48 protein-coding genes (1 of these 48 only partly in view) are annotated in these 57,671 nt (G+C 42.8%); 36 read left to right on the top strand and 12 right to left on the bottom strand.

All coding sequences use genetic code 11. From position 1 onward, the window contains the following. Positions 1–207 precede the first annotated feature (207 nt). From AC1DXF_RS05000 to AC1DXF_RS04990, 3 genes are all read right to left on the bottom strand, one after another. A complete protein-coding gene (locus AC1DXF_RS05000; RefSeq protein WP_477446744.1) occupies positions 208–1,230 on the bottom strand; it encodes a SusE domain-containing protein in 1,023 nt (340 codons plus the stop codon). A gap of 77 nt (positions 1,231–1,307) precedes the next feature. Beyond that, complete coding sequence (locus AC1DXF_RS04995; RefSeq protein ID WP_477446742.1) at positions 1,308–2,903, bottom strand: RagB/SusD family nutrient uptake outer membrane protein; 1,596 nt, start codon at positions 2,901–2,903, stop codon at positions 1,308–1,310. A gap of 19 nt (positions 2,904–2,922) precedes the next feature. After that, the gene (locus AC1DXF_RS04990; RefSeq protein WP_477446740.1) at positions 2,923–5,811 is read right to left on the bottom strand and encodes a SusC/RagA family TonB-linked outer membrane protein; all 2,889 of its coding nucleotides are present in this window, start codon (positions 5,809–5,811) and stop codon (positions 2,923–2,925) included. Between the two features lie 406 nt (positions 5,812–6,217). Between AC1DXF_RS04990 and AC1DXF_RS04985 the strand changes: the two genes are divergently transcribed. The 6 genes from AC1DXF_RS04985 to AC1DXF_RS04960 all read left to right on the top strand — a co-directional run bounded on the left by AC1DXF_RS04985 (position 6,218) and on the right by AC1DXF_RS04960 (position 11,944). Continuing rightward, positions 6,218–7,354 carry an alpha/beta hydrolase gene (locus AC1DXF_RS04985; protein WP_477446738.1) on the top strand — a complete coding sequence of 379 codons (1,137 nt, stop codon included), beginning with the start codon at positions 6,218–6,220 and terminating at the stop codon, positions 7,352–7,354. 133 nt (positions 7,355–7,487) lie between these two features. Beyond that, positions 7,488–9,380: a RecQ family ATP-dependent DNA helicase gene (locus AC1DXF_RS04980; RefSeq protein WP_477446736.1), complete on the top strand. Its 1,893-nt coding sequence runs from the start codon at positions 7,488–7,490 to the stop codon at positions 9,378–9,380. A 345-nt stretch (positions 9,381–9,725) separates the two neighbouring features. Further along, on the top strand, positions 9,726–10,325 hold the full coding sequence (locus tag AC1DXF_RS04975; protein ID WP_477446734.1) for a GIN domain-containing protein: 600 nt from the start codon (positions 9,726–9,728) through the stop codon (positions 10,323–10,325). A gap of 485 nt (positions 10,326–10,810) precedes the next feature. After that, positions 10,811–10,999 (top strand): hypothetical protein, encoded by a 189-nt coding sequence (locus AC1DXF_RS04970; RefSeq protein ID WP_090652016.1) that lies wholly within the window; start codon positions 10,811–10,813, stop codon positions 10,997–10,999. 222 nt (positions 11,000–11,221) lie between these two features. After that, entirely contained in the window at positions 11,222–11,713 is a 492-nt protein-coding gene (locus AC1DXF_RS04965; protein WP_477446731.1) for a hypothetical protein, read from the top strand. A gap of 33 nt (positions 11,714–11,746) precedes the next feature. Beyond that, the gene (locus tag AC1DXF_RS04960; RefSeq protein WP_147052093.1) at positions 11,747–11,944 is read left to right on the top strand and encodes a hypothetical protein; all 198 of its coding nucleotides are present in this window, start codon (positions 11,747–11,749) and stop codon (positions 11,942–11,944) included. Between the two features lie 129 nt (positions 11,945–12,073). Here AC1DXF_RS04960 and AC1DXF_RS04955 read toward each other — a convergent pair whose 3' ends face one another. Then, on the bottom strand, positions 12,074–12,403 hold the full coding sequence (locus AC1DXF_RS04955) for a YbjQ family protein (RefSeq protein ID WP_477446729.1): 330 nt from the start codon (positions 12,401–12,403) through the stop codon (positions 12,074–12,076). A 102-nt stretch (positions 12,404–12,505) separates the two neighbouring features. Next, positions 12,506–12,787 (bottom strand): pyrimidine/purine nucleoside phosphorylase, encoded by a 282-nt coding sequence (ppnP, locus tag AC1DXF_RS04950; RefSeq protein WP_477446727.1) that lies wholly within the window; start codon positions 12,785–12,787, stop codon positions 12,506–12,508. Positions 12,788–12,979: 192 nt separating this feature from the next. Between ppnP and AC1DXF_RS04945 the strand changes: the two genes are divergently transcribed. Next, entirely contained in the window at positions 12,980–13,552 is a 573-nt protein-coding gene (locus tag AC1DXF_RS04945; RefSeq protein WP_477446725.1) for a hypothetical protein, read from the top strand. A gap of 129 nt (positions 13,553–13,681) precedes the next feature. On the opposite strand, the gene AC1DXF_RS04940 is transcribed toward AC1DXF_RS04945, so the two are convergent. Next, positions 13,682–14,053, bottom strand: coding sequence for a hypothetical protein (locus AC1DXF_RS04940; RefSeq protein WP_477446723.1), 372 nt, complete (start codon positions 14,051–14,053; stop codon positions 13,682–13,684). Between the two features lie 199 nt (positions 14,054–14,252). On the opposite strand from AC1DXF_RS04940, the gene AC1DXF_RS04935 reads away from it, so the two are divergent. The 3 genes from AC1DXF_RS04935 to AC1DXF_RS04925 all read left to right on the top strand — a co-directional run bounded on the left by AC1DXF_RS04935 (position 14,253) and on the right by AC1DXF_RS04925 (position 15,918). Then, a complete protein-coding gene (locus tag AC1DXF_RS04935; RefSeq protein WP_477446721.1) occupies positions 14,253–15,188 on the top strand; it encodes a cation diffusion facilitator family transporter in 936 nt (311 codons plus the stop codon). A gap of 69 nt (positions 15,189–15,257) precedes the next feature. Further along, positions 15,258–15,758, top strand: coding sequence for a hypothetical protein (locus AC1DXF_RS04930; RefSeq protein WP_477446719.1), 501 nt, complete (start codon positions 15,258–15,260; stop codon positions 15,756–15,758). Beyond that, on the top strand, positions 15,736–15,918 hold the full coding sequence (locus AC1DXF_RS04925; RefSeq protein WP_477446717.1) for a hypothetical protein: 183 nt from the start codon (positions 15,736–15,738) through the stop codon (positions 15,916–15,918). Before AC1DXF_RS04930 ends, AC1DXF_RS04925 begins: the two co-directional genes overlap by 23 nt. Before the next feature lie 467 nt (positions 15,919–16,385). Here AC1DXF_RS04925 and AC1DXF_RS04920 read toward each other — a convergent pair whose 3' ends face one another. Further along, positions 16,386–17,153 carry an oxygenase MpaB family protein gene (locus AC1DXF_RS04920; RefSeq protein ID WP_477446715.1) on the bottom strand — a complete coding sequence of 256 codons (768 nt, stop codon included), beginning with the start codon at positions 17,151–17,153 and terminating at the stop codon, positions 16,386–16,388. A 975-nt stretch (positions 17,154–18,128) separates the two neighbouring features. On the opposite strand from AC1DXF_RS04920, the gene AC1DXF_RS04915 reads away from it, so the two are divergent. Both AC1DXF_RS04915 and AC1DXF_RS04910 read left to right on the top strand, forming a co-directional pair. Further along, entirely contained in the window at positions 18,129–18,692 is a 564-nt protein-coding gene (locus tag AC1DXF_RS04915; RefSeq protein WP_477446713.1) for a sugar O-acetyltransferase, read from the top strand. Positions 18,693–19,414: 722 nt separating this feature from the next. Beyond that, positions 19,415–20,110, top strand: a complete 696-nt coding sequence (locus AC1DXF_RS04910) for a hypothetical protein (protein ID WP_477446711.1) — start codon at positions 19,415–19,417, stop codon at positions 20,108–20,110. Between the two features lie 125 nt (positions 20,111–20,235). Here AC1DXF_RS04910 and AC1DXF_RS04905 read toward each other — a convergent pair whose 3' ends face one another. After that, positions 20,236–20,943, bottom strand: a complete 708-nt coding sequence (locus AC1DXF_RS04905; protein WP_477446709.1) for a DNA alkylation repair protein — start codon at positions 20,941–20,943, stop codon at positions 20,236–20,238. A 390-nt stretch (positions 20,944–21,333) separates the two neighbouring features. On the opposite strand from AC1DXF_RS04905, the gene mutS reads away from it, so the two are divergent. From mutS to AC1DXF_RS04885, 4 genes are all read left to right on the top strand, one after another. Further along, entirely contained in the window at positions 21,334–23,943 is a 2,610-nt protein-coding gene (mutS, locus tag AC1DXF_RS04900) for a DNA mismatch repair protein MutS (RefSeq protein ID WP_477446707.1), read from the top strand. A gap of 228 nt (positions 23,944–24,171) precedes the next feature. Next, complete coding sequence (locus AC1DXF_RS04895; RefSeq protein ID WP_477446705.1) at positions 24,172–24,735, top strand: C40 family peptidase; 564 nt, start codon at positions 24,172–24,174, stop codon at positions 24,733–24,735. Between the two features lie 104 nt (positions 24,736–24,839). Then, the gene (locus tag AC1DXF_RS04890) at positions 24,840–25,451 is read left to right on the top strand and encodes a hypothetical protein (RefSeq protein WP_477446703.1); all 612 of its coding nucleotides are present in this window, start codon (positions 24,840–24,842) and stop codon (positions 25,449–25,451) included. 116 nt (positions 25,452–25,567) lie between these two features. Beyond that, positions 25,568–25,696, top strand: a complete 129-nt coding sequence (locus AC1DXF_RS04885) for a hypothetical protein (protein WP_477446701.1) — start codon at positions 25,568–25,570, stop codon at positions 25,694–25,696. On the opposite strand, the gene AC1DXF_RS04880 is transcribed toward AC1DXF_RS04885, so the two are convergent. Both AC1DXF_RS04880 and AC1DXF_RS04875 read right to left on the bottom strand, forming a co-directional pair. Further along, positions 25,683–27,596 carry a DUF3857 domain-containing protein gene (locus AC1DXF_RS04880; protein ID WP_477446699.1) on the bottom strand — a complete coding sequence of 638 codons (1,914 nt, stop codon included), beginning with the start codon at positions 27,594–27,596 and terminating at the stop codon, positions 25,683–25,685. The two genes, AC1DXF_RS04885 and AC1DXF_RS04880, sit on opposite strands and share 14 nt — an antisense overlap. Then, complete coding sequence (locus AC1DXF_RS04875) at positions 27,596–29,575, bottom strand: DUF3857 domain-containing protein (protein WP_477446697.1); 1,980 nt, start codon at positions 29,573–29,575, stop codon at positions 27,596–27,598. The genes AC1DXF_RS04880 and AC1DXF_RS04875 overlap by 1 nt, the downstream gene beginning before the upstream one ends. Positions 29,576–29,705: 130 nt before the next feature. On the opposite strand from AC1DXF_RS04875, the gene AC1DXF_RS04870 reads away from it, so the two are divergent. Continuing rightward, a complete protein-coding gene (locus AC1DXF_RS04870) occupies positions 29,706–30,743 on the top strand; it encodes an exonuclease domain-containing protein (protein ID WP_477446695.1) in 1,038 nt (345 codons plus the stop codon). 132 nt (positions 30,744–30,875) lie between these two features. Here AC1DXF_RS04870 and queG read toward each other — a convergent pair whose 3' ends face one another. Then, positions 30,876–31,805 (bottom strand): tRNA epoxyqueuosine(34) reductase QueG, encoded by a 930-nt coding sequence (queG, locus tag AC1DXF_RS04865; RefSeq protein ID WP_477446693.1) that lies wholly within the window; start codon positions 31,803–31,805, stop codon positions 30,876–30,878. A gap of 161 nt (positions 31,806–31,966) precedes the next feature. On the opposite strand from queG, the gene AC1DXF_RS04860 reads away from it, so the two are divergent. Beyond that, positions 31,967–32,332 (top strand): SpoIIAA family protein, encoded by a 366-nt coding sequence (locus AC1DXF_RS04860; RefSeq protein ID WP_477446691.1) that lies wholly within the window; start codon positions 31,967–31,969, stop codon positions 32,330–32,332. Positions 32,333–32,377: 45 nt separating this feature from the next. On the opposite strand, the gene AC1DXF_RS04855 is transcribed toward AC1DXF_RS04860, so the two are convergent. After that, the gene (locus AC1DXF_RS04855) at positions 32,378–33,061 is read right to left on the bottom strand and encodes a hypothetical protein (RefSeq protein WP_477446689.1); all 684 of its coding nucleotides are present in this window, start codon (positions 33,059–33,061) and stop codon (positions 32,378–32,380) included. Positions 33,062–33,246: 185 nt separating this feature from the next. On the opposite strand from AC1DXF_RS04855, the gene AC1DXF_RS04850 reads away from it, so the two are divergent. The 18 genes from AC1DXF_RS04850 to AC1DXF_RS04765 form a co-directional block, all read left to right on the top strand. After that, positions 33,247–33,813, top strand: a complete 567-nt coding sequence (locus AC1DXF_RS04850) for an acyl-CoA thioesterase (protein ID WP_477446687.1) — start codon at positions 33,247–33,249, stop codon at positions 33,811–33,813. Positions 33,814–33,885: 72 nt separating this feature from the next. After that, entirely contained in the window at positions 33,886–35,793 is a 1,908-nt protein-coding gene (locus AC1DXF_RS04845; RefSeq protein WP_477446685.1) for a tetratricopeptide repeat-containing sensor histidine kinase, read from the top strand. 244 nt (positions 35,794–36,037) lie between these two features. Further along, a complete protein-coding gene (locus AC1DXF_RS04840; RefSeq protein WP_477446683.1) occupies positions 36,038–37,120 on the top strand; it encodes a fatty acid desaturase in 1,083 nt (360 codons plus the stop codon). Positions 37,121–37,326: 206 nt separating this feature from the next. Further along, a complete protein-coding gene (locus AC1DXF_RS04835) occupies positions 37,327–38,856 on the top strand; it encodes a TolB family protein (protein ID WP_477446681.1) in 1,530 nt (509 codons plus the stop codon). Between the two features lie 154 nt (positions 38,857–39,010). Continuing rightward, positions 39,011–39,919 (top strand): sugar phosphate isomerase/epimerase family protein, encoded by a 909-nt coding sequence (locus tag AC1DXF_RS04830; protein ID WP_477446679.1) that lies wholly within the window; start codon positions 39,011–39,013, stop codon positions 39,917–39,919. 196 nt (positions 39,920–40,115) lie between these two features. After that, positions 40,116–40,643 carry a gluconate 2-dehydrogenase subunit 3 family protein gene (locus tag AC1DXF_RS04825; RefSeq protein WP_477446677.1) on the top strand — a complete coding sequence of 176 codons (528 nt, stop codon included), beginning with the start codon at positions 40,116–40,118 and terminating at the stop codon, positions 40,641–40,643. Positions 40,644–40,646: 3 nt separating this feature from the next. Next, the gene (locus AC1DXF_RS04820) at positions 40,647–42,362 is read left to right on the top strand and encodes a GMC oxidoreductase (RefSeq protein WP_477446675.1); all 1,716 of its coding nucleotides are present in this window, start codon (positions 40,647–40,649) and stop codon (positions 42,360–42,362) included. 295 nt (positions 42,363–42,657) lie between these two features. Beyond that, on the top strand, positions 42,658–44,337 hold the full coding sequence (locus AC1DXF_RS04815) for a GMC oxidoreductase (RefSeq protein WP_477446674.1): 1,680 nt from the start codon (positions 42,658–42,660) through the stop codon (positions 44,335–44,337). 24 nt (positions 44,338–44,361) lie between these two features. Further along, positions 44,362–45,792 (top strand): Gfo/Idh/MocA family protein, encoded by a 1,431-nt coding sequence (locus AC1DXF_RS04810; RefSeq protein ID WP_477446672.1) that lies wholly within the window; start codon positions 44,362–44,364, stop codon positions 45,790–45,792. Positions 45,793–45,967: 175 nt separating this feature from the next. Then, entirely contained in the window at positions 45,968–46,540 is a 573-nt protein-coding gene (locus AC1DXF_RS04805; RefSeq protein WP_477446670.1) for a gluconate 2-dehydrogenase subunit 3 family protein, read from the top strand. A gap of 418 nt (positions 46,541–46,958) precedes the next feature. Further along, positions 46,959–48,110 carry a Gfo/Idh/MocA family protein gene (locus AC1DXF_RS04800; RefSeq protein WP_477446668.1) on the top strand — a complete coding sequence of 384 codons (1,152 nt, stop codon included), beginning with the start codon at positions 46,959–46,961 and terminating at the stop codon, positions 48,108–48,110. A 9-nt stretch (positions 48,111–48,119) separates the two neighbouring features. Continuing rightward, the gene (locus tag AC1DXF_RS04795; protein WP_477446666.1) at positions 48,120–49,172 is read left to right on the top strand and encodes a sugar phosphate isomerase/epimerase family protein; all 1,053 of its coding nucleotides are present in this window, start codon (positions 48,120–48,122) and stop codon (positions 49,170–49,172) included. A gap of 57 nt (positions 49,173–49,229) precedes the next feature. Beyond that, positions 49,230–50,438, top strand: a complete 1,209-nt coding sequence (locus AC1DXF_RS04790) for an MFS transporter (protein WP_477446664.1) — start codon at positions 49,230–49,232, stop codon at positions 50,436–50,438. A 179-nt stretch (positions 50,439–50,617) separates the two neighbouring features. Then, positions 50,618–51,058 (top strand): c-type cytochrome, encoded by a 441-nt coding sequence (locus tag AC1DXF_RS04785; RefSeq protein ID WP_477446662.1) that lies wholly within the window; start codon positions 50,618–50,620, stop codon positions 51,056–51,058. 175 nt (positions 51,059–51,233) lie between these two features. Beyond that, the gene (locus AC1DXF_RS04780; protein ID WP_477446660.1) at positions 51,234–52,124 is read left to right on the top strand and encodes a hydroxypyruvate isomerase family protein; all 891 of its coding nucleotides are present in this window, start codon (positions 51,234–51,236) and stop codon (positions 52,122–52,124) included. Between the two features lie 49 nt (positions 52,125–52,173). Continuing rightward, positions 52,174–53,049 carry a sugar phosphate isomerase/epimerase family protein gene (locus AC1DXF_RS04775; protein ID WP_477446658.1) on the top strand — a complete coding sequence of 292 codons (876 nt, stop codon included), beginning with the start codon at positions 52,174–52,176 and terminating at the stop codon, positions 53,047–53,049. 14 nt (positions 53,050–53,063) lie between these two features. Further along, the gene (locus tag AC1DXF_RS04770) at positions 53,064–53,834 is read left to right on the top strand and encodes a 3-keto-disaccharide hydrolase (protein WP_477446656.1); all 771 of its coding nucleotides are present in this window, start codon (positions 53,064–53,066) and stop codon (positions 53,832–53,834) included. A 324-nt stretch (positions 53,835–54,158) separates the two neighbouring features. Next, positions 54,159–57,671, top strand: the 5' portion of a protein-coding gene (locus AC1DXF_RS04765; protein ID WP_477446654.1) for a hybrid sensor histidine kinase/response regulator. 642 nt of this gene lie beyond the right edge of the window; the window shows 3,513 of its 4,155 coding nt (coding positions 1–3,513); the start codon lies at positions 54,159–54,161; its stop codon lies off the right edge, out of view.

The raw sequence follows: 57,671 nt of genomic DNA, 5'->3' as shown, positions 1-57,671 counted from the left end.
GGTTCATTGGTCTGCTTTGTCAGGCCTGCGGCTCATGAAAAATCAATATAAAAAAAAGCGATTGGCAACCCCAATCGCTTTTTTTATGCAGTTAAAAACCCGCGTTTAAGACCAATGAACTAATGAACCAGTGAACCAATGAACGAAAAAGACCCGCTGGTTTTCACCGGGCGGGCCTATCAAATCAATCAACTGTGAATAAGTATCTTATAGTTTTGTAATGGTATAAGTATTGGCGTTGGCATCAAGTACTATTTTGTAGTTGCCGCTGGCCGCCACATCAATGTTTGGTCCGTTTTGGGTAAGGCCGGATGTTGGGCCGCCAAGGTTAAAGTCCCAGCCATGATTAAACCTGAATTTGAATTGTTTACCACCAACAAGGGCAACGGTAACGGCGTATGTTTTTGTCCCTGCATCATAGGTCATATCGGTATCATCGCTCCAGCCGCCTGGGGTAGCATCGCCGATAACAGCCCATATTTGTTTGGTAGCAGTAAACGTCATTTTATCTGCGTTTAAGTCAAGATGCAAAGCATATAAACCAGCCGACGGAACAGATAAGTTACCACCAGAGGTGCTTACCTTGCCGCTGCCTGCATCGCCATAGGCTACATCCCATGTTCTTTTAGGGGTGATTTTAAACTCAAGATTACCCGGGGTAAAAGCGACGAAACCATCGTAAATGTTATCGCTGTTTGGCGATTTTAAGCTATCGGCGGTTGCCGGGCTCCATCCCTGGTAAGCTCCTGGAACGTATACATAGCTGGCCAGTTTGTAAGGCTTCACTGTTAAAGTAAGTACGTTGGTATATGATATGGAGTTAGCTGCGACAGCCGATTTAACACGTACTTCCAGGTCGGTATTGTTGTCATATGACAGACCCATGGTAAGCAATATTGCATTTAAACTGCCAACGGTGTATGATTGGGTAGTTCCACTTAAAGCAACCTCGGTGAGTTTGGTCGATTTAAAGCTGCTGCCTTTTACATCCATTTGCAAGGTGTAGCTAACTTTTGCAGCATACCCGGTAACCGAAGTTGCAGGCCAGGTAAAAGTAACAGCAACATCAGTCGCATTATCTTTTGATAACACAGGTGCTGTAGATGTAGCCGCTAAGGTACCTGCCTTGCCAACGTTTGCAACAACCCTGGTTTCATCCTTTTTACAGGATGGCAGCAATAATAGCCCGAGGCTGCTTATCGCTAAAATTTTGGTTAAAAGTCTTTTCATTTCTCTCTTTTAATCTGTTTAATAAATGTTTTTATAAAGAGCCCAAAGCGCCGGGAGGCGCTTCAGGACTATTAATCTTATTTATATCCGTCGTTTTGTTTCAGGGTAGGGTTGTTGACGATATCAGCGGATGGAATTGGCATCAGGTTAAGATGGGCATCAACGCTTGTGCCGGCTTTAACGCCACCTTTCCAGGCCCAGATATAATCACCGCCGGTGAATTTGCCAAAACGGATAAGGTCTGTTCTCCTGTGCATTTCAAACAAAAACTCGCGGCCTCTTTCATCAAGTATGAATGGAAGTGTCAGTTGTAGCGCCGTGATATTACCGGTTACACTGCCACTATAAGCCCTAGTGCGGATCTGGTTTACGTATTGTAACGCTGTAACCAGGTTGCCACCTGTACCGCCGCGCAGAACAGCTTCGGCATAAATCAAATAAGCATCAGCTAAGCGGAACATTGGGAAATCGGTGTCAGGGAAGTTACCTGTTGCGTCAGAACCCGCAGCTCCTGTCGAAGTTACATTTCTGAATTTTTGGATAGCATAACCGTCAGTAAAGGTGTACTCGTCGTTTATTTCCAGATTTTGTCCATCTGTAAAGAAAAGAGCCCTTTTATCGGTATTTCCGCTTGCATCGCTAAATAAGCTTACATACTGCTTTGTCGTACGGAAACCAGACCAGCCTCCATTAATACCAAAGTTGGAAGGGGTCATTTTACCGCCAACCTGGGCATGTACAAGGTATGTAATACCTCCGTACCCGGTGGTATGAATACCGTCAAATGTAATAGGGAAAATTATCTCGTTTGACTTGTTGTTATCGGCAAGGAACAGGTTTTTAAAATTAGGTTCCAAAGTATAGCCTGCAGATATTACTTTGCTGGCGTAAGTTATCGCATCGGTGCTTCTGTCGGTACCGGTATAAACTTTGGCGTTAAGGTAAAGTTTGGCCAGCAACATCCAGTTGGCCGCCTTATCGGCGCGGCCATATTCAAAACGAGGCGCTCCCATGTCTGCCTCGCAAGCTTTCAACTCGGCTTCGACGTATGCGAAAATTTCGGCGCGTGATTTTTGTTTAGGGAAAAATACGCCCACTACATCATTCTCGGTAACAAAAGGAACAGAGCCGAAAAGATCAATAGCATGCCAGTACGCTAACGCTCTTAAAAAGCGTGCTTCTGCGCGGTATTGCTTTGCTTTGGCCAGGTTATCGCCGGTAATACCGTTGCTGGCTAATTTGGCATCGGTAGTTTGACGGATGAATTCATTGTTTAATGAAACCACATAAAATATACGGTTATACATGGCGGTAATAAATTCGTTTTGCGAATTCCATGTCATGTTGTGCAGGTTATGTATGGTACCATCGTTCCAAACAATAGCCGCCTCATCGGTGGTTAACTCCTGCATGTTATAATACTCGCGCAGGTAGTTGCCAAAGCCTTCGTCTATACCTGCAATATCCGGGTTACCTGCCGGGCCCTGCTGGCCGCTTAATGCAAATGATGAGTATAGTTTAGCCAGTATTTGTTTATAGTTAGCAAAGTCGGTATAAACCTTATCAGTGGTAACGGCGTTTTTGGGCGTAAGGTCTTTTTTACACGATGCTAAATTAACTGATGCGCCTATCATTGCGATGGCAACCAGTTTAATGAAATTTCTCTTTCTCATATCTTAATATTTTTACGAATTATAAACTCAGGTTTAAACCGAGTGTGTAAACTCTTGGACGTGGATAAAAGTTATTGTCAACTCCGCCATTAACCTCAGGATCAAGGCCTTTATATTTGGTTATTACAAACACGTTAGAAACGTTGAATGACGCTCTAAGGTTGTGCGAGCGGCCTATCCCAAAAGTATAGCCTAAGGTTGCATAATCCATACGCAGGAATGAAGCATTCTCTACATAATAATCCGAGTATAATTGGTATTGATTAAATTTAGTAGCCAATACGCTTGATGGCAGGTTGCCCAGGTAATTAGGGAATTTTACGCCTGCATAAGCGCCGTTTGCCGCCGATTGAGCATTGTATAAATAGTTACCCAGGTTGGCACGTGCGCTGAACCCTAAATTCCATTTTTTGTATGATGCGTTTGAGTTAAAGCCCATGAAAACCTTTGGATCTGATTGTTTGTACAAATATTTATCATCAAGGGTTGATCCGTTTTTATTTCGGTCGACATAAATACCCTCTAAAGGAAGGCCATTTTGATCGTAAACTTGTTGATAAACGTAAAATACGCCTGGGTTTTGGCCTGCCTTATACAAACCGATGGTATTACCCACGCCACCCGGAATACCTATGGCGGCAATTGTTTGGTTTGGATCGCCGGTTAAAGATATATTGGTGATTTTACGTTGGTTAAGTGATATGTTGTAACCCAACGTCCAGTTGATATCCTTTGAAGCGATAGCAATAACGTTAATATTGAAATCGATACCCTTTGTAGTAAGATTACCAATGTTAGCATTAATAAAGTTACTTAAGTTAGTACCCGCTGGTATTGGTGTGTAAATTAAAAGATCCTTGGTTTTTTTGTTGTATACATCAATAGTACCATTGATCCTGCCATTCAGAAATCCAAAGTCTAAACCTAAGTTGGTTGTAGCAGTAGATTCCCATTTAAGGTCGGCGTTGTAAGCATTTGAACGCAATGTGTTGACGAACGAGTTGCCAAATTGATATTGGGCAGCAGTATTGCTGGGTTCGTAAACTGCCAGGTAAGGAAAGTAAGAGCCAATATCCTGTTGCCCTGTTATACCATAGCTGGCTCTCAATTTAAGATCAGATATAAAGCTAACACTTTTTAAGAATGACTCTTCTTTGGCCCGCCATGCAAATGCTACGGAAGGGAAATAGCCATTTCTGTGCAGTTCAGAGAAACGTGATGAACGATCGTCCCTGATGCTGGCTGTTAATAAATATTTATCATTAAATGAATAATTTAAACGTGCAAAAGGCGACTCGATATAATATTGACCATAAGATGGAGCGGCTGGTGTGCCCACAGGAGTCTTTTTGTCGGCTTTATAACCTTGAAAGGTGTGATAGTAATTGTTGAAGTATTGGTATGAATAACCTCCCTGTAATTCAACATGGCTTTTGATTTCTTTAAAATCTTTAGTGTATTTTAAATAATAGTCGGTGTTATAAGTATACGTTTCGCTAAAGTAATTTTGGTAAGATCCGCCTTGTAAAAAGTTAGATGCTGCGGTGGCTGGTATAAAGGTATACCCATCACCGTCTGCAAGGTCGCCGCCAAAAGTAGCGTTAGCTTGTAATTCCTTCAAAAAAGGGAACGTATAATTTAGTGTTAAGGTACCAATACCTCTTTTAGCTTTACCGCGCGCATCCTGCTCGTTAATTAAGCCAACCGGGTTGCGTGGTGCAAGCGTATTGGGGTTGCCACTGTTATCCAGCCACTCAAAATAGCCTCCGTATTTAGTTTTATCATTTGAGTAAACCGGTTGGGTAGGGTCAAATGCGATTGCGCTGCCGATAGCGCCTGCTGCAAAATGGCTGTCAGAATAGCTGCCTTTTAGGCTCAGGTCAACTTTCAAGCTGCCTCGGAAAAAATCATGGTTAACGTTAAAAGTAGCTGTTGTTCTTTTAAGGTTATCTGTTTTAACAATACCATCCTGATCTAAGTAGCCGATAGATAAACGGTAGGGTAGGCCTTTAATGCCGCCTGATATACTCAGGTTATTATCATAAGTGTAAGCTTGTTGATAAATTTGTTTTTGCCAGTCAGTATTAGCAGTTCCTAATAAGTTAGCCTGGCCAGGGCTCTGGGCTTTAACTATAGTACGAAACTCATCGGCAGTTAAAACGCTTACTTCTTTAGTGATTTTCGAAAGGGCAGTTTTTGAATCGAAATTGATATGTACATCTTTATCGCCCTTACCTTTTTTGGTTGTAATAATAATTACGCCGTTTGATGCACGTGAACCATAAATGGCTGTTGCAGATGCATCTTTAAGGATATTGTATGATTCAATATCGTTAGGGTTAATCAAACTTAATGAATTTGATACGCCACTTATACCTGTGTTGCCCAACGGTATACCGTCAACCACAATAAGCGGATCATTTGATGCATTAAGTGATGCCCCACCACGAATACGGATTGTACTACCAGAACCTGGCGCGCCACTGTTTGAAGTGATCTGCACACCGGATACTTTACCCATTATCAGCTGCTCAGGTGTTGTTACAGGTCCCTGGTTAAAATCCTTGGCCGAAATGGACGTAACAGAGCCGGTTAGGTCTTTCTTCTTTTGGGTACCGTAACCTACCACAACCACTTCGTTAAGGTTTTGGTTGTCGGGTTTTAATGAAAAGTTAACCTCAACAGTAGAGCCGCCTACCGTTACAGCTTTCTTTAAAGCCACATAACCTAAAAATTTAGCGGTTACGGTAACGTTCCCGGTTTTAACGCCGGTTATAGTATAGTTACCGTTAGCATCGGCAGTTGCACCAATGGTTGTACCATCAATAGTAACGGCAGCGCCGGGCAGGGGCGCGTTGGTTTCGTCTAATACTTTCCCTTTAATGCTTCCTGTTTGGGCAAATGCCATTACTGACATCATTAGAAAGGCACAAAGAAGAACGTACTTTTTTGAGTAATTTTTTCTCATTTACTTTTTGGGTTTTTGTGAATTAAAAAGGCTTAATTAGCCGGTGTTAATTGGTCTGATAATTTTGCTGAAACAGCACGCGACTAATTTACATTTAGAAATAATAAAACCAAATTTTATGTAAAAGATAATTTTGACCGGATAAATTAAGATATAATTAACTTTAGCGAAACACATAATGAGGTGGTATTTTTAATACTTTTTGCCTTTTTTTGTGGGAAATTTGCAAACTGGCTAAGATTTGGACAAAACTAAGTGTCAAAATTACACAATAGGCAATTTTACTAATATGTAACGATTTTCCGGGAACGTTCCCGGAAAATAATTGTCAATAAAACATTTAATAATGATAAAAAAAATATTTTTCTGCGCGTTTTGGGTTTTTGCCCAAACTTTTTTGCTTTTCGGACAGGTAAAAATAACCTTCAAAACGGGCAAAATACCACCTCCAAAAGGCCCAGTCGAAAGCCTGTTTTTGGCAGGCAATTTTAACGGATGGAACCCGGCAGACAGCGCCTGGAAACTACTCCCGGACAGTAGCGGCGGTTACCGGCTTTTGAAGGAAATACCGAAAGGTATTTACAACTACAAAATAACCCGCGGCAGCTGGGATAAAGTGGAATGCACCGCAACCGGTAAGCAGGCCGACAATCGCAGCCTAATAATTACCGGCGATACCACTGTAGTTTTAGATGTTGCCGCCTGGCAGGATAATTTTGCAGCTGCCGAAAAAAAGCACACGGCTACCACGCAGGTGCATATCATCAGCGATAAATTTGCAATACCCCAGCTGGGCAGGGAGCGCCGTATATGGATTTACCTGCCCGCGAATTATGCTTCATCGAAAAAAAGGTACCCGGTTATTTATATGCACGACGGGCAAAATCTTTTTGACGATTACACCAGCGGCTACGGCGAGTGGGGGATTGACGAATTGCTGGATAAAGTATCACCACAAAAGCAGTGTATTATAGTGGGAATTGATCATGGCGGCGATTTCAGGATAACCGAGTATGATCCTTACGATTCAAAATATGGCAAAGGGCGCGGTGATGACTATGTAGAATTCCTGGCAAAAACACTAAAACCTTATATCGACACACATTATAAAACCTTAGCCGGTGCAAAACATACTACAATCGCAGGCAGTTCGATGGGGGGCCTTATATCAATGTACGCCACATTAAAATATCCGCACGTATTTGGCAATGCCGGCGTATTTTCGCCCGCTTTTTGGATAGCACCTCAAATATATGACCTGGCCAAACAAAAAACCATCAGCCATAAAACGCGTTTCTATTTTGTTTGTGGCAATGCCGAAAGTGAGGATATGGTTTTGGACATGCAAAAAATGGCATCGATAATAAAGAATAATGGTGCTAAGCCCGAAAACGCTCCCGTAACCATCATCAAAGGTGCCAGCCATAATGAAAAACAATGGCATGGCGACTGGTCGGGCTTTTATAATTGGCTTTTTAAATAGCCCTAAGTCTTGAGTCGAAAGTATTAAGTCAAAAAGTAAATTTATACTGTTTTTTGGTCAGTGATAAACGTAAATCTTTTGTATTTTACGACTTTTGACTCAGAACTCAATACTCAGAACTACCGACTTAGAAATGACCATAGAAGAAATATTAAAACAGTACTGGAACCATGATCATTTCAGGCCGATGCAGGCCGAGATCATCAAGTCTGTTTTATTAGGTCATGATACCCTGGCTTTGCTACCTACTGGAGGTGGCAAATCTGTTTGTTTCCAGGTGCCGGCGTTAGCTAAAGAGGGCATCTGCATCGTCATATCGCCGCTGATTGCCCTGATGAAAGACCAGGTGGAGAACTTAAAAGATAAAGGTATCAATGCCGTAGCCATCGTATCGGGAATGGGCCGGCGCGAGATTGATCTTGCCCTGGATAATTGCATTTACGGCCCGGTTAAATTTTTATACCTCTCGCCCGAGCGGCTGTTATCAGAACTGGTACAGGAGCGGATAAAATACATGAAGGTTAACCTGATAGCGGTTGACGAAGCGCACTGTATCTCGCAATGGGGCTATGATTTTCGCCCCCCGTACCTGCACATTGCCGATTTACGCCAATTGCACCCCGACGTACCTGTGCTTGCCCTTACCGCGACGGCCACGGCTGATGTTAAACAGGACATCCAGGATAAGCTGCAATTTAAAAATCCGGTTATTTATCAGCAGAGTTTTGAGCGCAGCAACATCAGCTACGTTGTTCAGGATGCCGAAAATAAATTCAGGCGGATGCTGGATATAGCCAAAGGGGTTAAGGGCAGCGGTATTGTATATGTGCGTAGCCGGAAAGATGCCGCCGAAATTGCCAAATATTATAACGAAAATGGCATTAAAGCCGATTTTTACCATGCCGGCCTGCCAATGGACGAACGGGCCGATCGCCAGGAAGACTGGAAAAATAACCGTACTCGGGTAATTGTAGCCACCAATGCTTTTGGAATGGGTATTGACAAGCCCGACGTTAGGTTTGTTATCCATAAGGATATGCCCGAAAGCCTGGAAGCCTATTACCAGGAAGCCGGCAGGGGAGGCCGCGACGGGCAAAAGGCTTATGGCGTGTTGTTGTATACCCATGCCGACAGGCTGCGGCAGGAGAAGTTGTTTGAACTCAATTTCCCTACAGTTGATGAAATAAAACATATTTACCATTGCCTGGCCAATTATTACCAGCTGGCTTACGAAGCAGGTGAGGGGCTAAGCTTTGACCTTGACCTTGGCGAGTTTTGCAGCCGTTTTAAGCTGGATGCTATTAAAACGTTAAATGCCCTGAAGTTTTTGGAAAAAGACGAATACCTGTCATTTAACGAAAGCGTTTTCCTGCCATCCCGGTTCAGGTTTGAGGTGGTAAACGAGGTACTGTACAACTTCCAGATCCAGAATGCTGGTTGGGATCCTTTTATTAAAACCCTGTTGCGATCATACGGCGGCGCGTTTGAAAATTATGTTAAAATAAAAGAATATGACCTGTCAAGGCGCACTACATTAAGCGTTCAGCAGGTTGTTGAAGGGTTATTGCAGTTGCAGCAGTTTGGCTTAATCAGCTATCTTCAGCAAACAGATAAGCCACAGGTTACTTATTTAAAAGCGCGGCAGCAATCGAACAGGCTGTTTATCAATAAAAACTATATCCAGGAGCGCAAGGAAACTTATCGCCAAAAAATGGAGGCGGTTTTTGCGTACGCAGTTCATAAACAGTGCCGCAGCCAAATGCTGCTGGCTTACTTTGATGAGCCCAACGCCCGCAAATGTGGCATCTGCGATGTTTGCCTCGACGAAAAGCGCCACAAAAATGAAGATGAGCTTTTTGATAACATTACCAACGAGGTTGTACAACTGCTCAGCATCTCAACCCCCGATATCGGTACATTGATAACCACCATCAACATCGGTACCGAAAAAGATAAAATGGAAACCATCCGCCTGCTGCTTGATGCCGGCAAAATAAAAACGGATGGGGAGAAGTATTATCTTTAATTGGTTCGAGGTTCGGGTTGCGAGGTTCGAGGGGCTGCGGTTGGCGTTGGCTGCCTGGAATTGACGCCTACATCATAGGCGTCCGAACTCAAATCCCTTATCTTATGATAGCAACCGAACCCCGCACCGCGAACCCCGTAACTGGCAACGCGAACCTCGCCCCCCGCACCGCGAACCCCAAAATTCCCTCGAAATTCACCGCCCCAAAACTACCCTTTACCGACAAAAAACCTGCGTACAACTAATACACCGGAAACGGCTGTAACGATTTTTATGGGAGATCGTCATATAGGTGTATTTAAAAAATAACAAAAATAATTACTTGACAATCAAAATATTAATACCATGAAAACTAACTTAATAGCCATTTTTACAGTAATAGTTACCGTATTGGGCATCACAAATTCAACTTACGCAGCTGTAGATAACAACAGTAATAAAGGCGTAGTCTTAACCGACATCAGCAACATCAATAAAATAGAGGTTTACGGTAATGTACAGGTATACGTTTCTACCGGTACTGCCGACCAGGTAAAGGTTTACAACCAGTATTATGCCGAAAGCGCTTTAGTACAATCACAAAAAGGTGTATTGAGGATCTCATCATACAAAACCGAAAAACTGGTGGTTTGGGTTACCGCGAAAGAACTTTCAGCAATTACAGCATATGATAATGCCGAGATAAAATCATTCGGAAACCTGTCATCTATCGAGCTTGACGTTAAATTGTATAACAACGCATCTGCCGATTTAAAATTAGACACTTACAGTACCCGCGTTACCACAAATGATCGTTCAAAAGCAAATTTAAGTGGCAATGTAAGCGAATATAGCCAGGTACGCAACATAGCATCAAGCGTTAACCACACTTACCTGGTAACCGAAAATGCTACCGATAAATTAACCGGTGCACCCGCCAAAGCCGCCGAATATGCAGGCATATAATCGTTCATTGGTTCACTTTGGTTCATTAGTTCACTGGTTCATTAGTTCATTGGTCTTGTCTGCCTGTTGCAGAAAGACTTAGCCAGCCACCTCGCAAGGGTGGCTGTTTTTGTATGTATTAGACGTTTGTCTGCCTGCCGTTGAAAGACTTACGAAGTTTTTAAAACTTCGTAAGTCTGGTGCTCTCCAGCCCGAACGCTTTTTGCCCTGCATGCCCGCTATGCCCGCGTACCGCGTACCAATAATGTGCTAAAAAATCGTATATTTGCGTAATAACGGAAAATTATAGCTATTTCCCGATAGCCGCCACTGTCAATTTTTATTGATCAGGGTTCATTTTTATCCCCGCTGATACCGTTGCTGCCCGGAAATTAATTAATGAGATCCTCTTCATTTTGTGCCGATAACGAACTTTTGTTCCGTTGATCAGATTGATATAGTTGTAAACCGGGAAATGCGCATTGTTTAACTAAATTTTAATAAACATGGCTAAATCGCAGGCAACATTCATGAAAAAACAACTCGAAAAAAATCGTCAGAAGAAAAAAGAAGATAAAGAGCAACGTAAGCTCGAGCGTCAGCAAAACGGCGGCGGCAGCGACCTGGACAGTATGATGGCCTACGTTAACGAGTTTGGCGAAATTGTTTCTACTCCCCCCGAAAAAAAAGGATAACCCATCCGCTTTACAATATTATGTAGTGTAACACAATGAATGTTTACACTACATAAAAAATTGTAAGCTTTTATACAAAATACGCTTCATGTTAATTGCTTTAATTGACAGCTTTACAGGTAGTGTCTCAGTTTGACGTTATTCCGAAAAATCTGCAATATTTAAATCGAACCTTTTTAGTTTTTAATTGTCGTACCTAAAAATACCGATGATTAAATTGCTATGAAAATCAACTTTTACTTACTGGTTTCTATTGCTTTACTGGCATCCTGTTCTGGTAGCAATAACGTGGCCGATAACGATACAACAAATTCAAAACTTTCGGCGGCCGATACGCAACTGGGCAGTGCGGCAAATGCCCCACCTGTAAACATGCGGTATTGTTTTTTTTATGCCGATGGTACCCGGGCCCAGGATACAACCGAGGTAAGTATATTCATAAATGGTAATAAAGTTACCGGCGACATGTACTGGATGCCCAAAGAAAAAGATGCCCGTAAAGGAACATTAACAGGTACCCTTGCCGGCAATGCTATAAAAGCAATATGGAACTATAACCAGGAGGGAAGTGCCGACACTATGGCTGTTGAATTTCAGCTCCGCGGAAACGCGCTTGCTCAAAAGCCCTATCAATATGATGCCAAAACCGGCAGGCAGCAAACCAATAAGGCGGCTGCCTATACCGTAATTTACAATATGAAAAATTGTAAGTAATTATTTAATTTAGATAAAATTATCATCATCAAAATGAAAACCAGGGACACCAGCATACTTTATCTTGTATTGGGCTTATATACCCTCATGATTAGTTGGCATTACAACCATTCGCCTATTTTGTTGCTCATCCATTACCTCATCTGGCCGGTTTACCTGGTGTATGAATTGCTTATTGGGCACCTTGCTCATGGGCTATGGCGTACAATTCCGCTATCGTACTTTAATTAGTGGTCGGGATAATCGTGTAATGAACGGATAGCCCTTAGTCCTAAGCCTTAAGTTCCAAGTTAAAAAAAGAATGAACTTAGGTTTTGGCTTAAGACTCAGAACCTAGTACTATCGACTTACAGCGGCTTATCAAACTTTTTCTACAACAACGGCTGTACCGTATGCCAGTACTTCGGTAATGCCTTGCATCACTTCGTTGGCATCGTAACGCATGTTGATAATGGCATTTGCGCCAATGGCCTGCGCGTGCTGTATCAAAAGCTGGTAAGCTTCTTCACGGGTTTTTTCGCACAGCTCGACATAAATAGAAAGCCTGCCGCCAAAAAGCGACTGAAAACCACCGGCAATATTGCCCAGCGCGCTACGGCTGCGCACGGTAATGCCCCGTACAACACCTAAATGTTTAACTATCCGGTAACCTTCTAACCCGGTACTGGTTGTAATAAGCGAAGTATCCATTGTTTATTTGTTTATGTATAATAATTAGAGCATTGGCAAAGCTAAATGTTACGGCCATATCTGGCAATCATTTAAAGTACTCCCGCACAGGAAGGCCGTTGCTTACCGGTACTTACACAAATACGAACTTTGTACATGCGTTTTTACCTTGAACTTTATATTGGCCTCAACCTCAAATGATTGGCCCGGCGTGTAATTTTGCCATTCATCCTCGCCCGGCAATAGTACTTCCAGCCCGCCTTCAATAACGGTCATGGTTTCGTGGCTGGATGTGCCAAATTCGTATTCGCCTTTTTCCATTACGCCAATGGTGCTTTTGCCTTCGGCACTGGTATAGCCCAGCGATTTTACTGTGCCTTCAAAATATTCGTTTACGTTAATCATGCTTTTAAATTTTGCACCTAATATGCCTAAATAAAACCATTTGTTTGATAAATATCACCCTAAAACAATTACATGCAAATTTGCCGAATGTTAAAATATGTGAAAAAATTAACTTTGGTTGTAATTATTAATCTGCAAAGAACGTTATTTGCATAAAATCTGCAAGGCGTATTGTTTGCACAAAATTTATATATGAGGAAAATTCAACTTATTGTTCTGTTACTTATATCGGCTATCTACTTCCAAAGCTGTAAAAAAGACGTTGTTACTTCTGCTTCTACCACATCTGATAAAATACTGGCTGCAAATATTAATGGTGTTGAATGGTACCCGGATACCGTTACCGCGCGGATTGCTTTTAACACTGCTACAAAAGTTAAAACCTTTTCGGTAATTGGTACCGCCGATTCAAAACGGGTTATCTTCAATATAAATATACCTAACAGCACAAATACCAACAGTTTCCCGGTGGCTACTTATAAAGTTGATGGTACAGGTAAGTTAAACATGACTTATTATACACAACAAAGAAACGACGCAGGTGTTTACGTATTTGTACAAACCGGCACGGTTGAACCAGGCTCTGGTTTGGCAACAATTACCTCGATAGATACTGTTGCCAAAGTGATAACCGGCACCTATTCTTTTACAGCAAAAAAAGTTAACCTTAATCCCGATGGTTCTTATCAATCTATAGAAATATCACAGATATTGTTAGGCTCCTTTACTAAATTGCCCTATGTATTAGGAGACGGTAATTTATAGCCTGATAAAATCAGCCATCTTTAAGAAAATAGTAAAGCCCCCTGCTGAAAAGCAAGGGGCTTTGTTTTATATAAATGGTTAACCGGTAAGGCAACTAAATGCAAAATACCGGCTCCGGGTTGCCAGCGGTTAAGCCGGCTTGGTAGGCGTTGGTGTTGTTGGTACCGGTGATGGTGTAGGGCTTGGGTTAGGTGTAGGACTTGGCGCAGGCGTAGGGCTTGGGTTTGGCACCGGCGTAGGTGTTGGCGATGGAACCGGCGCCGGATCAGTTGGGATTGGCGTAGGTGTTGGCGACGGAACCGGTGCCGGTGTTGGTGCCGGGTCAGGAACTTTTGGTGTTTTTTTCTTTTTTTTCGATGGTATTGTATCGGTTACCATGGCTTTCTTTACAATACCTTGTTTATTATCCAGGCTATTACCGGCTTTATGATTGGCGGCAAATACTACCGAACAGGCAAAAGATAGTGCCAGGGCCGCTGCTGTTAACTTTAAATTTTTCATAATAGTTTTTATTTATGGTTAAAAAATTAACTATAATGACAACGTGGCAATGCTGTTTTAGTTTTTGTTAATTGCATCCGGTTGTTTTAAAAACCGGTATATCATTAGTGGCAGTAATAATAACTCCCGGAAAAACAGGGGGCTTAACATTTACACTGTTTGCCAAACAATATATGGCGTTAATGCATTAAGGATTGGTATGGCATCATCAAATAAGTCGATTTACGCCGCGTTAACGGCAAACCTGCTCATTGCTCTCATTAAGTTTATTGCCGGTTATTTTAGCAATAGCGCGGCTATGGTGGCCGAGGGGGTGCATTCGGTTGTTGACACCGCTAACCAGGTATTGTTACTTTTTGGTTTAAAACAAAGCCGTAAAAAGCCCGATGCCTCCCGGCCATTTGGATATGGCAAGGAGTTGTATTTTTACTCCTTTATTGTTTCTATCCTGATATTTGGCCTTGGCGGGGGCGTATCTATATACCAGGGGATAACTCATATTATTGAACCGGAAATGCCGGGTAACCCAACCTGGAATTATGTAGTGTTAGGTTGTTCGGTAATTTTTGAAGGCTCATCGCTTTTTATAGCGGCAAAAGCTTTTAATAAATTACGGGGTGAACTTTCCTGGTGGCAGGCTATTACTAAAAGTAAAGATCCATCAACGTTTTTGGTTTTGTTTGAGGATAGCGCCGCGGTAGTGGGCTTGGTTATTGTAGCCGTTTGCCTGTTCATTGGGCATACCTACCATATTAACTATCTTGATGGCCTGGCCTCGCTGCTGGTTGGTATCATACTTATTTGCGTATCGCTGATACTGGCGCGCGAAAGCCGCAGCCTACTGATGGGCGAGGGGATAGGCTTATCAACCAAAAAACGGATCACCGAAATTGTTGAACAGGATGCCGATGCATTAAAGCTGATGCATATCATGTCAACCTATCAATCGCCAAGCGAAGTATTACTGATGCTTATTATTTCGTTTAAGGATAACCTTGATACAGCGGGAATTAACAATGCCATTATCCGTATCCGCAACAAGGTGAAAGACGAATATAACCTTATCCACTTTGTTATCATCCAGCCCGATACTTTTATGGAAAAGGTGAGCGCGAACGTTCAGTTGTATATTTAACGGTAAACAGGAAATATACAACTTATATCTTAATAAAAATGACTATAATGCGGCACTAAACTTATTGCCATGAATAATAACCAGTCTGCAGCGGGCACCCCCAAAAACGCGTTAAAAACAACCTCGATCATACACCTTGCTTTATTAGCCGGGCAAGTGTTGTTTATGATAGTAGCTTATATAACCAATAAAAACATCAAATACTTTGATTATAAAGACAGCAGGAACGATGTGTTTTTTTACATAGCGCCCTTAATGGCTATTACATGTACGGTGGTTGGCGGCTTTTTGTTTAACCAGCAATTGGGTAAATTCCATCAGCAGGCGGCCGGCTCGGGTAAAACGCTTTCAGAAAAACTGCAAGCATATCAATCGGCCTTAATTGTAAGATACGCACTGCTGGAAGGCCCCTCATTATTTGGTATAGTTTGTTTTTTAATAACGGGCAACCTGTTTTATTTACTCATTTCGGCATGTTTGATAATTACCATGATCAGTTTAAGGCCATCGGTTAATGCCGCAGAAGCTTACCTTCAATTAAGCTACGATGAAACGCAACAATTACGCTGATATGAAAAGAGGAAATCAGGTTTATAACTTCCAGCTTAGAGATTTTTCGCGCAAAGACGCAGAGGCACAAAGTGATTTTCTATTTTTTCTTACAAGCAGTCTAAAAACGGCAATGATTTTAAGGTTGACGGTTTGTGCGGGTAATACAGATGATTATTGATTAGTTTCTAAAGATATTTTGTTGATACATCGGGATTTGTTCAACACGACTTAGAGGCGTAGCCTCGGCCAATATTGTAGCCACGGGTTTTAACCCGTGGAAAAAAACGAAGAAAGCGATTGAGAGCCGTTCGATCCATATTGTCAATGCGCATATATCGTTTGAACAATATGAAAATAACTGGATTTACGCCAAAATATGGGCCGTGCCGATGGCACTCTTGGTATCCTTTGGCCAATCATCCCCGGGTTGAAACCCGTGGCTACAATATATGTCGGGCCGATGGCCCTTAGAAGGCGTTATTTAAAGGCTAATTGAAATCGAACAATCCATACAAAACGTCATAGAGCCGATTTTAATGTGATACCTAAATAATCTAAATCAAACTTAGACAGATTCTTAGCGCTTTGTCGATCTTCAGTGCGAATTTTTATTATTATTCCCTTAGCTTAATAGCATAACACTGTTTACCTGACATAAGCATTATCCATACTAATGATCTGGGCTTTATAAGCCAACGGGAGCAGGGCGTTGCGTAAAAAGGTCTCCACTTTCAGCATCCTCAAAAATTTATATGTCCATATCACCGGTAAAAGCCAGGGCAGTTTTCCCAACGGAAGATGCCGGCCAACCAGTGGGGGTACTACCAGTAATTGTGCCTGTTTTAACACCGCGTAACGGGAAGCGCCAAGGTGTTTTTTATACTGGCGGTATAAATCCAATGTCAATTCGCCATGAACCAGGTTATGTTGTAAATGCTCATCGCGCATGTCCAGGTACTCAAAGTAGTTTTTTGGTAAGCCCGCAAGCCCCATGCGCTGGCCAACCCGGTTAAAAACCATAAAAACCTGGCCCTTTTCGGCCTGGGTTAGTTTACGCTCCAATAGTTCATACGACCGGATAGAAAGATCAATCAACAAAAACAATACATCGCGGTAGGCCCAATCCGGAATTTGTGCCCCGCGGCTGTTTTCGACGCCTTTGTGAATGGCGGTTATCCTGTCGATAGCTTTTAAAGCCGACTCCTGGTCCGAGAAAATGATCTGCCTGGAGTATTCAACGGTGGAGAATAAACGTCCGAGCGGGTCGGCAGGCAGGCGACCGGTAAAGTACAGCCAGTCCACCGCTTTGTTTAAGGCGAATTCGGCCGCCGCTCCCGCGAAGATGAAGAGGATCGTATCGGCCTTGCCCCAAATTTTCCTTACTATCGATTCCTCGCTTACAAAATATTCCATGTGTTTGCTTTTTGTAAAGTACTTTGTAATGCAAAGTAACTGAATGTTATTGGGATTTGCAAGTGATGGCTTTACAACTATCCGTGACATATCCAATTTTCCTGTCATCCTGAGTAAGTTTTATTTGCGCACAAATAATGGCATTGCAGATGACAAATTTTTGCATTGATAATCAGTTAGTTATAAATGTGTCAATGGCAGGAACGAAGGATCTATCAGCTGTGCATGACCGATAGAAAAGTTCGCTAATAGATGCTTCATGCCTACCCATGCATATCCAAATTCCCCTGTCATCCTGAGGAACGAAGGATCTATCAGCTGTGCATGACCGATAGAAAAGTTCGCCAATAGATCCTTCGTACCTACCCATGACAAGTTAAAAAACGGAAGTCATCCCGAACTTGTTTCGGGATCCCACAGGACAGGTGGCCCGCATGAAGTATACTTAGCATGTGGGGTGCCGAAACAAGTTCGGCATGACATTGGGGATTAAATCGTTGTCATCTCCCTTCAGAATTTCCCGAAGTTTTCCACTCAGCATGACAGTCTTTTATTTTTGAATGTTATTCCTCCTTCAGAGTTTCGCGAAATTTTACCACTATCCATGACACGTTGAGATTTACATAAACAATGGATTGAACGCTGGCTACGACTCTCCCGGTCGAGGCTACGCCCGACCACCCTCTCTCCGGCTTACGCCGCAAAGAGGGTTGAAGCTCATTTTCATTTTTTTGCCCCTCTATGCGACGCAGTCGGAGAGAGGGGCGACGTCCGTTAGCTAACGGATCGTCGGGGTGAGTCGACTCGCCGACATGCGATATTCGTCATTCTCCTTCCAATTTTACAGTTCACGAAAAAAACGTTGCAGATATGCCGCTAAAAAGGTTAACGGGCATTTTAAGGATTCAAAAAAACTTTGCGCCATAGTGTCTTTGCGCGGGGAAAAATCACACATTGCAATTGATATATTTGAACATGCAAAAATCTGAACTTCAAAAAATGCTGGATGGCGACCTGTACGATGCCAGCGATGCAGAACTGGTTGCCGGTCGCTCAAAAGCACGCCAACTGTTTACTCGTTACAATGCGCTTGATTATGACGATAAAGAGGGCAAGCATGCCATTTTGAAAGAACTGCTGGGCGGGTTTACCAATGCCATCGATATTCAGTCGCCGTTTTATTGCGATTATGGCTCTAATATTTTTGCAGGCGAAAACCTGTTTATGAATTTTAACTGCATTATACTGGATTGTGCCCGCGTAACATTGGGCAATAATGTTTTTATGGCGCCAAATGTACAGTTGTATACAGCTTATCACCCCGTTATAGCTTCCGAACGGGTAAAAGGCCCCGAGTATGCCGCGCCGATAACCATAGGCAATAACGTATGGCTTGGCGGTGGTGTAATTGTTTGCCCCGGTGTTACCATTGGCGATAATACAACCATTGGCGCCGGCAGCGTGGTAACCAAAAATATCCCGGCCAATGTGGTGCCGGTGGGGAATCCGTGTAAGGTGATAAAGGAGATTGCATCCTGATATTGTAGCATTGGGACGTACCACTGTCACGCAAATCGTTTAAAGCTTTTGTTTTCTACAAAGCTTTTGCTGCGCTGGAGCAACAGGGAAATTGCTTTTAAAACAGGAGGCACCTACGGAGCCAAAAACTATTACTTTTTTTTATATAAACACGAAACTCCGCTGGAGTTATAAACCCGCAACTGTTGACTCCAGCGGAGTCACGTGTTTATAGTATTACATCCACCCGCACAATTTGGCTCCGTAGGTGCCTCCTTTTTGTCTTTAATTTTAAAAGCGATTTCCCTGGCTGGAGCAAGTGAAACCAGGCAAATTCTATTCTGTTAATTCTTAAATTCTGAAAATTCTGATTCAGACGATTGCGTTAAGGATTGAAACGGATACCGGCCAACGGAGGATTGTGGGTAGCCAGCGCCTAATGCCTGTGTGCGTATGAGTGTAAAGCCTGGCACCGCTTCTACCAGCGGGGCAACGCCATTTTGAAGAAGGGTAAATAAAAGAGTCAAGAATCAAGAGTCAAGAATCAAGACAGCTGCATATTATGTTTGGAAGATATTTTTAATGCGATAAACTTAGCCTTGATTTTGTTTGGTTTTTTTCTCATCCATAGATTACTTATTTTCCTGGCGATCTTTGCTGCTAAATCATTTTTACTAATATTTGGCAACCTGTATCATTCGCCGTAAAACTATCGTAATGATCTGTAAACCATATCACCAACCATGAGCCCAAGAATCTTATTATTAACATGCAGCGTTATTTTTATAGTATGCTGTTCCATGTCCCAATGTTCGGAGGACAAAACGCCAGGCCCTTCAACCCTGGTGCATGGTGTAGTTACCGAAGCCAAAACCAATAAGCCGCTGGCCAATATCAGGCTGCAGATCACCAAAGAATATACGGCCTTTTTAGCGGGCACCAAATACGAAGATTATGCGGTAATTACCACTGGCGCCGATGGTACCTACGATCATCGGTTTATCCCGATAGGCAAGGGCACGTTTTTTCTGCATGTGCTAAACACCGGTCCATATGTGGATATGTCGTTAACAGGCAGGCGCAATATGGAACTGGGTGCAACCAACGATTTTAATTTTTTGATAACCAGGCTGGTTAATCTTAAAGTGAACCTTAAAAATATTACCGACCAGGGGAAAACGGGTTTCCACGTTTTTATTTCTCCCTGCTGCGATGCGCAGGTTTCACCATTAATAAGCGATTTTATCAGCAAAGTGATCATTGATACAGCCATGACCTATAAATTGCCGCAATTAACAACATACACCTGTCAAAGCCTGTTTTTTAACGGTTATTTTACATCGGGGCAGCAAATTGGGTTGTTTAAGGATACGTTAAGTTTTAAAAAGAACTTTTACCTGGGCGGGGTGGATACTACAATTAATGTGGTAAATCCATAGTGTCGTGTAATCGATAAATTGACGGATAGTCTTTAGCCCAAAGTCTTAAGTTCCAAGTCAAAAAAGAAAAAATCAACTTTGGACTTACGACTTAGTACTGTTGACTTAACAGTAAGTATAACCGCTTAACACTTAACCGTCTTCTTTTTCATTCCCGGTTTGCGTCTTGCGCGCGATTTTTCAATATAATCCACAGCAACCGGCACCTTGCACGCAGTTCCGTTTTGATCCACGAATACTGTCCCTATTTTAGTGCCCGTTGCAATGGCTTCATCCATCAATGCATCTACATATGTACCCAGGCTGATGATAAAACCATTCATAGTGTACCGTACCCGGTTGGGCTGTGATTGTATAGTTTGCTCAATACGGTTCAGTAAATTCCGCAATGCACCCAAATCCAATTCGTTATCCGGTTTAAATGAAACAATATTGCTTAAGGTAGACCAGCCCGCGGCGGTAACGTATTCTCTGCTGTCGTTTATCCACTCCAGGGCCAGTTCAAATCCATATTGGCCTTCGGTAGCTACCCAGGGTACCGTATATTCGCTGATGTTGTTGGATACGGCCTGGTTAACCCAGGTTTGCAGGTCGGCTTTGGTCATTTTGGCATCGTCGGCAATCAGGCCGGCAAGGTACATGGCATCGGCGTTGCCGGTGGCATACAAATCTTTGGCCAGCTGGTAATCTTTTTTAACCTTTTTTTGGATGGTTTTTAAAAATTCAACCTTAACCCCAAAAAACGGCTCTTTAACCCCATGTTTTAACAGGATATTTTTGATGCCCTGGCTGCCATTAGCCTCCAGGTAGGTCATGATTTCGGCTACGTTCATTTGGAGTTGAATTAGGTATAAAAATATGATATTTGCCGGTTTTTGTTAACAATTCAAAAAAATAAAAAAATCAGTCAAAATGTTAATATATTGATTATCAGTTGTTATAGTGTTCCACGTGTTATTTTTGATAAAATGTAAAGTATTGATAATCAATACTAAGGCGTTCCAAGGCGCTCCGCATGCTCCAGGTGTTCCGGTGGAACACTATTAATGTACGGCTTACCTCTTCACTCGTTACCCATTCCTTCCACACAACCCGACCCCCGACCCACAACCCGACCCCCGACCCCCGATTCCCGATATCCACATCCATCCAACTTTTCCACAATGCCCTAAAACCACGGGCAATGCATTAACTTTACCCGATTAACAAAAGGAGTAAACCGCTTGGCTAAAGACACTACCAAAGAAACCCCATTAATGCAGCAATACAACGCCATCAAGGTGAAGTATCCCGGTGCTCTGCTGCTATTCCGCGTGGGCGATTTTTACGAAACTTTTGGCGAAGACGCCGTTAAGGCCGCAGGCATATTGGGCATTGTACTTACCCGCCGGGGCAATGGCGTGGGCACGCATATCGAGCTGGCCGGTTTTCCGCACCATTCGCTGGATACGTACCTGCCAAAACTGGTTCGCGCCGGGCAGCGCGTAGCCATCTGCGATCAGCTGGAAGACCCCAAGGCCACCAAAACCATCGTTAAACGTGGTGTTACCGAGCTGGTAACCCCCGGCGTGGCCACTAACGATAACATCCTTAACCAAAAAAGTAACAATTACCTGGCATCGTTGCATTTTGAGAAAAATAGCATAGGCATTGCCCTTATAGATATCTCCACAGGCGAATTCTGGACAGCGCAGGGTAACAGCGATTATATTGATAAGCTGCTGCAAAGTTTTTCGCCAAGCGAAGTGATATACCCCAAAAGCCGTACCCGCGATTTCAAGGATAACTATGGCGACCGCTTTTATACCTACGCCCTTGACGAATGGCCCTACAGTGGCGATTATGCCACCGAAACGCTGCTGAAGCATTTCGGCGTAAAATCACTAAAAGGCTTCGGGATAGATAAGCTTAACCTGGGCATTATAGCCGCGGGTGTAGCTATTCATTATCTGAATGAAACCGAACACCGCAACCTGCAGCACATCAGTGCTATTGGCCGGATAGAGGAAGACCGCTATTTATGGCTCGACAGGTTTAGCGTGCGCAACCTGGAGCTGGTAGGATCGACCAATGATAATGCCCTTACCCTGGTTGATGTGCTTGACCATACCTGCTCGCCCATGGGCGCCCGTTTGCTGCGCCGGTGGATTGTGATGCCTCTTAAAGAGATTAAGCCTATAAACGACCGCCTGGGCGTTGTAGAATACATGATTGAGCACGAGGAGCTGCGCGAAAACCTGCAAAACTGCATCCGCCAGATAGGCGACCTGGAGCGCTTAATCAGCAAGATAGGTTTACAAAAGGCCAACCCGCGCGAGGTTTGCCAGCTTAAAAAAGCGCTGATGGCTATCGGCTCCATCAAAAAAACTGCCGAAGCATCAGAGAGCCTGCCACTACGCGCTATTGGCGAGCAGTTAAATCCCTGCGTCACCATCTGTGAGAAAATAGAACGCGAGTTAAACCCCGAGCCGCCGGTAATGATCATCAAAGGATCGGTGATGAACGAGGGTATCAACGAGGAACTGGACAGGCTGCGTAAAATTGCCTTCGGCGGTAAAGGTTACCTGCTCGAGATTCAGAAACGTGAGGCCGAAGCTACAGGCATCCCTTCGCTTAAGGTGTCTTTTAATAACGTGTTCGGGTACTACCTGGAGGTTACACACAGCCATCGTGATAAAGTGCCCGCGGAGTGGATAAGGAAGCAAACTTTGGTTAACGCCGAGCGCTATATTACCCCCGAGCTAAAAGAATACGAAGAGCAGATTTTAGGCGCCGAGGAAAAGATCCTGGTGATTGAAACCCGCTTGTATAATGATTTGTTGTATTCGCTTGCCGAGTATATTAAGCCTATTCAGCTGAATGCGCAATTAATAGCCCGTTTGGATGTGCTGCTCAACTTTGCCCACATATCTATCAAAAACTATTACGCCAAGCCCCAGATGAACGAGAGTAAAGTGCTCGACATCAAAGGCGGCCGCCACCCGGTGATTGAAAAGAACCTGCCGCTGGGTGAAAGTTACATTACCAATGATGTGTACCTCGATTCGGAAACGCAGCAGATTATCATCATCACCGGCCCCAACATGGCTGGTAAGTCGGCCTTGCTCAGGCAAACTGGCTTAATTGTGCTGATGGCGCAGATGGGCTGTTTTGTACCGGCCAAATCGGCTTCGATTGGGCTGGTCGACAAGATATTTACCAGGGTAGGGGCATCGGATAACCTGTCGTCGGGCGAATCAACCTTTATGGTGGAGATGAACGAGACGGCCAGTATCCTCAATAACTTATCCGACAGAAGCCTGATCCTGCTGGACGAGATCGGCCGGGGTACTTCAACTTATGATGGTATTTCGATAGCCTGGTCTATTGCCGAATACCTGCACAACCACCCAACTGCAAAAGCCAAAACGCTGTTTGCCACCCACTACCACGAATTGAACGAGTTGAGCAATAGTTTTAACCGCATCAAAAACTTCAACGTATCGGTTAAGGAAGTTGGCCAGCAAATCATTTTCCTGCGCAAGCTGGTACCCGGTGGCAGCGAGCATAGTTTTGGGATCCATGTAGCCAAGCTGGCCGGCATGCCCCAAAAAGTACTAACCCGCGCTAATGAAATTCTGAAGAAACTGGAGAACGAACGCACCGGAGGCGAGCATATTAAAGAAAGCATCCGCAAGGTGCAAAAGCAAGCGGTGCAGATGCAAATGTTCTCGATAGACGACCCTGTACTGGTAAAAATCCGCGATACCCTTAATAATCTTGATGTAAATACTTTAACACCCGTTGAAGCGCTGATGAAGTTGGATGAAATACAAAGGGTGATAAAAAGTTAGGATGTGCAGATTTCAGATATGTAGGTTCTTCAAGATATGTGGGTTCTTCAATATGTCATTGCGAGGAACGAAGCAATCGCGAACTTTACAATGCGGTCATGCAAAGTTCGCGATTGCCACGCTGCGCTCGCAATGACATGGGGTTCATAATTGATTTGCACATCTGCAATGTTAATTTGTTAAAAACATCCACATTTTACCATCACCTATAAATTCTACTTTTACTGCATGACCAAACATCGCCTCCTTTTATATTGCTTCGTTTTGTTTTTTGTGCCGATAGTATTAACCTCCTGCCATACCCGTAAGGCAGCCATGCGTGGCCGGCCGGGCGAAATGGTAAAGCCGGATGGAAATATCGCTTCCAAATATTCCGAGATCATGGGCGTAAACAAAAGCGATATCGAAAATGGCCGCCTGTATGCTTTTATCGAGCAATGGATGGGTACCCCCTATAAATTTGGCGGCCTTGATAAAGATGGCGTGGATTGTTCAGGGCTGGCCTTTTTGTTGGAGCAGGAGGTGTATGGCATCGCCATCCCGCGCATGACCAGCAAACAAATCACCGTTATTAAACGCAAATATGAAGACGAACTAAAAGAAGGCGACCTGGTTTTCTTCGATTTTGACGGCAAGCAGTTTAGCCACGTTGGCGTTTACCTGCAAAACGGATATGTAGTTCACGCGAGTTCAAGGCGCGGCGTAATTATCGTAAAACTTCGCGATCCATCCCTGTATAAGTACTTTTCCAGAGCCGGCTCTGTGGATGAAGGCACCGCGCAGGTTAATTAGTCTCTTTTTGATATAGTTTGATTACCAGTAAGTATCAAGATTTTATTTTGTCTAAGTCTGATTGTTGAATGAAATGCATTTTTGAAATTAATAGCAGGTGTAATTTGGCAGAATCAGCTGAATTAAAACACGAGAGGTTCGTTGGGTTTTTAAAACAAATTGGCACTCCATGGGGAATACAGGAGAATGTCGATGTCGGCACTCCGCAATTTGGAGAAGAGTTTACCGGTACAGTCAATATCACGAAGTTCCTAACGAACGGAGTTAAAATGATTATTTTTTATAGGTACAGGAATAGATTAGATGATCATCACTCTTCGGACGATCGAATTTTTATCGAATTTAATTCCAAAAAAATAGATTATGAATTCTTAATTAATATTGTTTTTCCGCATTACGTTATTGCATTTGGAGCATACAGTGCAAATATTTTTAACGAAATGCTTATCTATAAAGATTTTGAACGATCAAGGAATAAAAATGGTAGAAAAAGTATTGTCAGGATTTATCCCGTAGTTTTTTATGATTCGCAATTTTGTAAAGAGGTGTTTAGAATGAACGTCAAAGAGATTTTGAAAAAATTATCGGGTCAGGTTTACAAGGCATTATTGCATAATAATGGGATTATAATTGTTGCTGATATAAAACCTTTGTCGGTAGAGGAATCCGATGAATTCGACAGAAAAATACGAACGATATTAAAATATAATGCATGATGTCGCGTGTGTGGAATAATTGTTGTTGTCGAAAATACGGTAGTCCGTCGTTCTTAAGTCCAATAGTCGCAAAATACTTCGTCTAACAGTTCAAAAAAGAATATTTTTGCATCCTTATGTCAAAGCAAAAAGAAGAATACTCGTTTTGGACTAAATATAAAAAGTTTGCCGGTAACGAGATTATGCTTTACCTGGTTATGATCATTGGCATTATCCTGGGTATCGTTATATTTAGTTATCTTTAATCAGGGTAACATTGCTGTTGTCGGTTTCGCTTACCGATTGGTAAAAATCCACAAATGCTTGGTACAAATCTTTACTGTAAGTGCCTTCAATTATTTGCAGTTTTCGTTTGTAAATTAACTGGTTGCCAACAACCGTGGCCGATACAGAGAAATTGCCAAAGGGCTTTTCGAGCGAAATACCGGCCGGCCGCATATCTACATGATACCCTTTTGGCAGGGTGTAAGTAATTTCGTCTTCATCAGTGTACCCCGTGTTAATATAAAGGTCATAGTGCCTGTTGCGCACTTCACGTGGGGTACCGTCTTTACGGTTGGTAGCATTGACCAAAAAATCTATTTTACCGTTAACGGCCGATCCGTAGTCGAGGGCTGTTAGCTTGATCGACTCTGTGAGGCTTGGGTGAATGTTTTTATCATCCTTAAAATCAAATTTTTCTATCTCCAGGTTATTAATGGCATAAATTCTCTGAAGCATTTTCACCTGCTCTTTCGGCGGTTCGGTAAGCAGGTAGGTACGGTTATCATATTGCAGCCCTTTAAAGCTGGTGAGCATATTGCCCGATAATGTTCCGTCGGCTGTCAGTGTAAAAGTAGCCGTGCATTGCTGGGTATTGATTTTGGCCGGGTATTTTGGGGTATGTATTAATTTGCCGCCTTCGGGTGTACATGCCAGCACATCGCGGTCGTCGGTAAAATCGCTAAGAAAACCAAACGGTATTTGCTGGCTGGTGCACTCTAAAAAAGTGGTGTCGTTTTTAAAGGGCAGGCACAGGATCACATGGTCAAACTGGTTCATGCTTGCAAAATCTGTGAGCGGGTTGCGTTTTAAGGTTCCCGACTTTACAATACAGTAATAAGAATCAATATCAACGGCCTTAAAAAGCGATTGCGTGTAATTTACCAGCGCTTTGCAATCGCCATAATTTTGGGCATCAACATCGCTTGCTAAAAACGGCTGATAGCCGCCTATGCCAACCTGTACGCTTATGTAATGGGTTTTGCCCTGCATGTATTCATATATCTTTTTGGCTTTGGCTTTAGGATCGGTAATGTCTTTGGTAATCTCCTGCATCCTGTCTATCGTGCTTTGCGGTAATGCTTTGCGGGATGACAAAAGCTTGTCATATATCCATTTGCCCATGCCGTTCCAGTCGTTAAATGCACCTGTTACCCCCAGGTAATTAAATGCCGACGCAGGCGATATTTTTACCCTGCTGCTTATTTTTTCATAATTAGGGCTATAGGGTTCATCTTTTGATGCTTTAATGTTGCCCACCTGCCAGCTATAGGTGTTTTCGCCTTGCTTATTGGTGCCTTCCACTACATGCGTGGGCATGTTAATTTCTTTATACCGGATTTTAAAATCGGGTTTACAACTAAAGGTATAAGAGCTTTTTTCAACCGATACATCGCCCGATGGTTTGGGCTGCCAATCCTGGAAACTTAATGATTGCTTTGATTTATATTCATATTCATAAACAACCGTGTACGGATAATCAGTTACCGCTGGCTTAAAGTGTTTCACCTTGGTATCTTCAAATAAACTTGAGCGGCTCACGTTACTATCGTCCTGGAAATCACTTTCAGAAAACTTACTTACGGGTTTGCCAAACTGATTATAAACCAGTCCTTTTACATTTTTAATGATGTTGGCCTTGTCGTGAAATATCACAATTTCAGCTTCATCATCGCCATTTTTGTTTAATATGGTTACCGCGGTTTTAATACGGTAATAGGTATTATCCAGGTCTTTTACCTCAATGTTCATATCGTCGCTGCGGATCACAGCGCTGGCATATGACAGCAGTTCTTTAGGTATAAGCGATACGTCGTAGTTTTCCTGCGCGTTAGCACCCACTGCTGATGCCAGTAATAAAATGAGCGATATAAATACTTTCATTATTTTTTCTTGAAAACCATATCCGCCTTTTCGGTGAGTATTATTTTGTTGTACAGTTCCTTAAGGTAAGGGTATTCTTCGGACGTGTAAATAGGCTTGGTAAATTTTGTGATGTTTGAAAAAGTGAAGGTATTATCTAAATTTTCAAAGCTGGTTGCATACATGCCGCCATCACCGGGCATTTTAAAGGCTACTGTTTGTGGTGGCGTTTCAACGGTATAGCCCTGCGGTAGCCGCATGGTTAATATTAAACGGTCGTCTGATGCCATTCCCCAATCTACAGGGTAATCCCTTTCGGCCAGCTTAAACGGGTTTTTAGTGATTTTTTCCCATAAAAAAGGGTTAAACACCAAACGGCTATGATTGGTATTGTCAAACGCGTCAATTTCAACCTCAAAAGTTTCGCCAAGCGGCATGTCAAGGCTGTCCAGGTTTGCTATACTCGATTTCAGGATTTTTAATTTGGGGAGTTTTTCGTCCTGGTTTTCAACATACTCGTCAACCGAATTGAATTTCTTAATTGCTTTCCTTTTTAGATAGGCATCGTAACCACGGTAATAGTTGATGATAGTTCCCTTTAATTTGCCATTATCAAGCAACGTTAAATCAAGCGCCCTGGTTGTCGATTCTTTTTGCAGGCCGCTTAACTCCATCCAGTACGATGGTTTATCGGGGTTAATCACCCGCCCTTTATCATTAAGGCATTTCAGTGGCAACAAGCCGAATGATAATAGGGGGTCTGTGGCGTCAAGCAGGTAGCTTTTATCACCTATATTGACTTTGGCAATCACATAATTAAAATCGTTAATTACGGGGTAAAGCATATTGATATTGCCGTTATTACGGGTTGATAATACCACAAGTTCGGTATTAAGATCGGCAGCCTTTAAGGCCGCTCCAAGGGCAAGGTTAATGTCACCAATAGTACCCGTATGCGCTTCATACGCTTTTTTTATACCATCCGGGCTATATATCGATGTAATGTCATTCCACTTAAACCATTTTTGCAGGTAAGCATAAATGGCCTTTGCTTTTTCAAGTTCATCCGTTTTGCCTGCTATTACCGATGCAATCCTATCCTTCATCAACTCTTTACGCTTAAACTGCGATCCAAAAAGCTCGTCGGTTTTTAGCTGGTGCTCAATATCTTTCCAGGTTTTAGATACCACGGTTTTGGCCCCGGTGTATGGGTTGGTCCATTCAACCTCATCAAAATATATGGCCGATAAAAAGTTTTTTGGCGATGTCATATAATCCTCAGATACAAAAGCCGGGATATCTGTCATCTCATAAGTGATATATGAACAATCGCATTTGGCGCCATGTGATGAAAAGCATTCCCGTTCAACCTCCGATGTTGATTTTGAAAGTTTTTGACCGCCGCGTAATGACGCGTTAAACACCCAAAACGCAGGAATATGCACATCGTATTTTGAATGGACTTTAGGTATCTCGTCCTGGAAATCCCAATTTCTGAATTCATCAAGGTAGGGCGAGACCAGCTTATATTTAAAATCAATAACACAACCCGGCTTTAAAGCAGGCAAAGCAAATTTTACAGTGCTGCGGTATTTATAATCTTTTACGGTATACACCTTTTTTAAATCGAGCGGGGCGCTGCGCATTAGTCCATCGTCATCGCGGTAATAGGTGGTGCCTGTTATGTCGCTGACTTCTTCGGTTGTTTCTCCGCTGGCGCTGTGGTGAAAAGGTATCTCGATGGTGCCGTGTTCAAGGCCCTTTGTATCAAATATTTTTATGCGGGCATGGTAATCAAATATCAGGCGTACATGGTCGTCGCTTACCATATCTATTCTGCTTTTGCCAAATTCATTCAGGAAAAGAGCATGGGCGGCGGTATCTTTTGCGTATTTTTTTAAATCAAGGTCTTCGGTAGTTACACTCTGGTCAAAATCCTGGGCCTTTACAACGTGTTGAGCACCAGTAAGTAAAATAATAATGAGTAGTACTTTTTTCATACAATAATCGCGATAATTAGGATGCTATTAATTTAAAAATAAAACTTAGATATTAATTAAATTAAAAAATTTATTGTGCTGATTCTTTTTAGGACATTTGCGACCTTTACAGTACTACTGAATTATAACAATGAAATTAAAACTAAAACGCCCGCTTGCCTTTTTTGATCTGGAAACTACGGGGACTAATATCGGGGTTGATAGGATAGTCGAAATATCGGTTATTAAACTACACCCCGATGGCAGCGAAGAAGTTAAAACCTGGCGTGTGCACCCGGGGATGCCCATCCCCCTGGAGTCGTCGTTGGTACACGGTATTTATGACGAACATATAAAGGATGAGCCGGAATTTAAAGCCCTTGGCCAGGCCATTGCCGAATTTATTGGCGATAGCGACCTTGCAGGCTATAACTCCAACAAGTTTGACATCCCAATGCTGATGGAAGAATTTTTGCGTGCCGGCGTACAGTTTACATTGGATGATCGCCATTTTGTGGATGTACAGAATATATTTCACCAGATGGAGCAGCGTACGCTTAAAGCGGCCTACCAGTTTTATTGCGATAAAAAGATTGAAAACGCCCACTCGGCCGAGGCTGATACCCGCGCAACCATGGAAGTTTTGCTGGCGCAGATTGAGCGTTATGAAAACATGCAATGGGAAGATAAAAAAGGAAACATCACTACCCCGGTTGTAGGCGATGTGGAAGCTTTACACCATTTTACCAACCTGAGCAAACCAGTTGATTTTGCCGGCCGTATGGTTTACAACGAGCAGGGCGAAGAAACCATTAACTTTGGTAAACACAAAGGTAAAAGGGTTGAGGATGTATTAAACGCCGAGCCAAGCTATTATTCATGGATGATGCAGGGCGACTTTCCGTTATACACTAAGCGTAAATTAGAAGAAATTTATACCCGCTGGAATGCTAAAAAAGCTGCGGAGCGCCAGGCAAAAAACGCTGCCCAGCAGCCAAAACCAGCTGTACAGGCCCAGGCGCCACGCCCGGAAGCCCCAAAGGCCGATTACCCTAAAAAAGAATTTCACAAACCTGACCATACCAAAACCCAATATCCGCCCAAACCCTTTAAAAAGAAGGATGAACCGGCCCAGCCCGTTAACGACGATATGCTGGCTCAGTTAGCATTAAAGTTTAAAAAAGGATAAAGGAGTTTTGAGTGATGAGTTTTGAGTTTTAAAAGGTCTCCTTAAATTATTAGCAATAAAGTTTAAGGAGACCAATTTATTTAAAACAATAAGCATTAAAGTGGCTTTTTCTCACAACTCACAACTCACAACTCACAACTTCAAAAAATCGATATTGCGCTTCAAGCCGCTGAATTTGGTGCGTTTTACAGCCGAGTATTTAAACACTTTTTGAAATACATCCTGGGTAATATCTTGCCAGTCGGCGGCTTTTAGGTGCAACAAATCAGGGTGCGGGGTAAAGGCCGGTTCGGTGTTTAAAACCGAAAAGCGGTTCCATGGGCATACGTCCTGGCAAACGTCGCAGCCAAACATCCAGTTGTCCATTTTGCCTTTAAATTCCTGTGGAATTTCGTTTTTTAATTCGATAGTAAGGTATGATATGCACCGGCTGCCATCAACCACATAAGGGCCAACAATAGCATCAGTAGGGCAGGCATCAATACAATTGGTACAGGTGCCGCAATGATCGGCAGTGGGGGCTATATCATATTCCAATTCCAGATCAATGATCAGTTCGGCCAGGAAAAAGAACGAGCCTGCTTTTTTATTGAGCAGGTTGGTATTTTTGCCTATCCAGCCCATGCCCGATTTTTTGGCCCAGGCCTTGTCCAGTACCGGCGCCGAATCAACAAACACCCGGCCGCCAACTTCACCAACGTTTTCGTTGATGATTTGTAATAACTGTCTCAGCTTATCTTTTATAACGGTGTGGTAATCTATGCCATAGGCGTATTTTGATATTTTGGGCGCATCTGCATCGGTTTGCCGGTTATCGGTATAATAATTAATACCTAAAGAGATCACCGATTTTGCACCATCAACCAGCAGGCGCGGGTCAAGGCGTTTATCAAAGTGGTTTTCCATGTACTGCATTTCGCCATGCATGTTTTTTTTTAACCACGATTCAAGCCGGGGGGCTTCCTCTTCTAAAAATTCAGCTTTTGATATGCCGCAAAACAAAAAGCCAAGCTTTTGAGCTTCGCTTTTTATTAACTGGCTGTATACCGTCCTGTTTTGCATATCGGTACAAAGATACTACAAAATAAAATTCGTAATATATACGGTGTTTGGCAATGAATATGAAATAGTTAGATATTGTAATAGTATTTCTACAGAAAAAATCCAGATTGTTTAATCAGTGGTGTGGTTTTTGTAACTATTGATAAATATATAATTTATAAATGCTAACTCACTTAAGCTACCTGCCGCAACACGTTTTAGGGCTACATGCCACGGGTGAAATTACAAATGCCGACTATGAGAAAGCGTTGGAGCCTTTGCTTGACGAACATATAAAACAACACGGAAAAATTAATTTTATACTGGTATTGGAAACCGACATCAAGAATTTTGACGCGGGTGCCTGGTGCGGCAATATTGGAATTGGCCTGAAATATTTTACCAAGTGGAATAAAATGGCGATTGTTACCGATAGGGATGGCGTGAGGGAATTTAGCCATCTTTTTAAATATATACTGCCGGGCAAATACAAGGGCTATACCCTTAACGAATTGAACGAAGCCGTTAAATGGATAGCAGAGAAATAGCCTGTTGGGCAGGCCGCGATTTGGAGCTTGCTAATAATGTACTTGCTAAAAAATTAGTGTGCCGTCGTCGTCAATAAAACACCGGGTCACTATCCTACAGCTTATCGGCTCGCCATTTACTGTAGCGGGAACAAATACTTTGTCTTCTTCTTTCAAAACATTAACGTTCATGTTAAAGGTTTTTGAAAAATTGCCACTGTAAATAGTCACCTTAAAATAGGCCAGCCTGCCGCCGGGGCTCACCAGTAATTCAACAACGGCGATAGATGCTTCCCTGCTTATATCCATAAGGTTTGCCGGCAGCTTGAATAATTTTAAATAGGGGAGGTAACCAAAGTACCGCCCGCCGATTTTAATTGGTTTGGTGGTACGGTCGGTATCGGCAAGCTGTCTATCAACAAAATACCTTAGGTTTGATGTGGTATCTTCGGGTGCTTCGTACAACAACGCTTTTTTTGTATAGTCGTAGTTTTGCAGCAAATGGCCGTCGGGGGCATAAAAACGCCAGATACCCACTTTTACATCATTATCAAAACGGCCAGTGGCCAGGGCATAAGTTTTATTGTAAATCATCTGGTACAGGCCTTGCCTGGTACTTTTATCACTTTTTAAAACAGTTAGCTTTTCGGTAATGTGCGCGTTTATTTTATGACTGCGCTCAACCGTTTCCTGGGCAAGGGCCGCATTTATAAAAAGCAGGGTAAAAATTAGCAGGGTTAATTTTCTCAAAGACGTTGTGGATTTTGGGTAAATATAAAACGCGGATACATCAATATCAAATAGTTGGTTTAATATCACGGCTTGTTTTTTTTGACCATTTTACCCTATGAGGTTTAATGGATATTAGCTATTGTAATAGTTTTGTTGCATTAATAGCACGGGATGCTTAAACTTGTAGCCATAAACCATATTTCATGACTGCGCTAACTGATCAATCCGATTACAAAACGGTGCGTTTTTCTGAGACCACAATAACCGAATTGATGATCCCTTCTTATTCAAATTTCGGCGGAAAGATCCATGGAGGTATTTTGCTGTCGCTGATGGATAAGGTGGCTTATGTTTGCGCCGCCAAACATGCCGGTAATTATTGCGTTACCGCATCTATTGATACTGTTGATTTTTTACAGCCTGTTGAGGTGGGCGAACTGGTATCATTAATGGCATCGGTTAATTATGTAGGCAATACATCGCTGGTAGTTGGCATCAGGGTAGTATCTGAAAATATAAAAAACAACTCGGTAAAACATACCAATACCAGTTATTTTACCATGGTATCAAAAGATGAGCATAACAAACCCGCTAAAGTACCCGGTTTAATACTGGAACACCGGGAACATGTAAGGCGCTTTATTGAAGCCAGGCGCCGTAAAGAGATTAAGCAAAGCTATATGAAGGAAGTTGAGCAGATAAAAATGCCTGATAACTATGAGCATTGTATTGAGCTTTTGAAAGGCGAAAGGTGCCTGATTGCAGGTTAAATAAAATTAGGATTAGTTTGCCAAAATGTTTGGCATAATATTGCAGATAAGAATTCAATCCCCTACTAATAAATGAGGCGAACTATTGGCCAGGTGCTATTATTATTGCTAACGCATAGGATGTGCTATGCCCAAAAAGATGCGCCAATTGTTGCCGTTACCAATATCGCATCTATCAAAATAACGGTTGACAGCCTCAACAAATCTGCAGGTGAACGCTATATGGGCGCCCCTGATCAGGCGCGCGAAATGGCCGGCAAAGCGTTGCTGCTTTCCGAAAAAATAAAATACGATGCCGGAACAGGTTTGGCTTACGTAAACCTGGGCCATGTATACTGGTCGCAATCCTATTATCCCATCAGTTTATTTTATCTTAATTCGGCTTTGCCATATTTACCTAAGGATAATGCCACTTTGCTGGCCGAATGCTATAGTGCAATAGGCCGTACCTACCTGGAACTTAAAAACTATCAGCAGGCAATCAATAGTTTAAACCTGTCGGCAAAATATGCCGGAAATGATACCAAAATGCTTGGAGAGTTTTACACCGAGAAGTCGCTGGTATACATCAGGATGCGTGATTATGCGCGGGGCATGGCAGCAAGTTTGCAAGCCTTAAAGCTTTGCAGGGCCATCGGCGATGATAATAACACCAATATTATTTATACACGGTTGAGTTCGATACAGCGCCTTCAAAAACAGTTTCAAAAATCGATAGCTTATGATGATACCGCGTATTACATGAGCTTTAAAACCAATAACCGGCGATTGCGCGCGAAAACCCTTATTGAATACGCCGATAACTATAATGGCCTGAAGCAGTTTGATAAAGCAATTGAGTATGCCACAAGGGGCGCCGCGCTTGCTGATAGCATTGGTTTGATGAACGGTATTTCGGATGCCTACAGGACCATCATGTTTAGCTTCGAGCAAAAGAAAGATCTTGCCAATGCGTTAAAGTTTCAAAAGAAGTATAATGGGGCCCTTGATTCGTTGAACGAATCTGATAGGAGGCGCAATACCGAACTGATCCAGAATTATTTTGCTTTAAACGCCCGGCTTAAAGAGATTGCTGTAGTTGAACAAAGGGCCAAAGAAGATAAAGATAAGATCCATTTCCAAAATGCCATCATTATCACGCTCATCATCTCGTTGTTGGTTGTGCTTATTGCTTTATATATTACCTATTATAATTTTAAACAGAAGAAGCTATTGAGTAATAAGCTAAGCAGGCAGCATGAAGCCTTACTGGTGCAAAAGGGCCTGATTGAAGAACAATCGGCTAACCTTGCAGCAGTAAATAAGCTGAAGGATAAATTACTGGCCGTAATAGGACACGATTTGCGTACCCCTTTTGCAAACCTGCGTAGTATCATGGGGCTATTTAAGGATGATAACTTAAGCCTTGAAGATATGCACGGCCTGATGAAAAAAATGGAACCGGTAATTAAAGGCGGCGAACTTACATTATCCAACCTGTTGGAGTGGGCGGGCAGCCAGATCAGGGGAATAAATTTAACGCCATCTGCTGTCGACATAAACCTGGTGGGCGAAGAGTTGGCACAGATTTATAGTTACCAGCTACAGCAAAAAAACATCAGGTTTCAAAATATAGCTATTACCGGCCACATGGTAAAAGCCGATGAAAAGCATATTAAAGTGATTATAGGCAACCTGGTTAGCAATGCGATAAAGTTTACCGATGATAATGGCATTGTAACCCTGAGCAGCTACGTTACGGATGACGAGCTTGTAGTTAATGTTAACGATACAGGCAAAGGTATTGCTGGGGACCAGTTGATTAAGCTGTTTGATCTTAATTCGCACTTTACCCAAAATGGCACAATGGGCGAGGTTGGCACAGGTATAGGCTTGTTTTTATGTAAAGAGCTGGTAGAATTTAATGGCGGGCGCTTGTGGGTTAAATCAGAGGTAGGTAAGGGGAGTACCTTCAGTTTTAGTTTACCGCTGGCCGGCTAAGCAAAAATTATTCCTTTTTGTGTTAACAAATCATAAAGCTTTTACGTAAAAAAAGGTGGTAGTCAAAAAAGTTTTCTGAAATATATATTACCGGATAAGTAATTTAATTATTTAGAAATCGTTTTAACTATATATAGAGATTTAGTAAAATCAATTATATTTTCTAAAATAATGATATGGTGAATTTTTTACTATATTGTGACAATATTTATTACTCCTAACATTTTTTATTCCTGCTAATTTAATGGCTTTTTTAAACACAGTGCTCGAACCACCCTCGTACGGATGGACGGATGAGGATGGTAACCTTGCAAAACCTACCAATGCAACAATTTTAAAAGAATTTTTTTCGAGACTGAATGTTTTCCGGGACAAAAAAAACTGGCTTTCATTTTTAAGCTGGTTTTTAGTGCTTGCATTAACACCTTTCCTGTTTTTGTTTGTATTCAAATATTTCAGTATCATAGGCTTAATAGTGGCTTTTGTTTACAGCATGATTATTATGGGTACCCATGGTACTATATGGCATCATAGGTATTGCACACATAATGCCTACACTTTCAGCAACAAATTCTGGCGTTTTTTTACACAAAACCTTACGCTTAAAATTATTCCCGAAGAGATTTACGCGGTATCGCACCACGTTCATCATGCGCTGTCAGATCAGCCCGGCGATCCTTACAATGCACAGGGCGGCTTTATGTACTGCTTTTTGGCCGATGTAAATCACCAGCCCGTAGCCAGGAACATGACCGAAGCTTGCTATAAAAAATGTGTTAACTTAATGAAGCACGTTGGCGTAACCCCTAATACCTATAAGCAGTACCAAAAATGGGGTACAATTGCCAACCCGTACCGCACCATTGTTGGTATTATCCTTAACTGGGGCTTCTGGTTCACCGCATTTTACCTGATGGGTGGGTTGCCCCTGGCTTGCGCTATCTTCGGCTCGGCCGGATTTTGGGCTGTAGGCGTGCGTACCTTTAATTATGAAGGCCACGGTAAAGGGCAAGACAAACGCCGCGATGGCACCGATTATAACCGCGAGGATATGTCTATAAACCAGTTATGGCCTGGTTACGTGGCCGGGGAGTGGCATAACAACCACCACCTGTATCCTAAAAGTGCCCGCTCTGGCTTTAAGCCACATCAGTTTGACCTGGCCTGGTGCTATATCAAATTCATGAGCATGATAGGCGCCGTTAGTTCATACCGCGACTCGAAAAAAGAATTTTTGCTTACTTATTGCAATAAAGTACAGGTGCCGGTTACAGCACTGGCTATAAAACATATGGAAGTTAAGCCAGTACTGGTGCGGGCAAAGTAAAAGTGCTGACTTTCAGGACTGCCCGTTTATAATATCATCTTATTTTAAAGCGCCATTGCTGTTTCAGCGGTGGCGTTTTGCGTTTATCTCCTTTTTGTTGTGCGCCCGGATAAGGCTATTTATGTTAAAATAGTTACATTTTATTTACGATAGTAATTTATATATTAGCGAACCAACTAATCGTACAACTTAAACACCCGTAATCAATGTTAAATAAGCTTTTCTGTTTTGCAGCTTGCTTGTTGTGCCTTGTTTTTGTTAACAAAAAGGTACAGGCACAGGGGCTGGGGATATTTGATAATCAAACAGATGTAGGTACTATCAAACATCCGGGCGGTGGGCAATATGATGCCAAAACGCAGCAGTACGAGCTTAGCGGCTCGGGACAAAACATCTGGGCTACGCGCGATGATTTCCATTTTGTGTGGAAACGCATGAAAGGCGACTTTATATTACGCACCAACGCCGCTTTTATTGGTAAAGGTGTCGAGTTGCACCGTAAGGTTGGCCTGATGGTACGCAGCACCTTAGATAGTAATTCAAAACACATCAACGCTGTTGTTCATGGCGATGGCCTTACATCGTTGCAATATCGCAAAGTTGTTAGTGGTATTACCGAGGAGAAGAAGGCAGGCATCACCGCTGCCGATGTTATACAGTTAGAACGTAAAGGCAATACCTACACCATGTCGGTAGCCCGTAAGGGCGACTTGTTTGTTACCGAAGAAGTAAGCGATCTTGACCTTGGCGACGAAGTTTATGTGGGCATTTTTATCTGCTCCCATAACGCAGATGTAACCGAAAAGGCAACTTTCAGCAATGTACGTATTATAGTTCCGGCACCTGCAACATTGGTACCTTATAAACAATACCTGGGTAGCAGCATCGAATTGCTTGATGTAGAGACTCAAAACAGCACCATTGTTTACCAGTCGCCGCGATCATTGCAAGCACCAAACTGGATGAAGGATGGTAAATCATTGATCTATAACAGTGACGGTTCGTTGTTTAAGTTTGATCTTAAATCCAATACGCCGGTACAATTAAATACAGCGCCGGCAAAAAACAACAATAACGATCATATACTTTCTTTTGATGGCAAAATGCTGGTTATCAGCAGTGGCGATGGTGGCCCTTCCATAGGGTACACTGTTCCGGTTACAGGAGGCCAGGCGAAAAGGATTACAGCACCCGGCGTTGGCGCAAGCTATATGCATGGCTGGTCGCCGGATGGCAAATACCTTGTATTTTGTGGTCAAAGAAATAAAGAATTTGATGTATACCGCATCCCATCAGATGGAGGTCCCGAAGAAAGACTGACCACTACGCCCGGTTTGGACGACGGGCCCGAATATACACCCGACGGAAAATACATCTACTTTAATTCGGTACGTAGCGGGCTGATGCAGATTTGGCGTATGAAAGCCGATGGCAGCGAGCAAACGCAAATAACTAATGATGATTATAATAACTGGTTCCCGCATATATCGCCCGATGGCAAATGGATCGTATATATCACCTTCTTTAAAAACGAAGTGGCCCCGGACGATCACCCTTTTTACAAACATGTATTTTTAAGGCTGATGCCAATAGGTGGCGGCCCATCAAAAGTAATTGCTTATTTATATGGAGGGCAGGGTACTATCAATACTCCATCGTGGGCGCCGGATAGTAAACACCTTGCTTTTGTAAGTAATTCAGATTTATTGTTCCCGGTATTCCCGAAAGAAAAATAAGAAGAATCAAGAATTAAGAGTCAAGAATCAAGAAAAAATAAATTATTAATTTGAACCAGGTGATTTAAGATTATAGAAAAGGCACTTCATTTTAGAACGAATTACTTCTATCTTGACTCTTGATTCTTGTCTCTTGATTCTAACCCCCAAAATTATGACTACACGCAGATCATTTTTAAAAACAGGCGCCCTGGCCGTTGCCGGCGCTGCCCTTTTGCCCGATAGTTTATTTGCCGCACCCAAAAAACTTGAAAGGGTTGGCGTTCAGCTTTACAGCGTACGTGATGCCATGAAGCTTGACCCTAAGGGGACGCTGAAAAAAATTGCCGATGCGGGTTATCATCACGTCGAACATGCCAATTATGTCGATCGGAAATTTTACGGCTTCACCGCGAAAGAATTCAAAGCCATCTTGAATGACCTGGCGCTCAAAATGCCAAGCGGCCATACCGTAATGACGGCGCAACACTGGGACGAATCAAAAAAAGATTTTACCGATGCCTGGAAGTACACGGTAGAAGACGCTGCAACCATGGGGCAAAAATTTGTAATAAGCCCGTGGCTTGATGAAAAAGTACGCACAGATATGGATGCGCTGAAACGCGCCATGGAGCAATTTAACAAATGTGGCGAGTTATGCCAAAAATCGTCGATGAAATTTGGCTATCATAACCATCATTTCGAAATCAGCACCAAAGTAGGCGATATCACCCTGTATGACTATATAATTCAAAACACCGACGCCTCGTTGGTTGCACAACAAATAGATATCGGTAATATGTTAACTACCGGTGGGCATGCGCTTGAATTTATTAACAAATACCCAGGCAGGTTTGAGTCGATGCATGTTAAGGACGAAATAAAGGTTGCCCCACATGATGGCGATGATACCGAAAGCTGCATTTTAGGCCAGGGCATTATGCCGGTGAAAGCGATAGTAAAGGCAGGCAGCAAAAAAGGCGGCACTTCGCTTTTTATAATTGAGCAGGAAGCATATCAAGGCAAAGATCCGGTGGAGAGTGTAAAAATTGATTTACAAATCATGAAAAAATGGGGTTATTAATAGTATAAAGGTAACTTACACCATCAACGGATTTAATTTTTGAGGCGGTTAGCTTAAAAGCCTAAAATTACTAGGTTTGAATTCCGTTATAAACATACACACAGATTAGTTTAATTGCCTGCCTATTGCAGGTAAATAAACCAATTCCTGCTAAAACAATTTACTTGATATGCACAGGCGTACTGTAATAAAAAATTTGGCTCTGATAATAGGCGGCGCGGCAATACTTCCGGCATGCCATCGAATAGGGGGTAAGGCGTCTGTAACGCTTAAAAATGTTGATATCAGCGCCGATCAGGGGAAACTGGTAGGTGATATTTCTGAAACGATCGTTCCAAAAACAAATACCCCGGGCGCTAAAGATCTGGGGCTGCATTTATTTGTATTTAAGATGCTGGATGATTGCTATAAAAAAGAAGACCAGCAGGCATTCATGACCGGAATGGGACAGTTTACCGATATTGTTAAAAATAAATACGATAAATCTTTTTCGGATTTAAGCCAAAAACAGCGCGAAGAAATACTGTTAAATATTGAACATGACAAAGACGAAAAAAGCACCGCAAATCCGAAGGAGCTCAAAACTTTTTACGGGATAATAAAAGGCCAAACCGTAAATGGCTATATAAAGTCTAAATATTTTATGACAAAGCAAGTGGTGTATGAGCTTGTACCCGGTCGTTACAATGCCCGTTTCCCGTACAAGCAAAAGCAATCAGCATAAATAATGGCTAATTTAAATATAGATAGCGTTAAAGACAGAACATTTGATGCGATAGTGATTGGCTCGGGGATGAGTGGCGGCTGGGCTGCTAAAGAACTTACAGACAAGGGCCTTAAAACCCTGATATTGGAACGTGGCCGCGATGTAAAGCACAACAAGGATTACCCTACCACCAATATGTATCCCTGGGAGTTTGAGCACCGCGGAGAATTGCCCGTTGCTGTAAAAGAAGCCAACCCGATAGTAAACCGCTGCTACGCTTTTGGCGAGGACGCTGCTCATTTTTTTGTGAAAGATAACGATCATCCTTATGTACAGGAAAAACCGTTCGATTGGATTCGTGGTTACCAGGTAGGCGGTAAATCGTTACTTTGGGCCCGCCAAACCCAGCGCTGGAGCGAATTTGATTTTGAAGGCCCTGCCCGTGATGGTTTTGCTGTTGATTGGCCTATCCGGTACAAGGATATTGCGCCATGGTATAGTTATGTAGAAAAATTTGCAGGTATCTCTGGTAACAGAGACGGTATTGCAGAACTGCCCGATGGCGAGTTTTTACCAGCCTTTCCACTAAATGCTGTCGAAACTTATTTTAGTAATCACGTAAAAAGTAAATACAGCAACCGGCATGTGATAAGCGCACGTTGCGCGCATTTATCAAAACCCAACCAAATTCATTTAGATCAGGGCCGGGTACAATGCCAGGAGCGTATTTTGTGCCAGCGCGGCTGCCCGTTTGGCGGATACTTTAGCGCAAATGCTTCTACCATTCCCTGGGCATTAAAATCGGGCCATGCCACTTTACGCCCCTTCTCTGTTGTACAGGAAATTATTTACGACGAAAAAAAGGGCAAGGCAAGCGGCGTTCGTGTTATCGATGCCAACACAAAAGAAGCTATCGAATATTATGCCGATATCATATTTGTAAATGCGGCTGCTTTAAACACCAACCTCGTGCTGCTAAATTCCACGTCACATCGTTTCCCCAACGGGTTGGGCAATGATAGTGGTGTATTGGGTAAATATGTTGCCTTTCACAATTATTCGGCACATATAGGGGCCGAGTATGATGGCGAAAAGGAATGGACGACCGATGGCCGTAACCCGGCCGGTGGTGGTTATATTCCACGATTCCGTAACGTTTACAAACAGGAAACTAGCTTTTTACGCGGGTATGCTTCGGGCTTTAGTGCGTATCGGTACCAGCAGCGCCCTTGGGATGGTGTTGGCGCCAGCCTGAAGGATAACCTGGTTAAGGATAACCTGAGCGGCTGGAAAGTAGGATCGCACATGATGGGCGAAACCATACCCAAAGAAAGCAACTACGTGGCCCTTGATAAAGCGTTAAAAGACCAATGGGGGATACCGCAACTGAAAATATCGGTTGACTATGATGATAACGACGAGAAGATGAAGAAGGACTACGTAGAGCAGTTGACAGAAATGTTTACCTCTGCGGGTTTTACCAATATAAAAGCCAGTACCGATAACCGCGCACCGGGACTTGATATTCACGAAATGGGTGGTGCCCGGATGGGTAACGACCCTAAAACATCAGTATTAAATAAATGGAACCAAATGCATGCTGTAAAAAATGTATTTGTAACCGATGGCGCCTGCATGACCTCAACCTCATGCCAAAACCCATCGCTTACCTACATGGCCTTTACCGCGCGGGCAGCCGACTATGCGGTGAGTGAGATGAAAAAGGGAAATATATAGTGGTGAGTGGTGAGTGGTGAGTAGTGAGTGGTGAATAGTGAGTGGTGGGTAGTGAGTGTCATGAGAGTAGTGAGTGTCATGAGAGTAGTGTGGGATAGCGAGTTGTGAAAAGTATCGGTGAATCGTTAAGATCTAATATCATTTAATAAACTAACCACTCTCCGCTCACCATTCACCACTCCCCACAACACATTGTGTAAAAAAAACACAAAGCATATTTGTAAAATAATTTTTATTCATACATTTAACCGAACAACCAAGTAATAAACAAAATTTAACAACCTAATATAATTGTATGTCTGCAAATACTTATGACGCTATTGTCATCGGCTCGGGGATATCTGGTGGGTGGGCTGCCAAGGAACTGACACAAAAGGGTTTAAAAACCATTATGCTGGAACGCGGCCGCGATATCAAGCATATAAAAGATTATGTGAACGCTAATAAAGATCCATGGGATTTTACCCACAGAGGCGGGCGCACACAAAAAATGATTGACGATTATCCTGTTTTAAAACGCGATTATCCACTTAACGAGGTCAATCTTGATTATTGGGCAAGCGATAAGGACAGTCCTTACACAGAAACAAAAAGGTTCGATTGGTTTCGTGGTTATCACGTAGGTGGTCGTTCGTTAATGTGGGGCAGGCAATCATACCGCTGGGCCGATGTTGATTTTGAGGCCAATTTAAAAGATGGCATCGCGGTTGACTGGCCTATCCGTTATAAGGATGTAGCGCCGTGGTACAGCTATGCCGAGAAATTTGCAGGCATATCTGGTAACAGAGATGGCTTGGCCATACTTCCTGATGGTGATTTTATGCCGCCAATGGAAATGAATGTGGTTGAAAAGGATGTTGCCAAAAGATTAAAAGATCATTATAAAGAGGCGCGCGACATGATTATTGGCCGTACAGCCAATATTACCATACCGCATAACGACCGTACAAATTGCCAGTACCGCAATAAATGCTGGTTGGGTTGTCCGTTTGGTGCTTATTTTAGTACGCAATCGGCTACATTGCCGGCTGCTATGGCTACGGGTAATTTAACGGTAAGGCCGTGGTCTATCGTTACAAAAATTTTGTACGATAAGGATACCAAAAAAGCCAAAGGTGTTGAGGTGCTGGATGCAGAAACCAATCAAACCTATGAATATTTTGCAAAAATTGTGTTTTTGAATGCATCAACAATTAACTCAGCCTGGATATTGATGAATTCGGCAACCGACGTTTGGGACGGCGGTTTGGGCAGCAGCAGCGGCGAACTTGGCCATAACCTGATGGATCATCACTTAGGTGTTGGTGCATCTGGCAGGTACGAAGGCTTTGAAGATAAATATTACTTTGGCCGCCGTGCAAACGGATTTTACATCCCTCGCTTTGCCAACCTTGGTGGCGACAAACGCGATTTTATCCGTGGGTTTGGTTACCAGGGCGGTGCAAGCCGCGAAGGCTGGAGCAGGGATATTGCCGAATTAAACATAGGCGCGGCCTATAAAGATGCACTTACCGAACCAGGCTCATGGTCGGTTGGTATGGGCGGCTTCGGCGAAACGCTGCCTTATCATGAAAACAAGGTTACGCTTGATAAAACCAAAAAAGACAAATGGGGCTTGAATGTTGTTGCCATAGATGCCGAGCTTAAGGATAACGAAAAGAAAATGCGCGTAGCCATGGAAGCCGAAGGAAAAGCAATGCTGGAAGCTGCCGGGGTTAAAGATGTGAAAACGCACAGCTCCAACCCGTTCCTTGGCCGCGGTATTCATGAAATGGGCACAGCACGTATGGGCCGCGATCCTAAAACATCGGTACTTAACCAGTGGAACCAGGTTTGGGATGCCAAAAACGTATTTGTTACCGATGGATCTTGTATGACATCTGCTGCATGCCAAAATCCGTCGCTTACTTATATGGCGCTAACAGCCCGTGCAGCTAATTATGCGGTTGAAGCATTAAAGAAAAACGAGATCTAACCAAAACATCATAATACAATACCTATGTCTGAAGAAAAAGATAACGTTACTTCAAACCCGTCGCGGCGGGACTTTATCAAAACCACTACCGTAGCTGCCGCAAGCTTCATGATCGTTCCGCGTTTTGTTTTAGGCGGAAAGGGTTATACGGCGCCAAGCGATAGACTGTTAATTGCAGGCGTTGGCGCGGGCGGTAAAGGCCAGAGCGATATTGCTAATTTTTACAAAAGCGGCAAAGCCGAAATTGCTTTTCTGTGCGATGTAGACGACAGGCGTTCGGCCAAATCACGTGCCGACTTCCCTAAAGCCAAATATTATAAAGACTGGCGCGAGATGTACGATAAAGAGCATAAACACTTTGATGCAGTATCTATATCTACTCCAGATCATAACCATGCCATCATAACCTATAAGGCGATGCAGATGGGTAAGCACGTATACGTGCAAAAACCAATGACGCATGATATTTGGGAAGCCCGGTTATTGACAGAAGCAGCAAAAAAATATAAAGTAGTAACCCAGATGGGTAACCAGGGATCGTCAAATGATGGTACCCGTTTATTATCTGAATGGTATGATGCCGATTTAATTGGCGATGTGCATACCGTTTACTGCTGGACAAACCGCCCGGTATGGCCGCAGGGTATTCAATGGCCGGCAGCCAACCCTAATATTCCTAAAGAATTAGATTGGGATCTGTGGCTGGGTACTGCGCCCAAAAAAGATTATGTCGATAAATTAGTACCGTTTAACTGGCGCGGATGGTGGGATTATGGAACAGGCGCCCTGGGCGATATGGGCTGTCACCTTGTTGAGGCACCTTTCAGGGTATTGGGTATCCAGTATGCAAAAGATGTACAGGCGAGTGTTGGTAGTGTATATGTAGATGAGTTTAAAGAAGGTCATTTCCCTGAAAGCTGTCCTCCGTCAAGCCACATCACGTTAACATTCCCTAAAACCGATAAAACTAAGGGCGATGTTAAACTACACTGGATGGACGGCGGTATACAACCCGAAAGGCCTGAAGAGTTATTACCAAGCGAAAAATTTGGCGGCGAAGAAGGTAACGGAACGTTATTTATTGGTACAAAAGGAAAAATGTACGCAAGTACATATTCAGATGCGCCCACACTATTGCCAACTGCACTTACCAAAGACGCAAAAGCTCCTCAGAAATGGGCACGTGTACAGGGTGGGGCAAATGGTCACTATGCACAATGGGTAGAGGGATGTTTAGCCGGTTATGGTAAAACAGAACTAAGTTCATCTTTTGATAAGGCAGGTCCGCTTACCGAGGCTTTGTTAATGGCAAACCTTGCAGTACGTGGACACGAATTACAGGGTGGCCGTATAAAACTGGTTTGGGATAATAACGCGATGAAGGTGATCAATTTTGATGCTGTAAACAAATATATAAAACGCGATTACCGCGAAGGTTTTGAGCTGAAAGCTTAGGTTAATTAGTGGGAGATAGTTAGTGAATTAGAGAATTAGTGAGTTAGTGATTTTGAAAATAAGGTCGCTAATGAACAAATTCAATAATTTACAGATCAAAAAAATCACTAATTCACTAAATCAGTCATTCACTAATTACAAAATCATTCACTAATTAATAAAAAATTATAAAACAATGAATAGAAGAGACGCAATTAGCAGGGTGGGCTTGTTACTTGGAGGCGCGGTAATAGGAGCCGAGTTTTTCATTTCGGGCTGTAAGTCATCAACATCCGCTTCGGGTGTGGCCGACCTGTCTAAACCAGAAATTATCGCCTTCCTTGATGAGGTTGGCGAAACCATTTTACCAGCCACAACTTCCCCGGGTGCCAAAGCAGCCGAGATAGGCAAGTTTATGGGCGTAATGGTAACCGATTGCTACAAACCGGCCGATCAGGAAATATTTTTAAAAGGTATTTCTCAAGTTGACGAAGCCAGCAATAAAAAGTTTGGTAAAAAATTCATGGAAGCAGATGTCAAGCAACGTACCGAACTGCTTACCGAACTTGATGCTGAACAAAAGGCCTACACTAAAACTAAAAAACCTGAGGACCCTAACCATTATTTCAGGATGATGAAAGAATTAACCTTGTTGGGTTTCTTTACTTCAAAACCCGGCGCAACCCAGGCTTTGCGTTACCTGCCGGTACCCGGCAAGTACGATGGTAATTTCCCGTACAAAAAAGGAGATAAAGCCTGGGCGACCTAAAAGGTTGGTTTGTAGTTGATTGGGTTCATTAGGTGAGTGGTTGGACAAGAGAGTGCTTGATTGAGTTGAATAAGAGAATGGTTGATTGAGTTAATAGGTTAATCCTATCAACCTAATTAACATAATCTAACTCAATCAACACAATCCAACTTAATCAACCTAATGAACTCAATCAATCACTCACTTAATGATAATTGGTTTGTGGTTGATTAAGTTGGATTGAGTTTATTAAGTTAGCGTTGGTTGCTTGTGTTAAATAAATGGTTACTAAGTTGAAAATATATGAACAGCAATGTTTTGAAAAATCAACTCAAATAACCAAATTTACCCTATTCAATCGATTGTATTCTATTTTAATTAATTAACTCAATTCAACTTACTCAACCCAACCCAACTCAATCAATACAACAAAAAAACAATGAAATTAAGATTAGGAATGATTGGCGGCGGGCAAGGTGCGTTTATTGGCGCCGTGCACAGGATTGCCGCCCGCATTGATGGCGAATATGAATTGGTTTGCGGCGCTTTTAGCAGTAACGCCGAAAAATCAAAAGCAAGTGGCGTTTTGCTGGGTTTGCCCGAAAACCGTGTTTACAGTTCATATACCGAACTTATTGAAAAAGAAAAACAGCTGCCTGAAGACGAACGCGTTCAGGTAATCAGCATAGTTACACCCAACCATGTTCACTTTGATCCATCTAAAGCGGCATTGGAGAATGGGTTTCATGTTGTGTTAGATAAGCCTATGACATTTTCATTGGCCGAGGCTAAGGAACTGGAGAAAGTGGTGAAATCAAGCGGCAAATTGTTTTGCTTAACACATACCTATACCGGTTATCCGATGGTAAAGGAAGCTAAGCAATTGATAAAGGCTGGTAAATTGGGAGCTATCCGCAAAGTTTATGTTGAGTATCCGCAAGGATGGCTAAGCAGCTTTTTAGAAGGAGATGACAACAAACAAGCTTCATGGCGTACCGATCCAGGCAAAAGCGGGATAGCCGGTGCCATGGGCGATATTGGTACCCACGCCTTTAACCTTGCCGAATACGTAACCGGGCTGCAGGTAACAAAAATATGTGCCGATATTAACGTGGTTGTACCGGGACGCAAGCTTGACGATGACGGGGCAGCCTTACTGAAATTCAATAACGGTGCAAGTGGTGTGCTTACGGCTACCCAGATTGCTGCCGGCGAAGAAAATAACGTAAAAATCAGGGTTTATGGCGAAAAAGGTGGCCTGGAATGGCACCAAAGCGATGCCAACTCCTTAACCCTGATGTATACCGATAAGCCGATGGAAGTATGGCGCACAGGCGGCGGTTACACCAGCTCGTTCGCGCAACATAATACCCGTACACCTGCCGGCCACCCCGAAGGTTACCTGGAGGCTTTTGCCAATTTGTACCGTAATTTCGCCTTAACTGTTAAAGCCGGTTTAGAGGGTAGGGAGGCCACGCCTGAAGAGTTGGATTATCCTGGTATTGAAGAAGGTGTGCGCGGTATGGCGTTTATCGAAAATGTGATCGCTTCGGGCAAATCAGATAAAAAGTGGACTGAGTTTACTATCTAACAAAAAACTATGAAAACCATTAAAGGACCTGCAATATTTATAGCTCAATTTATAGGCGACAACGCACCTTTTAACAGTCTGGATTCTATTTGCCAATGGGCAGCCGGACTTGGCTATAAAGGCGTGCAACTGCCAACTTTGGATGCCCGTTTCATTGATCTGCAAAAAGCTGCCGAAAGCAAAACTTATGCCGAGGAAGTAAAAGGTGTAGTAAACAGCCATGGGTTAGAAATTACCGAATTATCAACCCACCTGCAAGGCCAGCTGGTAGCGGTAAACCCCGTTTATGACGAACTGTTTGATGGGTTTGCTCCCGAACAATACCGTAAAAACCCCGCAGAGAGGCAAAAATGGGCCGTACAGCAGCTTAAATACGCCGCGCAGGCTTCAAAAAATTTAGGCTTGCAGGCATCTGTTACTTTTAGCGGCGCGCTGCTTTGGCCTATGGTATACCCGTGGCCGCAACGTCCTGCCGGCATTGTGGAGACGGCTTTTGAAGAATTAGCCAAACGCTGGACACCTATCCTTGATGTTTACGAGGATAATGGTATCGATTTATGCTACGAAGTGCACCCGGGCGAAGACTTGCACGATGGTATTACCTTCGAAATGTTTTTGGATAAAGTAAAAGGACATAAACGCGCCAATTTATTGTATGATCCATCACATTTTGTTTTACAATGCCTGGATTATTTAGAATATATCGACCTGTATCACGAACGTATAAAAATGTTCCACGTTAAAGATGCCGAGTTTAACCCGACAGGCAGGCAAGGCGTATACGGCGGTTACCAGAACTGGGTTGACCGTGCAGGTCGTTTCCGCTCATTAGGCGATGGACAGGTTGATTTTAAAGCAATATTTAGTAAGCTAACGCAATACGATTTCCCCGGATGGGCCGTGCTGGAATGGGAGTGTGCGCTTAAACATCCTGAAGATGGTGCCCGCGAAGGCGCTGAGTTTATCAAAAATCACATCATCCGTGTAACCGAACGTGCGTTTGACGATTTTGCTGCATCAGGTGCCGATGACGTGCTGAACAGGAAGACGTTAGGAATATAAAAAAACAGTACATTTGAAATAGCCAATTAACCAATTAATTAAACTTAAAATACTTAAATGCAAACCATTAACCGCACACAACTATTCAGGGCAAGTTGCTTAGCCTTATTAGTAACATCATTATCATTCGGTATTCGTGCCGGTATCATGGGCGACCTTGGTATAAACTTTCATTTAAACAAAGCGCAATTAGGTTCAATAACCGCAACGGCGTTCTGGGGATTTCCACTTGCCGTGGTTATAGGAGGAATGATTGTGGATATCATAGGCATGAAACGTTTGTTGGTTATGGCATTTATTTTTCACTTATTAGGGATACTATTTACGGTATTTGCAAACGGTTTTTGGTCCCTCTTTTTCTCAACCTTGCTTGTGGGGATAGCCAATGGAACAGTTGAAGCCGCTTGTAACCCACTGGTAACAGCGTTATATCCAGAAAATAAGACCACTAAACTTAATCATTTCCATTTGTGGTTCCCCGGTGGAATATTTATCGGAACCCTGATTGTTTTATTATTTACAAAAATAGGCTTAAGCTGGCAGATTCAGGTTGGTGTTATGCTTATTCCAACACTGATTTACGGATTTCTGTTTTCTAAACTTGATTTTCCAGTTACTGAGCGTGTTTCGTCTGGTGTATCAATGGGAGGCATGTATAAGGCGATAATCACACCATTATTTATCTTCATGTTTGTATGTATGTGCGGTACTGCGATAACTGAATTATATACCGAACAATGGGTGCCTGTCTTGTTACAGAAAGTGGTAGCAAATCCAATACTTATTGTAACTGCAACTTCGGGTATTATGGTTATAGGCAGAGGTTTTGCTGAACCGGTTATACGTCGCTTTGCTCCTCAGGGAGTTTTATTGATGTCGGCCACTCTCGCAGCCGTCGGTCTTTACTTGCTTTTTTCGTCTACCGGCAATGTGTTTTTTGCAGCGATATTATTTGGCGTAGGGGTATGTTATTTCTGGCCTACAATGCTTGGTTTTGTATCAGAAAACGTGCCGAAGTCAGGAGCTTTGGGGCTAAATCTCATGGGAGGGGCAGGTATGTTCTCTGTTTCAGTATATACTGTATTTATGGGGAGGTATTATGATAGTATCGTAAAGGCAGCTAATGGTGACAGTAGTTTTGCAGGTCAAAAAGTTTTACAAGCAACTATTATTATCCCCATTGCTTTAATAGTGGCCTTTACCGGATTGGTATTTTACATGCGTGCAAAGAAAAAAACAGCCCCATTAAGCCAGGTAACTGTTTAACGGGTCCTTTTTTCGGATAAAAATTGTATTTTTCGGCACAATTAATAAAACGAATTAAAAACAGTATAAACCGTTAAAAATTATAGGCAAAACCTAATTGGTTTTGATGGTATATACTTAATTAAAAAACAAAAATTGATGGGATTAAAGCCCCGTTACCCTAAAAACAAATTAACTAAATGAAAAAGGCTTTTTTTATTCTTGGTATCTGCGCGGTAGTATCTGCCTGTGGCGGTAATTCGGCAAGTAAAGGTGGTAGTGATAGCACAGCTGCGGCAAATCAAACTGCCAAGGCAACTAATTCTGATGCTGATACCAATGCTACTAAAACCGGTACCGAAGCAGCGGGTGGCTCGGCAGGGTCTGCCGCCGGCGAAAAACTATTGGCCGCTAATGATTGCGGAACATGTCATAAAGTTGACACAAAAGTTATTGGCCCATCTTTCCAGGATATCGCTAAAAAATACGATGCTTCCCAGGCCAACATTGATATGCTGGCCAAAAAAGTAATTTCAGGTGGTAGTGGTAACTGGGGTACAATGGCCATGACGCCGCACCCTGCGCTTGCCGAAAGCGATTCGAAAGAAATAGTACAATATATACTTGCACAAAAAAAATAACCTGGATAATTTATCAGGGCATAAGCTGTAAACTTTGGAAATCTCCGGCCGGTCATTTAATGGTACGGCCGGTAATTTCCATTGCTTTTTTATTTTGTTCTGAATTTTTTTATTAAGGTGTTTAACCAATTATAATCCGGTGGGCCAATCCCCCGGAATAAACCGATAATTAACCATGGAATCAAATCAAAACAGGCGGTCGGCTATAAAAAATATAGTTACCGGTACAGCAGCAATTACCGCGGCCGGCATGTTATCGTCATTTAAACCCGGAGAAAAAGAAATGGTAGTTGATACTGCGTTGAAAGGCAACATTAACCACGCCGTGTGCCGTTGGTGCTATGGCGATATGACAGTTGAACAACTTTGTGCCGCTGCCAAAGATATCGGCATAAAAGGCATCGACCTGGTTGGCCCGGCAGACTGGCCTACGCTTCAAAAGTATGGCTTGTACTCGTCTATGTGTAACGGTGCCGAAATAAACCTGACCGATGGCTTTGGCGATAAACAGTTTCATGCCCAGTTGCAAAAAAACTACAGCGAAATGATCCCTAAAGTTGCAGCTGCAGGTTACAAAAACCTGATTTGTTTTAGCGGCAGCCGCCGCGGTAAAGACAATGAAACCGGCTGGAATAATTGTGTTGAAGGTTTGAAACCAATGGTTGAATTGGCCGAAAAACACAATATTGTATTGGTAATGGAATTGCTGAACAGTAAAATTGACCACAAAGATTACCAATGCGATAGGGTAGAATGGGGAGCCGAACTAGCCAAAAGGTTAGGATCGGAACATTTTAAACTGTTGTTTGATATTTACCACATGCAAATTGATGAAGGTGATGTGATCCGCAACATTCGCCAATATCATCCATATATCAATCATTACCATACAGGTGGCGTACCCGGCCGTAACGAGATTGACGAAACACAGGAGCTTTACTATCCCGCAATAATGAAGGCTATTGTAGAAACCGGGCATAAAGGTTTTGTTGCGCAGGAGTTTATCCCCAAACAAAAAGATAAGGTCGCGTCGTTGCGTAAAGCGGTGCACATTTGTGACGTTTAAACCTTTAGGGATAAACACACTCTAAAAAACATTAACCAAACAGAAATACATGACATCCAGGAGAACATTTTTAGCGCAGGCCGGTTTACTTTCGGCCGGCGTAATGTTAGCGCCGTCTTTATTATCGGCAAAAGAGAAAAATGGAGCGGGGCTACAATTATATAGCTTACGCAACGAGTTGCCCGCCGATGTAAAAGGCGTAATAACCAAAGTGGCCAAAGCTGGTTACAAAGAAGTTGAAACCTTTGGCTATAGTAAAGACAAAGGCTACTGGGGACTACCAAGCAAGGATTTTGGCGCATTGCTAAAAGATAACGGATTGAGCAGCCCAAGCGGCCACTACGGTTTAGATTCGTTTTTTGGCGAAGGAAAAACTGACGATTTAAACATGTATATGGAAGTGGCCAACGCCATTGGCCAAACTTATATCATAGTGCCCTCATTAAACCATAATTTTATAAAAACGGTTGACGATTGCAAAAGCGTTGCCGAAAAAATGAATAAAGCTGCCGAAATATGCAAAGCTTCGGGTTTAAAGTTGGGATATCATAACCATAATTTTGAGTGGGCGCCGGTTGGCGATACTACGTTTTACGATGTAGTGCTAAACAATACCGACCCTAAGCTGGTTAATATGGAAATGGATTTATACTGGGTGGTACGTGCCGGCCAGGATCCATTAGCTATTTTTGAAAAACACCCGGGCCGTTTTACCTTTGTGCACATTAAGGATAGGGATAAAACCAATCCAAACCTGAATACCGAGATAGGTACCGGTGATATTGATTTTGTGAAGATATTGGGCAAAGCAAAACAGGGAGGTGTAAAACACTTTATTGTTGAGCAGGAGAATTTTACCAATATTGATCCTTATGTAAGCATAGCCCAAAGCGCTGCCTATTTAAAAAATACGCTTCACGTATAATAACCAATTGTAACATGAAATATTCGATAATATTAACCACCATTTTAGCCGGGAGTTTTTTTATGGCTAATGCGCAAAACGCCAAACCCGAGGATACCGAAATTTGGGAACCAATCCCGAAGGCTGTAGTACCGGGTAAGGTTTTAGGCGATGCCCCTTCGGATGCTATTATTTTGTTTGATGGTAAAGGTCTTGACGAGTGGGTTGACGTAGAGACCCAAACACCGGCCAAATGGACGGTAAAAGGCGACGTGCTTACCGTAAACAAAGCTACAGGTAATATAGAAACCAAAAAGAAATTTACCAATTACCAATTGCACCTGGAGTGGCGCGTACCTGCAAATATTACCGGTAGCGGCCAGGCCCGTGGTAACAGTGGCGTGTTTTTAGCATCAATAGGAAAAGGCGATGCCGGCTACGAACTGCAGGTTTTAGATTCATACAATAACAAAACCTACGTAAATGGTATGGCAGGCAGCTTGTACAAACAAGTTATTCCGTTGGCAAACCCCGGCCGCAAACCAGGTGAATGGAATGTGTATGATGTGGTATGGACTGCCCCCGTGTTTAATACTGACGGTACACTAAAATCGGCCGCAAAGGCAACGGTGTTCTTTAACGGCGTATTGGTTGAAAATAACTTCGAACTGCTTGGCCCAACCCAGTATATAGGCAAACCATCTTACGAAGGAAAAGCCCATGGGGCAGCAGCAATAAAACTACAAGCCCACGGCGATAAAAGCGAACCGCTTAGTTTCCGCAATATCTGGGTAAGAGAATTGTAAATAAATATTAAAGATATTTGAAAAGCCCGTTCCTGAAAATGAAATGGGCTTTTTTGATTTATTATCGTGCGTTAAGTTTTTAGTCGGAGAATCCATCTCTTTGCTTCTAAAGTACTTCAAAATCTTCCTTTTATCTCCCAAAAAAATACTTATATTGAACCTGTAAATCAATATTGACCTATCAGTATTGATTTAAAATCTACAGCCTGTTATCGTACCCCCTTATGATAACAGATTTTAACGTGACCAATTAACGATCAAGACGTCAATAATTTGAATATTTACAGGTATTTATTTTTAAGTTTACTACTGCCGCTTTTTGCTTTGAAAAGTTTTTCGCAGCAGGGTAACCTTAAATTTGAGCACTTTGGTACCCGTGAGGGTTTGTCGCAGGTTAATGTGAGTTGCATAATGCAGGGTAGCCGCGGTTTTATATGGATAGGCACCCGCGATGGCCTTAACCGTTATGATGGCTACAGTTTCATAAATTATAAACATAACGCTACCGATAACAATAGCCTGAGCAGCAATGTGGTGACTGATGTGGTTGAGGATAAGCAAGGCAATATTTGGATTGCTACCGCTATCGGGTTAAATAAATACGATTTTAAGGCCGGCCGTTTTTCGCGTTACCAACACGATGATAATAATAGCAACAGCTTATCGGGTAATACCATAAATGACCTGGCTATTGATCACGACGGCAATTTATGGATAGGGATGCAAAGGAGCGGGCTCGACCGTTTCGATATCAAACAAAATAAGTTTACACATTATCGCCATTCCGATACAGATAGTACATCATTGAGTAATGATAATGTGGCTTCGATGCTTGAAGATTCAAAACACAATCTTTGGGTGGGCACATCGGGCGGGGGATTAAACCTGCTTGATAGAAAGAGTAATTCATTCAGGTTGTTCCGGCATTCAGATTCAGATAAAAGTTCCATTTCCCAAAATAATGTTACAGCTATTTTTGAAGATGGTAATCATAAAATTTGGGTAGGTACTATGGATGCCGGGCTTAATTTATTTGACAGGGATAAAGGCACGTTTAAACACTATTTACATAGCGATAAACAGGCCGGTACTATTGCAGGCAATACGATCATGAGCATAGGCATGGACCTGAGCAACAACCTTTGGGTGGGATCGGAGAATGCCGGGCTTAGCATCTTTAACTTCAGGACAGGGTCAATCAATACTTATGCCCATGACGACATCGATAAAAACAGCATCAGCGGTAATACCATTTACAGTATCTGCCGCGATAGGATAGGTAATATGTGGCTGGGGGCTTTTAGCGGTGGTGTTAATTTGTATAAGCGCAGCACCGAAAGCTTTACTCATTACCGGCACACAACATCAGCCAAAAGCTTGTCGAATAATTTTGTGCTGGCGCTTTATGAGGATAATGATAAAAATCTTTGGGTAGGCAGCGATGGCGGCGGGATAACTGTTTTTAACAAAGATGGCAGCGTGAAACAGTACTTAAAACAGCCCGGCGATAAAAATAGTATTTCGGCCAACTATGTACTTACCATTAACCAGGATTATCAGGGTAACTACTGGATAGGCACATGGTCTGGAGGCATTTCTGTTTTAAATAAAAATACAGGGAAATTCACCAATTATCTGAGTGACCCTTCAAATCCGAATGGCTTAAGTAATAACAATGTATACGCGTTGATACATACCCGCGATAATAACAGCTGGATAGGTACTTACAACGGAGGGCTGAATAGGTTTGATAGCAAAACTAAAATATTTAAAACCTTCAGGTTTGATCCGCATAATACAGGCAGCCTGAGCAGTGATAGGATTTACTCCTTATTGGAAGATAGTAAAGGAAACCTGTGGATAGGCACTTTTGATGGCGGTCTGAATAAATTTGATCCGGCAACAAACTCTTTCACGCGCTTTACACATAATGAAAAGGCAAACAGCATTAGCAATAACGGCGTTCCGGATATTTTTGAGGATAGCAAAGGACGGTTATGGATTAGTACCTTGTTGGGTTTAGATCTTTTTGATCCGATTACCAAACGCTTTACCGTTTTCGGCATAAAGGATGGTTTGCCCAGCGATATCATTTACGCGGTAAGGGAGGATAAAAAAGGTATGCTGTGGGTAAGCACCAACAACGGGCTCTCTAATTTTGACCCTGTTAAGCGCACCTTTAAAAATTATACTGTTGAGGATGGGTTACAGGAGGATGAGTTTAAATCGCACTCGGCATTGCAAACCAGCGACGGTAAATTATACTTTGGCGGCATCAACGGCTTTAACGGGTTTAAGCCCGAACAGATTTTAAAGCCCGCCGGCTTTTCGCCATTGGTGATTACCGATTTTCAACTTTTTAATAAATCGCTAACGGTAGCCCGTGATGCAAATGACCCTTCGCCGCTTAAACAGGATATTGTAGATACAAAATCTATTACGTTATCCCATCGCCAGTCGGTAATTACCCTGCGCTACGCGGCGCTTGATTATGCATCAGCCGACAAAAATGAATACAACTATATGCTGGAGAATTTTGACAAGGACTGGAATAATGTAGGCAGCCGTAACACAGCATCGTACACCAATTTACCGCCGGGACACTATCAGTTTAAGTTAAAATACAAAAACACCACCGGCACCTGGTCGCCGGTTAGGCTGGGCTTACAGATTATTATTGTACCTCCGTTTTGGCTAACCTGGTGGTTTAAATTACTGGCAATTTTGGCGGTTATTGGCTTGGTAGATGTTATTTTCCGGTACCGTATTATGCTGGAAAAAAAGAAAAAAATGGTACTGGAACGTTTAGTTGAAGAACGCACCGACAGCCTGACCAGGATGACCATTGACGAAAGAATCTCGCGAGAGGCAGCCGAGAAAGCCCGTGAGGAGGCCGAAAAGGCAAAGGAGGATGCCGAGGCCGCCAACAAAGCAAAAAGTGTTTTCCTGGCTACAATGAGCCACGAAATCCGTACGCCTATGAACGGGGTAATTGGTATGGCATCGCTGCTTGCCAGTACCAGCCTTAGCCCCGAGCAGGAAGAATATACCGAAACTATAAGAACAAGCGGCGATGCGCTGTTGACGGTTATTAACGACATCCTTGATTTTTCAAAGATAGAATCGGGAAATATGGAAATTGAGCAGGAAGACTTTGACCTGCGCGACTGTATAGAAAATGTATTGGATGTTTTTGCCGAAAAATCATCGCGCGCCAATATCGATTTGGTATACCAGGTGCAGCATGACGTGCCGGCACAAATAATTTCCGACTCGTTACGGCTCAGGCAGATCCTGATAAACCTGGTTGGCAATGCCATCAAATTCACCGCGCAGGGCGAAGTATTCATCAGCGTATCTGTTAAAAGTAATAATGACGATGTACTTGAACTGCTGTTTAAAGTACGCGATACAGGTATTGGTATTCCGGAGGATAAAATGGGCCGGTTGTTTAAAGCATTTTCACAAGTTGATTCAAGCACCACCCGCAAGTATGGCGGCTCGGGGCTGGGCCTGGCTATCTGCGAAAAGCTGGTTAAGATAATGGGGGGCGAAATAATGGTAAAAAGCGAAGTAGGGGCGGGCACTACCTTTGCCTTTAGCATAAAAACAAGAAGCGGTAGTAAAACCCAACGTAACTATGTTTACCAAAGCCTTGCCGAACTGGAGAATAAGCGCATCATGGTAATTGATGACAATTCAACCAATCGCGAAATTATGGAGACGCTGCTGCGCCAATGGAAATATGTACCGGTAATGGCATCGTCAGGCACCGAGGCTATTAAAATTCTGGCCCAGACCGAGGCTGTTGACCTGGTGATAACAGATATGAAAATG

The sequence above is a fragment of the Mucilaginibacter sp. P2_A5 genome, from assembly GCF_056404995.1.
Note: the sequence above shows the minus strand (reverse complement) of the source record. Positions and strands in the feature narration are given on the sequence as shown.

Excerpts from the sequence above, each read along its gene's own strand:
- AC1DXF_RS05000 (WP_477446744.1), bottom strand. The coding sequence starts at position 1,230 with ATGAAAAGACTTTTAACCAAAATTTTAGCGATAAGCAGCCTCGGGCTA.
- AC1DXF_RS04995 (WP_477446742.1), bottom strand. The coding sequence starts at position 2,903 with ATGAGAAAGAGAAATTTCATTAAACTGGTTGCCATCGCAATGATAGGC.
- AC1DXF_RS04990 (WP_477446740.1), bottom strand. The coding sequence starts at position 5,811 with ATGGCATTTGCCCAAACAGGAAGCATTAAAGGGAAAGTATTAGACGAA.
- AC1DXF_RS04985 (WP_477446738.1), top strand. The coding sequence starts at position 6,218 with ATGATAAAAAAAATATTTTTCTGCGCGTTTTGGGTTTTTGCCCAAACT.
- AC1DXF_RS04980 (WP_477446736.1), top strand. The coding sequence starts at position 7,488 with ATGACCATAGAAGAAATATTAAAACAGTACTGGAACCATGATCATTTC.
- AC1DXF_RS04975 (WP_477446734.1), top strand. The coding sequence starts at position 9,726 with ATGAAAACTAACTTAATAGCCATTTTTACAGTAATAGTTACCGTATTG.
- AC1DXF_RS04970 (WP_090652016.1), top strand. The coding sequence starts at position 10,811 with ATGGCTAAATCGCAGGCAACATTCATGAAAAAACAACTCGAAAAAAAT.
- AC1DXF_RS04965 (WP_477446731.1), top strand. The coding sequence starts at position 11,222 with ATGAAAATCAACTTTTACTTACTGGTTTCTATTGCTTTACTGGCATCC.
- AC1DXF_RS04960 (WP_147052093.1), top strand. The coding sequence starts at position 11,747 with ATGAAAACCAGGGACACCAGCATACTTTATCTTGTATTGGGCTTATAT.
- AC1DXF_RS04955 (WP_477446729.1), bottom strand. The coding sequence starts at position 12,403 with ATGGATACTTCGCTTATTACAACCAGTACCGGGTTAGAAGGTTACCGG.
- ppnP (WP_477446727.1), bottom strand. The coding sequence starts at position 12,787 with ATGATTAACGTAAACGAATATTTTGAAGGCACAGTAAAATCGCTGGGC.
- AC1DXF_RS04945 (WP_477446725.1), top strand. The coding sequence starts at position 12,980 with ATGAGGAAAATTCAACTTATTGTTCTGTTACTTATATCGGCTATCTAC.
- AC1DXF_RS04940 (WP_477446723.1), bottom strand. The coding sequence starts at position 14,053 with ATGAAAAATTTAAAGTTAACAGCAGCGGCCCTGGCACTATCTTTTGCC.
- AC1DXF_RS04935 (WP_477446721.1), top strand. The coding sequence starts at position 14,253 with ATGGCATCATCAAATAAGTCGATTTACGCCGCGTTAACGGCAAACCTG.
- AC1DXF_RS04930 (WP_477446719.1), top strand. The coding sequence starts at position 15,258 with ATGAATAATAACCAGTCTGCAGCGGGCACCCCCAAAAACGCGTTAAAA.
- AC1DXF_RS04925 (WP_477446717.1), top strand. The coding sequence starts at position 15,736 with ATGAAACGCAACAATTACGCTGATATGAAAAGAGGAAATCAGGTTTAT.
- AC1DXF_RS04920 (WP_477446715.1), bottom strand. The coding sequence starts at position 17,153 with ATGGAATATTTTGTAAGCGAGGAATCGATAGTAAGGAAAATTTGGGGC.
- AC1DXF_RS04915 (WP_477446713.1), top strand. The coding sequence starts at position 18,129 with ATGCAAAAATCTGAACTTCAAAAAATGCTGGATGGCGACCTGTACGAT.
- AC1DXF_RS04910 (WP_477446711.1), top strand. The coding sequence starts at position 19,415 with ATGAGCCCAAGAATCTTATTATTAACATGCAGCGTTATTTTTATAGTA.
- AC1DXF_RS04905 (WP_477446709.1), bottom strand. The coding sequence starts at position 20,943 with ATGAACGTAGCCGAAATCATGACCTACCTGGAGGCTAATGGCAGCCAG.
- AC1DXF_RS04895 (WP_477446705.1), top strand. The coding sequence starts at position 24,172 with ATGACCAAACATCGCCTCCTTTTATATTGCTTCGTTTTGTTTTTTGTG.
- AC1DXF_RS04885 (WP_477446701.1), top strand. The coding sequence starts at position 25,568 with ATGTCAAAGCAAAAAGAAGAATACTCGTTTTGGACTAAATATAAAAAG.
- AC1DXF_RS04880 (WP_477446699.1), bottom strand. The coding sequence starts at position 27,596 with ATGAAAGTATTTATATCGCTCATTTTATTACTGGCATCAGCAGTGGGT.
- AC1DXF_RS04875 (WP_477446697.1), bottom strand. The coding sequence starts at position 29,575 with ATGAAAAAAGTACTACTCATTATTATTTTACTTACTGGTGCTCAACAC.
- AC1DXF_RS04870 (WP_477446695.1), top strand. The coding sequence starts at position 29,706 with ATGAAATTAAAACTAAAACGCCCGCTTGCCTTTTTTGATCTGGAAACT.
- queG (WP_477446693.1), bottom strand. The coding sequence starts at position 31,805 with ATGCAAAACAGGACGGTATACAGCCAGTTAATAAAAAGCGAAGCTCAA.
- AC1DXF_RS04860 (WP_477446691.1), top strand. The coding sequence starts at position 31,967 with ATGCTAACTCACTTAAGCTACCTGCCGCAACACGTTTTAGGGCTACAT.
- AC1DXF_RS04850 (WP_477446687.1), top strand. The coding sequence starts at position 33,247 with ATGACTGCGCTAACTGATCAATCCGATTACAAAACGGTGCGTTTTTCT.
- AC1DXF_RS04845 (WP_477446685.1), top strand. The coding sequence starts at position 33,886 with ATGAGGCGAACTATTGGCCAGGTGCTATTATTATTGCTAACGCATAGG.
- AC1DXF_RS04840 (WP_477446683.1), top strand. The coding sequence starts at position 36,038 with ATGGCTTTTTTAAACACAGTGCTCGAACCACCCTCGTACGGATGGACG.
- AC1DXF_RS04835 (WP_477446681.1), top strand. The coding sequence starts at position 37,327 with ATGTTAAATAAGCTTTTCTGTTTTGCAGCTTGCTTGTTGTGCCTTGTT.
- AC1DXF_RS04830 (WP_477446679.1), top strand. The coding sequence starts at position 39,011 with ATGACTACACGCAGATCATTTTTAAAAACAGGCGCCCTGGCCGTTGCC.
- AC1DXF_RS04820 (WP_477446675.1), top strand. The coding sequence starts at position 40,647 with ATGGCTAATTTAAATATAGATAGCGTTAAAGACAGAACATTTGATGCG.
- AC1DXF_RS04815 (WP_477446674.1), top strand. The coding sequence starts at position 42,658 with ATGTCTGCAAATACTTATGACGCTATTGTCATCGGCTCGGGGATATCT.
- AC1DXF_RS04810 (WP_477446672.1), top strand. The coding sequence starts at position 44,362 with ATGTCTGAAGAAAAAGATAACGTTACTTCAAACCCGTCGCGGCGGGAC.
- AC1DXF_RS04805 (WP_477446670.1), top strand. The coding sequence starts at position 45,968 with ATGAATAGAAGAGACGCAATTAGCAGGGTGGGCTTGTTACTTGGAGGC.
- AC1DXF_RS04800 (WP_477446668.1), top strand. The coding sequence starts at position 46,959 with ATGAAATTAAGATTAGGAATGATTGGCGGCGGGCAAGGTGCGTTTATT.
- AC1DXF_RS04795 (WP_477446666.1), top strand. The coding sequence starts at position 48,120 with ATGAAAACCATTAAAGGACCTGCAATATTTATAGCTCAATTTATAGGC.
- AC1DXF_RS04790 (WP_477446664.1), top strand. The coding sequence starts at position 49,230 with ATGCAAACCATTAACCGCACACAACTATTCAGGGCAAGTTGCTTAGCC.
- AC1DXF_RS04785 (WP_477446662.1), top strand. The coding sequence starts at position 50,618 with ATGAAAAAGGCTTTTTTTATTCTTGGTATCTGCGCGGTAGTATCTGCC.
- AC1DXF_RS04780 (WP_477446660.1), top strand. The coding sequence starts at position 51,234 with ATGGAATCAAATCAAAACAGGCGGTCGGCTATAAAAAATATAGTTACC.
- AC1DXF_RS04775 (WP_477446658.1), top strand. The coding sequence starts at position 52,174 with ATGACATCCAGGAGAACATTTTTAGCGCAGGCCGGTTTACTTTCGGCC.
- AC1DXF_RS04770 (WP_477446656.1), top strand. The coding sequence starts at position 53,064 with ATGAAATATTCGATAATATTAACCACCATTTTAGCCGGGAGTTTTTTT.